53 protein-coding genes and 1 tRNA gene (2 of these 54 running past the window's edge) are annotated in these 55,245 nt (G+C 75.2%); 23 read left to right on the top strand and 31 right to left on the bottom strand.

Going from position 1 to position 55,245, the window contains the following annotated elements; translation table 11 throughout:
* The 5 genes from prfA to ANAEK_RS01935 form a co-directional block, all read left to right on the top strand.
* Positions 1-748 carry the 3' portion of a peptide chain release factor 1 gene (gene prfA / locus ANAEK_RS01955; RefSeq protein ID WP_012524469.1) on the top strand. 365 nt of this gene lie to the left of the window's left edge, so the window shows 748 of its 1,113 coding nt (coding positions 366-1,113); the start codon falls outside the window, past its left edge; its stop codon occupies positions 746-748.
* Positions 745-1,605 (top strand): peptide chain release factor N(5)-glutamine methyltransferase, encoded by an 861-nt coding sequence (prmC, locus tag ANAEK_RS01950; RefSeq protein WP_012524468.1) that lies wholly within the window; start codon positions 745-747, stop codon positions 1,603-1,605. The genes prfA and prmC overlap by 4 nt, the downstream gene beginning before the upstream one ends.
* 79 nt (positions 1,606-1,684) lie before the next feature.
* Positions 1,685-2,953, top strand: coding sequence for a UDP-N-acetylglucosamine 1-carboxyvinyltransferase (gene murA, locus ANAEK_RS01945; RefSeq protein WP_012524467.1), 1,269 nt, complete (start codon positions 1,685-1,687; stop codon positions 2,951-2,953).
* Entirely contained in the window at positions 2,953-3,618 is a 666-nt protein-coding gene (gene hisG / locus ANAEK_RS01940; protein WP_012524466.1) for an ATP phosphoribosyltransferase, read from the top strand. The genes murA and hisG overlap by 1 nt, the downstream gene beginning before the upstream one ends.
* Before the next feature lie 112 nt (positions 3,619-3,730).
* The gene (locus tag ANAEK_RS01935; protein WP_012524465.1) at positions 3,731-4,114 is read left to right on the top strand and encodes a zf-TFIIB domain-containing protein; all 384 of its coding nucleotides are present in this window, start codon (positions 3,731-3,733) and stop codon (positions 4,112-4,114) included.
* A 25-nt stretch (positions 4,115-4,139) separates the two neighbouring features.
* Here ANAEK_RS01935 and ANAEK_RS01930 read toward each other — a convergent pair whose 3' ends face one another.
* From ANAEK_RS01930 to ANAEK_RS01915, 4 genes are all read right to left on the bottom strand, one after another.
* Positions 4,140-4,835, bottom strand: a complete 696-nt coding sequence (locus tag ANAEK_RS01930; protein ID WP_012524464.1) for a sulfite oxidase-like oxidoreductase — start codon at positions 4,833-4,835, stop codon at positions 4,140-4,142.
* Positions 4,836-5,069: 234 nt separating this feature from the next.
* Positions 5,070-6,845 carry an acyl-CoA dehydrogenase family protein gene (locus tag ANAEK_RS01925; protein WP_012524463.1) on the bottom strand — a complete coding sequence of 592 codons (1,776 nt, stop codon included), beginning with the start codon at positions 6,843-6,845 and terminating at the stop codon, positions 5,070-5,072.
* A gap of 43 nt (positions 6,846-6,888) precedes the next feature.
* Positions 6,889-8,061: an acetyl-CoA C-acyltransferase gene (locus ANAEK_RS01920; RefSeq protein WP_012524462.1), complete on the bottom strand. Its 1,173-nt coding sequence runs from the start codon at positions 8,059-8,061 to the stop codon at positions 6,889-6,891.
* 44 nt (positions 8,062-8,105) lie between these two features.
* Positions 8,106-10,490, bottom strand: a complete 2,385-nt coding sequence (locus tag ANAEK_RS01915; RefSeq protein WP_012524461.1) for a 3-hydroxyacyl-CoA dehydrogenase/enoyl-CoA hydratase family protein — start codon at positions 10,488-10,490, stop codon at positions 8,106-8,108.
* Positions 10,491-10,794: 304 nt separating this feature from the next.
* On the opposite strand from ANAEK_RS01915, the gene prpR reads away from it, so the two are divergent.
* From prpR to ANAEK_RS01895, 3 genes are all read left to right on the top strand, one after another.
* A complete protein-coding gene (gene prpR, locus ANAEK_RS01910; protein WP_012524460.1) occupies positions 10,795-12,771 on the top strand; it encodes a propionate catabolism operon regulatory protein PrpR in 1,977 nt (658 codons plus the stop codon).
* Between the two features lie 79 nt (positions 12,772-12,850).
* Positions 12,851-12,926 (top strand) — tRNA-Gly (locus ANAEK_RS01905).
* Positions 12,927-13,726: 800 nt separating this feature from the next.
* Positions 13,727-14,677 carry a GAF domain-containing protein gene (locus tag ANAEK_RS01895; protein ID WP_012524458.1) on the top strand — a complete coding sequence of 317 codons (951 nt, stop codon included), beginning with the start codon at positions 13,727-13,729 and terminating at the stop codon, positions 14,675-14,677.
* A 58-nt stretch (positions 14,678-14,735) separates the two neighbouring features.
* Here the strand turns inward: ANAEK_RS01895 and ANAEK_RS01890 are convergent, their stop codons facing one another.
* From ANAEK_RS01890 to ANAEK_RS01870, 4 genes are all read right to left on the bottom strand, one after another.
* Complete coding sequence (locus tag ANAEK_RS01890; RefSeq protein ID WP_041454012.1) at positions 14,736-14,942, bottom strand: hypothetical protein; 207 nt, start codon at positions 14,940-14,942, stop codon at positions 14,736-14,738.
* A 233-nt stretch (positions 14,943-15,175) separates the two neighbouring features.
* Positions 15,176-15,529 (bottom strand): AtpZ/AtpI family protein, encoded by a 354-nt coding sequence (locus ANAEK_RS01880; RefSeq protein ID WP_012524456.1) that lies wholly within the window; start codon positions 15,527-15,529, stop codon positions 15,176-15,178.
* The gene (locus tag ANAEK_RS01875; protein ID WP_012524455.1) at positions 15,529-15,789 is read right to left on the bottom strand and encodes a hypothetical protein; all 261 of its coding nucleotides are present in this window, start codon (positions 15,787-15,789) and stop codon (positions 15,529-15,531) included. Before ANAEK_RS01875 ends, ANAEK_RS01880 begins: the two co-directional genes overlap by 1 nt.
* Before the next feature lie 238 nt (positions 15,790-16,027).
* Positions 16,028-16,435, bottom strand: coding sequence for a PGPGW domain-containing protein (locus ANAEK_RS01870; protein ID WP_041454010.1), 408 nt, complete (start codon positions 16,433-16,435; stop codon positions 16,028-16,030).
* A 240-nt stretch (positions 16,436-16,675) separates the two neighbouring features.
* Between ANAEK_RS01870 and ANAEK_RS01865 the strand changes: the two genes are divergently transcribed.
* From ANAEK_RS01865 to ANAEK_RS01845, 5 genes are all read left to right on the top strand, one after another.
* Positions 16,676-17,788, top strand: a complete 1,113-nt coding sequence (locus ANAEK_RS01865; protein ID WP_012524453.1) for an ABC transporter permease — start codon at positions 16,676-16,678, stop codon at positions 17,786-17,788.
* Positions 17,789-17,791: 3 nt separating this feature from the next.
* Positions 17,792-18,577 (top strand): ABC transporter ATP-binding protein, encoded by a 786-nt coding sequence (locus ANAEK_RS01860; RefSeq protein WP_012524452.1) that lies wholly within the window; start codon positions 17,792-17,794, stop codon positions 18,575-18,577.
* Complete coding sequence (locus tag ANAEK_RS01855; protein ID WP_012524451.1) at positions 18,574-19,461, top strand: MlaD family protein; 888 nt, start codon at positions 18,574-18,576, stop codon at positions 19,459-19,461. The genes ANAEK_RS01860 and ANAEK_RS01855 overlap by 4 nt, the downstream gene beginning before the upstream one ends.
* Before the next feature lies 1 nt (position 19,462).
* A complete protein-coding gene (locus ANAEK_RS01850; protein ID WP_012524450.1) occupies positions 19,463-20,125 on the top strand; it encodes an ABC-type transport auxiliary lipoprotein family protein in 663 nt (220 codons plus the stop codon).
* Positions 20,126-20,306: 181 nt separating this feature from the next.
* Positions 20,307-21,401 carry an acyl-CoA desaturase gene (locus tag ANAEK_RS01845; protein WP_012524449.1) on the top strand — a complete coding sequence of 365 codons (1,095 nt, stop codon included), beginning with the start codon at positions 20,307-20,309 and terminating at the stop codon, positions 21,399-21,401.
* Between the two features lie 27 nt (positions 21,402-21,428).
* Here the strand turns inward: ANAEK_RS01845 and ANAEK_RS01840 are convergent, their stop codons facing one another.
* Positions 21,429-22,526 (bottom strand): sensor histidine kinase KdpD, encoded by a 1,098-nt coding sequence (locus ANAEK_RS01840; RefSeq protein WP_012524448.1) that lies wholly within the window; start codon positions 22,524-22,526, stop codon positions 21,429-21,431.
* 223 nt (positions 22,527-22,749) lie between these two features.
* Here ANAEK_RS01840 and ANAEK_RS01835 point away from each other — a divergent pair, with 223 nt between their 5' ends.
* Positions 22,750-26,451, top strand: a complete 3,702-nt coding sequence (locus tag ANAEK_RS01835) for a chemotaxis protein CheB (protein WP_012524447.1) — start codon at positions 22,750-22,752, stop codon at positions 26,449-26,451.
* A gap of 166 nt (positions 26,452-26,617) precedes the next feature.
* Here ANAEK_RS01835 and bla read toward each other — a convergent pair whose 3' ends face one another.
* The gene (gene bla / locus ANAEK_RS01830) at positions 26,618-27,400 is read right to left on the bottom strand and encodes a subclass B1 metallo-beta-lactamase (RefSeq protein ID WP_012524446.1); all 783 of its coding nucleotides are present in this window, start codon (positions 27,398-27,400) and stop codon (positions 26,618-26,620) included.
* A 123-nt stretch (positions 27,401-27,523) separates the two neighbouring features.
* Here bla and ANAEK_RS01825 point away from each other — a divergent pair, with 123 nt between their 5' ends.
* Both ANAEK_RS01825 and ANAEK_RS01820 read left to right on the top strand, forming a co-directional pair.
* A complete protein-coding gene (locus tag ANAEK_RS01825; protein WP_012524445.1) occupies positions 27,524-28,447 on the top strand; it encodes a LysR substrate-binding domain-containing protein in 924 nt (307 codons plus the stop codon).
* 76 nt (positions 28,448-28,523) lie between these two features.
* On the top strand, positions 28,524-29,510 hold the full coding sequence (locus tag ANAEK_RS01820) for a YeiH family protein (protein WP_012524444.1): 987 nt from the start codon (positions 28,524-28,526) through the stop codon (positions 29,508-29,510).
* Between the two features lie 59 nt (positions 29,511-29,569).
* Here the strand turns inward: ANAEK_RS01820 and ANAEK_RS01815 are convergent, their stop codons facing one another.
* Positions 29,570-29,962 carry a ribosome-binding factor A gene (locus ANAEK_RS01815; protein WP_232288343.1) on the bottom strand — a complete coding sequence of 131 codons (393 nt, stop codon included), beginning with the start codon at positions 29,960-29,962 and terminating at the stop codon, positions 29,570-29,572.
* A gap of 379 nt (positions 29,963-30,341) precedes the next feature.
* Here ANAEK_RS01815 and ANAEK_RS01810 point away from each other — a divergent pair, with 379 nt between their 5' ends.
* Positions 30,342-30,965, top strand: coding sequence for an alpha/beta fold hydrolase (locus ANAEK_RS01810; protein WP_012524442.1), 624 nt, complete (start codon positions 30,342-30,344; stop codon positions 30,963-30,965).
* A 30-nt stretch (positions 30,966-30,995) separates the two neighbouring features.
* Here the strand turns inward: ANAEK_RS01810 and ANAEK_RS01805 are convergent, their stop codons facing one another.
* The 5 genes from ANAEK_RS01805 to ANAEK_RS01785 all read right to left on the bottom strand — a co-directional run bounded on the left by ANAEK_RS01805 (position 30,996) and on the right by ANAEK_RS01785 (position 34,402).
* Complete coding sequence (locus ANAEK_RS01805) at positions 30,996-31,529, bottom strand: hypothetical protein (protein WP_012524441.1); 534 nt, start codon at positions 31,527-31,529, stop codon at positions 30,996-30,998.
* Positions 31,526-32,011 carry a hypothetical protein gene (locus ANAEK_RS01800; protein WP_012524440.1) on the bottom strand — a complete coding sequence of 162 codons (486 nt, stop codon included), beginning with the start codon at positions 32,009-32,011 and terminating at the stop codon, positions 31,526-31,528. The genes ANAEK_RS01805 and ANAEK_RS01800 overlap by 4 nt, the downstream gene beginning before the upstream one ends.
* Positions 32,008-32,379 carry a PadR family transcriptional regulator gene (locus tag ANAEK_RS01795; protein WP_012524439.1) on the bottom strand — a complete coding sequence of 124 codons (372 nt, stop codon included), beginning with the start codon at positions 32,377-32,379 and terminating at the stop codon, positions 32,008-32,010. Before ANAEK_RS01795 ends, ANAEK_RS01800 begins: the two co-directional genes overlap by 4 nt.
* A 106-nt stretch (positions 32,380-32,485) precedes the next feature.
* Positions 32,486-33,064: a DJ-1/PfpI family protein gene (locus ANAEK_RS01790; protein ID WP_012524438.1), complete on the bottom strand. Its 579-nt coding sequence runs from the start codon at positions 33,062-33,064 to the stop codon at positions 32,486-32,488.
* Between the two features lie 123 nt (positions 33,065-33,187).
* Entirely contained in the window at positions 33,188-34,402 is a 1,215-nt protein-coding gene (locus ANAEK_RS01785) for a hypothetical protein (protein ID WP_232288342.1), read from the bottom strand.
* A gap of 160 nt (positions 34,403-34,562) precedes the next feature.
* Between ANAEK_RS01785 and ANAEK_RS01780 the strand changes: the two genes are divergently transcribed.
* A complete protein-coding gene (locus ANAEK_RS01780; RefSeq protein ID WP_012524436.1) occupies positions 34,563-35,810 on the top strand; it encodes a hypothetical protein in 1,248 nt (415 codons plus the stop codon).
* Between the two features lie 23 nt (positions 35,811-35,833).
* Positions 35,834-36,553: a glutamine cyclotransferase gene (locus tag ANAEK_RS01775; RefSeq protein ID WP_049778360.1), complete on the top strand. Its 720-nt coding sequence runs from the start codon at positions 35,834-35,836 to the stop codon at positions 36,551-36,553.
* On the opposite strand, the gene ANAEK_RS01770 is transcribed toward ANAEK_RS01775, so the two are convergent.
* Complete coding sequence (locus ANAEK_RS01770; protein ID WP_012524434.1) at positions 36,550-37,491, bottom strand: LysR family transcriptional regulator; 942 nt, start codon at positions 37,489-37,491, stop codon at positions 36,550-36,552. The two genes, ANAEK_RS01775 and ANAEK_RS01770, sit on opposite strands and share 4 nt — an antisense overlap.
* 56 nt (positions 37,492-37,547) lie before the next feature.
* Between ANAEK_RS01770 and ANAEK_RS01765 the strand changes: the two genes are divergently transcribed.
* The 3 genes from ANAEK_RS01765 (at position 37,548) to ANAEK_RS01755 (ending at position 41,452) form a co-directional block, all read left to right on the top strand.
* Positions 37,548-37,925 (top strand): hypothetical protein, encoded by a 378-nt coding sequence (locus ANAEK_RS01765; RefSeq protein WP_012524433.1) that lies wholly within the window; start codon positions 37,548-37,550, stop codon positions 37,923-37,925.
* A 90-nt stretch (positions 37,926-38,015) separates the two neighbouring features.
* Positions 38,016-39,014 (top strand): prenyltransferase, encoded by a 999-nt coding sequence (locus ANAEK_RS01760; RefSeq protein WP_232288341.1) that lies wholly within the window; start codon positions 38,016-38,018, stop codon positions 39,012-39,014.
* A 260-nt stretch (positions 39,015-39,274) separates the two neighbouring features.
* On the top strand, positions 39,275-41,452 hold the full coding sequence (locus ANAEK_RS01755; RefSeq protein WP_012524431.1) for a methyl-accepting chemotaxis protein: 2,178 nt from the start codon (positions 39,275-39,277) through the stop codon (positions 41,450-41,452).
* Here the strand turns inward: ANAEK_RS01755 and ANAEK_RS01750 are convergent.
* Together ANAEK_RS01750 and ANAEK_RS01745 are read right to left on the bottom strand one after the other, a co-directional pair.
* Positions 41,436-42,323, bottom strand: coding sequence for a transporter (locus tag ANAEK_RS01750; RefSeq protein WP_012524430.1), 888 nt, complete (start codon positions 42,321-42,323; stop codon positions 41,436-41,438). The two genes, ANAEK_RS01755 and ANAEK_RS01750, sit on opposite strands and share 17 nt — an antisense overlap.
* Positions 42,324-42,507: 184 nt before the next feature.
* Positions 42,508-42,975, bottom strand: coding sequence for a TlpA disulfide reductase family protein (locus tag ANAEK_RS01745; protein WP_232288340.1), 468 nt, complete (start codon positions 42,973-42,975; stop codon positions 42,508-42,510).
* A gap of 327 nt (positions 42,976-43,302) precedes the next feature.
* Between ANAEK_RS01745 and ANAEK_RS01740 the strand changes: the two genes are divergently transcribed.
* A complete protein-coding gene (locus tag ANAEK_RS01740; RefSeq protein ID WP_012524428.1) occupies positions 43,303-44,280 on the top strand; it encodes a xanthine dehydrogenase family protein subunit M in 978 nt (325 codons plus the stop codon).
* On the opposite strand, the gene ANAEK_RS01735 is transcribed toward ANAEK_RS01740, so the two are convergent.
* The 12 genes from ANAEK_RS01735 to ANAEK_RS01690 form a co-directional block, all read right to left on the bottom strand.
* The gene (locus ANAEK_RS01735) at positions 44,273-45,937 is read right to left on the bottom strand and encodes a sigma-54-dependent Fis family transcriptional regulator (RefSeq protein WP_012524427.1); all 1,665 of its coding nucleotides are present in this window, start codon (positions 45,935-45,937) and stop codon (positions 44,273-44,275) included. The two genes, ANAEK_RS01740 and ANAEK_RS01735, sit on opposite strands and share 8 nt — an antisense overlap.
* Before the next feature lie 72 nt (positions 45,938-46,009).
* Positions 46,010-47,497, bottom strand: a complete 1,488-nt coding sequence (locus tag ANAEK_RS01730; protein ID WP_012524426.1) for an MXAN_6577-like cysteine-rich protein — start codon at positions 47,495-47,497, stop codon at positions 46,010-46,012.
* A complete protein-coding gene (locus ANAEK_RS01725; RefSeq protein ID WP_012524425.1) occupies positions 47,494-49,449 on the bottom strand; it encodes a TonB-dependent siderophore receptor in 1,956 nt (651 codons plus the stop codon). Before ANAEK_RS01725 ends, ANAEK_RS01730 begins: the two co-directional genes overlap by 4 nt.
* Complete coding sequence (locus ANAEK_RS01720) at positions 49,446-49,811, bottom strand: 4Fe-4S dicluster domain-containing protein (protein WP_012524424.1); 366 nt, start codon at positions 49,809-49,811, stop codon at positions 49,446-49,448. Before ANAEK_RS01720 ends, ANAEK_RS01725 begins: the two co-directional genes overlap by 4 nt.
* A gap of 8 nt (positions 49,812-49,819) precedes the next feature.
* On the bottom strand, positions 49,820-50,449 hold the full coding sequence (locus ANAEK_RS01715) for a hypothetical protein (RefSeq protein WP_012524423.1): 630 nt from the start codon (positions 50,447-50,449) through the stop codon (positions 49,820-49,822).
* On the bottom strand, positions 50,439-50,930 hold the full coding sequence (locus ANAEK_RS01710; protein WP_012524422.1) for a hypothetical protein: 492 nt from the start codon (positions 50,928-50,930) through the stop codon (positions 50,439-50,441). Before ANAEK_RS01710 ends, ANAEK_RS01715 begins: the two co-directional genes overlap by 11 nt.
* A complete protein-coding gene (locus ANAEK_RS01705) occupies positions 50,927-52,381 on the bottom strand; it encodes a hypothetical protein (protein ID WP_012524421.1) in 1,455 nt (484 codons plus the stop codon). Before ANAEK_RS01705 ends, ANAEK_RS01710 begins: the two co-directional genes overlap by 4 nt.
* Positions 52,378-52,545 (bottom strand): hypothetical protein, encoded by a 168-nt coding sequence (locus tag ANAEK_RS23100; RefSeq protein ID WP_012524420.1) that lies wholly within the window; start codon positions 52,543-52,545, stop codon positions 52,378-52,380. Before ANAEK_RS23100 ends, ANAEK_RS01705 begins: the two co-directional genes overlap by 4 nt.
* Positions 52,542-52,709: a hypothetical protein gene (locus ANAEK_RS23095; protein ID WP_012524419.1), complete on the bottom strand. Its 168-nt coding sequence runs from the start codon at positions 52,707-52,709 to the stop codon at positions 52,542-52,544. Before ANAEK_RS23095 ends, ANAEK_RS23100 begins: the two co-directional genes overlap by 4 nt.
* Entirely contained in the window at positions 52,706-54,160 is a 1,455-nt protein-coding gene (locus ANAEK_RS01700; RefSeq protein ID WP_012524418.1) for a 4Fe-4S dicluster domain-containing protein, read from the bottom strand. Before ANAEK_RS01700 ends, ANAEK_RS23095 begins: the two co-directional genes overlap by 4 nt.
* Before the next feature lie 60 nt (positions 54,161-54,220).
* The gene (locus ANAEK_RS01695; RefSeq protein ID WP_012524417.1) at positions 54,221-54,478 is read right to left on the bottom strand and encodes a hypothetical protein; all 258 of its coding nucleotides are present in this window, start codon (positions 54,476-54,478) and stop codon (positions 54,221-54,223) included.
* Position 54,479: 1 nt separating this feature from the next.
* Positions 54,480-55,245 carry the 3' end of a reductive dehalogenase domain-containing protein gene (locus ANAEK_RS01690; RefSeq protein ID WP_012524416.1) on the bottom strand. It continues 1,157 nt past the right edge of the window, so only the last 766 of its 1,923 coding nucleotides appear in the window; its start codon lies beyond the right edge, outside the window — the gene reads right to left on this strand; its stop codon occupies positions 54,480-54,482.

Genomic DNA, 55,245 nt, shown 5'->3' with positions numbered 1-55,245 from the left:
GGGCGGCGACGAGGCGGGCCTGTTCGCGGCCGAGGTCATGCGCATGTACGTCCGCTACGCCGAGCGCCGCGGCTGGCGCGTCGAGCTGATGGACACCTCGGGCGGCGCGCTCGGCGGCGTGAAGGAGGCGACGCTCACCGTCTCCGGCGACGCGGTCTACTCCTCGCTCAAGTACGAGTCCGGCGTGCACCGGGTGCAGCGCGTCCCCGCCACCGAGGCCCAGGGGCGCATCCACACCTCCACCGTCACGGTGGCGGTGATGCCCGAGGCGGAGGAGATCGACGTCCAGGTGAACCCGGCCGACGTGGAGATGGACGTGTTCCGCTCCACCGGCTCGGGCGGCCAGTCGGTGAACACCACCGACTCCGCGGTGCGCCTCACCCACAAGCCGACCGGCATCGTGGTGAAGTGCCAGCAGGAGAAGAGCCAGCTGAAGAACCGCACCATGGCCATGAAGATGCTGCGGGCCAAGCTGTTCGAGATCGAGCAGGAGCGGCAGCGCAGCGCGCGCGACGCGACCCGCAAGTCGCAGGTGGGCACCGGCGACCGCTCCGAGAAGATCCGCACCTACAACTTCCCGCAGGACCGGCTCACCGACCACCGCGTGAACTACACGCGCCACAACCTGCCCGCGGTGATGGACGGCGACGTGCAGGACGTCATCGACGCCTGCCGGACGTTCTACGCGGCCCAGGCGCTGCGCGAGGCGTCGCGCGGCGAGGCCGGGGCGGCGGAGCGGCGCGCGTGAGCGAGGGCGAGGCCTGGACGACGCTCCGCCTCCTCGCCTGGACCCAGGAGTTCTTCGGCCGCAAGGGCGTGGACGCGCCGCGGCTCACCGCGGAGCTGCTGCTCGCGCACGCGCTGCGCTGCGAGCGGATGCGGCTCTACCTCGACTTCGACAGGCCGCTCGGCGAGCCGGAGCTGGCCGCGTTCCGCGAGCTGGTGCGGCGCCGGGCCGAGGGCGAGCCCACCGCCTACCTCACCGGCCGGCGCGACTTCTACGGCCGGCCGTTCCTCGTGGACGCGCGCGTGCTCGTCCCGCGGCCCGAGACCGAGCTGGTGCTGGAGGCGGCGCGCGACGCGCTGCCGGAGGGCGGGGCCGCGCTCGACCTGTGCACCGGGTCCGGCGCGCTGGGCGTGTCGCTCGCGCTGGAGCGGCCCGGCGCGCGGGTGGTCGCGACCGACCTCTCCGCCGACGCGCTCGCGGTCGCCGCCGAGAACGCGCGCGCGCTCGGCGCGGCGGTGGACCTGCGCCAGGGCGACCTGTGGGCGCCGCTCCGCGAGGGCGAGCGCTTCGACGTGATCGTGTCCAATCCGCCCTACGTGCCGCGTGGCGAGCTGGACACGCTGCCCCGCGAGGTCCGGCGCGAGCCGCGGCTGGCGCTGGACGGCGGCCCGGACGGCCTCTCGCTGCTCCGGCGCATCGTGGAGGGCGCGCCCACCCGGCTCGTGCCCGGCGGCACGCTCGTGCTGGAGATGCACGAGGGCCACCTGGAGCTCCTGCCGCGCCTGTGCCGCGACGCGGGCTTCGAGCGGGCGGAGGCCCGGCGGGACCTCGCCGGCCTGCCCCGGCTCACGGTGGCGCGCCTGCCGGGCGCCGCGTAGAATCCGCGCCGCCGCTCGCATCCCGCTTGCACGCTGCACCGTCCGGGCGATCCCCTGCCCTGACGCGAAGGAGCCACCGTTGGACAAGATCGTGATCGAGGGAGGCGTCCCGCTCCGCGGGAGCGTGGACGTCTCGGGCGCGAAGAACGCCGCGCTGCCCGTCATCGCCGCCGCCCTGCTCGCCGAGGGCGAGCACGAGGTGCGCAACGTCCCGGACCTCGCGGACGTGCGCACCCTCGGCAAGCTGCTCGGCCACATGGGCTGCGAGGTGGCGCGCGGCGAGGGCGACCGGCGCACGGTCCGGCTCCGTGTGCCCGCCGCTGTGGCGCCCGAGGCGCCCTACGAGCTGGTGAAGACCATGCGCGCCTCGGTGCTGGTGCTCGGGCCGCTGCTCGCGCGCCTCGGCCGGGCGCGCGTCTCGCTGCCCGGCGGCTGCGCCATCGGCGCCCGCCCCATCGATCAGCACCTGAAGGCGCTCACCGCGCTCGGCGCCGAGATCCGGATCGAGCACGGCTACGTGAACGCCACCGTGCCGCGCGGCCGGCTCCGGGGGACGGTTTTCACCTTCGACGCCCAGACCGTCACCGGCACCGAGAACGTGATGATGGCGGCGGCGCTCGCCGAGGGCGAGACGGTGCTGCGCAACTGCGCGCGCGAGCCGGAGGTGAAGGACCTCGGCGACGCGCTGGTCGCGATGGGCGCGCTGGTCGAGGGCGCCGGCACCGACGAGATCTGGATCGAGGGCGTCCCGTCGCTCCGGCCGCTGTCGCACGCGGTCATCCCCGACCGGATCGAGGCCGGCACGTTCCTGGTGGCGGGCGCGCTGCCCGGCAACGACGTGACCGTCCGCGGCTGCGTGGCGGCGCACCAGGAGGCGCTGGTCGAGAAGCTCCGCGCCGTCGGCGCCGAGGTGACGAAGGTGGAGGGCGGCCTGCGGGTGGTGGGCGACGGCCGCCCGCGGCCGGTGGACGTGCGGACCGCGCCGCACCCCGGGTTCCCCACCGACATGCAGGCGCAGCTCATGGTGCTGCTCTGCCTCGCCGACGGGACCTCGCGCATCACCGAGACCGTGTTCGAGAACCGCTTCATGCACGTCCAGGAGCTGATCCGCCTCGGCGCCCACGTCGAGGTGGACGGGCGCGTCGCCATGGTGAAGGGCGTCCCGGAGCTGTCCGGCGCGCCGGTGATGGCGTCGGACCTGCGGGCCTCCGCCGCGCTGGTGCTGGCCGGCCTCGCGGCGAGCGGGACGACCGAGGTGCTGCGCGTGTACCATCTCGACCGCGGCTACGAGCGGATCGAGGAGAAGCTGGCGCCCCTCGGGGCGCGCATCCGGAGGGTGAGAGGCTGATGCCGGGCACGAGCGAGCTCATCACGGTGGCGGTGCCGAAGGGGCGCCTCCTGCAGGAGTCCTCGGCGCTGTTCGAGCGGGCGCTCGGCGTGTCGCCGCGCAAGCTGCTGGAGGGCACGCGCAAGCTGGCCGCCGACGCCCCCGAGGCCGGCCTGCGCTTCATCTCGATCCGCGCCGGCGACGTGGCGAGCTACGTGGAGCACGGCGCCGCCGAGGTCGGCATCGTCGGGCTCGACGTGCTGCGCGAGGAGCCGCGCGACCTGTACGAGCCGCTCGACCTGGGGATCGGCCGCTGCACCGTGATCGTGGCCCGCCCGAAGGGCGCCCGGCCGCTGCCGCGCGGGGTCGCGCCGCGGGTGGCGACGAAGTACCTGTCGCTCGCGGCCCGCCACTTCGCCGCCAAGGGGGTGCCGGCGGAGATCATCCCGCTGCACGGCTCCATCGAGGTGGCGCCCTCGCTCGGGCTCGCCGACACCATCGTGGACATCACCGAGACCGGGGAGACGCTGCGCGCGAACGGCCTGGTCATCGAGGAGAAGGTCCTCGAGGTCTCGGCGCGCCTCGTCGTGAACCGGGTGGCCCTGAAGCTCCACCCGGAGCGGCTGCGTCGTCTGATCGAGGCATTGCGCGCCGCCGTCGCCGCCGCGGGCGCCGAAGCCCGTTGAAACGTGGCACGGCTTCTGCCTAGTATGACCAGGACTCGGCAAGAGCCCGTCCTCGCTTGAAATCCCGATCCCAACCCGTCGTGTCACCGGTCCGAGGAGGACCCGCTACGTCATGGATTGCCCGCGGTGCAGCGTCGAGCTGAACGAGATCGCCCACGAGGACAGCGCCGTCCAGCGCTGCGCCGAGTGCGGAGGCATCTGGGTGGGTGACGCCGCCGATCTCAACAAGGTGCTGCTGCACGCCAACCTGCCGGCGCTGTCAGCGCTCGGCGGGTACGTGAACGCGGACGAGATCTCCGGGATGTGCCCGGCCTGCAACGTGGACCTGGTGGTCGTCGAGGGGGGCGAGAAGCGTGCCCTCGCCTACGACACCTGCGAGTCCTGCGGCGGGATCTGGGTGGACGGGACCGAGGACGAGCCGGCGGCCGAGCTCGACTGGAAGGGCGCCACCGCGCAGATCGTGGCGTTCTTCAAGGCGTTCGCGAAGAAGAAGTAGCCGGCGCCCGCGCGCGGGCCCCCGCTCACCAGGTCCGGTCGTCGCGCCACGGGTGCGCGGTGTTGGAGTAGCCGCGGATCTCCCAGTAGCCGCGCCGGTCCTGCGTCATGAGCTCGAGGCGCGTGACCCACTTCGCGCCCTTCCAGGCGTAGAGCTGCGGGACCACGATCCGCACCGGCCCGCCGTGCTCGCGGGTGACCGGCTTGCCCTCGACCGCGTGCACCAGCAGCACGTCCGGCTTCAGCGCCTCCTCCAGCGGCAGGTTGGTGGAGTAGCCGTCGGCGGAGTGCGCCATGAGGTGCGTGGCCGACGCGGTGGGCCGCGCCAGCGCGAGCACGGTCTCGAGGCGGACCCCCCGGAACGCCACGTCGAGGATCGACCAGCCGGTCACGCAGTGGAAGTCGGCCTCCTCGTCCACCTGCGGGAGCGCCAGCAGGTCGGCGTAGGAGAGCTCGAGCGGCGCCTCGACCGCGCCGTCCACCGCCAGCCGCCAGCGCTCGGGCGCGACGTCCGGCGTGCCGGTGCCGAGATCCATCACCGGCCACTCGTGCTTCTCGAACACGTTCTGGCCGGGCGGCTCCTTCGGCATGCCGTGCCGGTTCGCCGGCCCGTCGCCCTGCGGGCTCGCGTCCGCGAGGGAAGGCGTGGCCTTCATCTTCTCGCCGAAGCGCGCGCGCAGGAGCGCCACGCCCTCCGCGATCCGCCGCTGCTGGTCGTCCACCGGGGTGCCCTTCCCCGGGCCCGCCGCGGGCCCGGCGCGACGAGCCTAGCCCGGCCCGCGCGCCGGCGCAGCCCCGATGCATCGGAGCGCGGCCGCGACCGCGCGCCGCCCGGCGCGCCCGCGGGGACCTCGCGCGCGCCCGCGCACGCGGCGTGCGAGGTCACGGGCCCCGCGCAGCAGGAGTGGGGCCCCGACGGCTCCGCCGGCGGGGCGAGGGCGCAGCCCTCGTCACGATCAGAACGGGTACTTCTCGCTCTCCAGCACCGCGTCCGCCAGGCGCCGCTTCGCCTGGAGCAGGCCGGCGGCGTCGTACTTCGAGAAGCGGCGGATGCCGCCGAGCAGGATGGTGAGCGTGTCGCCCTCGCCCACGTAGAACGCGGCGCGGCGGGCGGCGGTGGCGGCCTTCTCGGCCGCGGCGAAGGTGTGGACCTTCACCGCGGCGGCGGCGAGCGCGCGGCGCGCCTCGGGCTGCGTGGCCGCGGTCTTCTCGGCGCGGAGCACCACGCTCTCCGCCGCGAACGCCTGGATGGCGACGTCGGCGAGCGCGAGCAGCACCTCCTGCTCGTCCTTCAGCGCCTCGCCGTACTTCTGCACCGCGGCGCCGGCCACCACCAGGAAGGCGCGCTTCAGGTTGGCCACGGTGGCCTTCTCGGCCGCGAACGGCACCGCCGGATCGACCTCGTCGAGCGACGGGTTCATGAGGGCGTCCATCGCCTTCATGACCTCGCGCTGCAGCGGCAGCTCACCCTTCAGCGCGCGGCGCAGGATGGTGCCCGGCACGAGCAGCCGGTTGATCTCGTTGGTGCCCTCGAAGATCCGGTTGATGCGCTCGTCGCGGTAGTACTTCTCCGCCGGGTACTCCTGGATGAAGCCGTAGCCGCCGTGGATCTGCACCACCTCGTCCACCACGTCGGCGAGCACCTCGCTGCAGAACACCTTCGCGATGGCGCACTCGATCGCGTACTCCTCGATGCCCTGCTGGTAGGCCTCGTAGTACCCGGGCTGCTCCGCCGGGATGGTGGCGAGCCGGTCGTCGATGAGCCCGGCCAGGCGGTAGATGAGCGACTCCGAGGCGTAGACGCCGGCGGCCTGGTCGGCGAGCTTCTCGCGGATCGCGCCGAAGCGGGCGATGGGCGTGCCGAACTGCTTGCGGGCGTTCGCGTAGGCGGCGCCGGTGGCGAGCGCGAGCTTCGCCGCGCCGGTGACCGCGGCGCCCAGCTTGAAGCGGCCCACGTTCAGCACGTTGAAGGCGATCTTGTGCCCCTTGCCGATCTCGCCGAGCACGTTCTCGACCGGCACCTTGGCGCTCTCGAAGATCACCGAGGTGGTGGAGGAGCCCTTGATGCCGAGCTTCTTCTCCTCGGGCCCCACCGTCACGCCGGGGAAGGTGCGCTCCACCAGGAAGGCGGTGAAGTGCTTGCGGTCCACCTTCGCGAACACGGTGAACAGGTTCGCGAAGCTGCCGTTGGTGATGAACTGCTTGGTGCCGTCGAGCAGGTAGTGCTTCCCGTCGGGCGAGAGCGTGGCGATGGCCTTGCCGCCCATGGCGTCGCTGCCCGCCTCCGGCTCGGTGAGACAGTACGCGGCGGCCCACTCCCCGGTGACCAGCTTCGTGAGGTAGCGGTCCTTCTGCGCGTCGGTCCCGTAGTAGACGAGCGGCAGCGTGCCGATGCCGGTGTGCGCCGCGTAGGAGACCGAGAACGCGCCGCCCATGCCCATCCGCTCGGCGGCGAGCATGCTGGTGGCCTTGTCGAGCGCCAGGCCGCCGTAGGCCTCGGGGGCGTCGATCATGAGCAGGCCCGCGTCGCCCGCCTTGCGCATGAGCGCCGCGGCCACGCCCGGCTCGTGCTGCTCGAGCGCGTGCTCGGCCGGGAGCGCCTCGGTCTCGGCGAACTGCTCCGCGGTGTCGGCGATCTGGCGCTGCTCCTCGGTGAAGTCCTCCGGGGTGAAGACGTCGTCCTTCGTCGCCTCGGAGATCAGGTACTCCGCGCCCTTGAACAGCCTGGCCATGGTCGCTCCTCCTCGTCGCCTTCCGTGAGCCGCCCGCGCGCCCTCAGGCGCGCTCGAACACCGCCGCCGCGCCCATCCCGCCGCCCACGCACATCGACACGATCCCGTGCCGCGCGCCGGTCCGCCGCAGGCCGTGCAGCAGCGTGGCGGTGAGCTTCGCGCCGGTGCAGCCGAGCGGGTGCCCGAGCGCGATGGCGCCGCCGGTGGGGTTCACCCTCTCCGGATCGAGCCCGAGCGCGCGCACGCAGGCGAGCGACTGCGCCGCGAACGCCTCGTTCAGCTCGATCTGCCCGACGTCCTCGAGGCGCAGGCCGGCGCGCTTCAGGGCGGCCGGGATGGCCTCGACCGGGCCGATGCCCATGATCTCCGGCGGCACGCCGCGCACCGCGTAGGAGACGAAGCGCGCCAGCGGCGCGAGGCCGGTGCGGGTGAGGAACGCCTCGGAGACCACCAGCGCGGCCGCGGCGCCGTCGGTGGTCTGGGAGGCGTTGCCGGCGGTGACGGTGCCGTCGAGCTTGAACGCCGGCTTGAGCTTCGCGAGCGCCTCCTGGGTCGTGCCCGGGCGCACGCCGTCGTCGGCCGTGACCTGCTCGGTGCGGCGCACCGGCTTGCCCTTCTCGAGCGTGACCTGCTCCACCTCGACCGGGACGAGCTCGTCCGCGAACAGGCCCTCCGCCTGCGCCCGCGCGGCGCGGGCGTGGCTCTGCACCGCGAACGCGTCCTGGTCCTCGCGGCTGACCTGGTCGCGCGCCGCCACCAGCTCGGCGGTGATGCCCATGGCCGCGAACGACTCCGGCCAGGACGCGACCAGCGCGGGGTTGGCGCTGAAGTGCGAGCCGCCCATGGGCACGAGGCTCATGCTCTCCGCCCCGCCCGCCACGATGCAGTCGGCCTGGCCGGCCATGATCCGCTCGGCCGCGGTGGCGATGGTCTGCAGGCCCGAGGCGCAGAAGCGGTTCACCGTCTGGCCCGGCACGCCCACCGGCAGCCCGGCCCGGAGCGCCGCGACGCGCCCCAGGTTCATGCCCTGCTCGCCCTCGGGGAACGCGCACCCGAGGATCACGTCCTCCACCTGCCCCGGGTCGACGCCGGTCCGCGCCAGCAGCGCGCGGATGGCGACCGCGGCGAGGTCGTCCGGGCGGACGTCCTTCAGCTTCCCCTTCTTCGCCTTGCACCCGGGGGTCCGCACCGCTGCGAGGACGTAGGCTGCGCTCATTCCAGTCTCCTCTCGCGCTCGCGCGCTCGACGCCGGTTCGACCGCTAGTTCCGGAGCGGCTTGCCCTTCTTCAGCATGTGCTGGATGCGCTCGAGCGTCTTCCGCTCGCCGCACAGCTTCAGGAACGCCTCGCGCTCGAGATCGAGCAGGTCCTGCTCGCTGACGGGCGTGCCCGCCGGCACGTCGCCGCCGGTCATGACGCCGGCGATGGTGCGGCCGAGCTGCTCCTCGTACTCGGTGATGAAGCCGCCCATGCGCATGTTCCAGAGCTGGGAGGCGATGCTCGCCGCCGCGCCGCGGCCCGGCGCGCGCAGGCCGGTGGCGGGCGTGCCCGGCCGGAAGTTCGCGGCCAGCGCCAGCGCCTTCTGCTTCGCGTCGTGCACCAGGCGATCCGGCGAGAGCGTCACCGCGTCGCCCTCGCGGAGCATCCCCATGGCGACGAGCTCGTCGGCGGAGGCGCTCACCTTCGCGAGCGCGACGGTGTTGAAGTGCTTGAACACGAACGGCGAGGCGTCGATCTCGTACTTCTCGGCGAGCCGGATCGCGCGGAGCGCCATCTCCTTGGTGCCGCCGCCGGCGGGGAGCAGCCCCACGCCGATCTCGACGAGCCCCATGTACGTCTCGGCGAGCGGGTTCATGGCGGTGGCGTGCAGGCACACCTCGCAGCCGCCGCCCAGGGCCAGCCCGTGCGGCGCCGCCACCACCGGCACCCGCGCGTACTTGAGCGCCATCATCGCCTTCTGGAACGCGCGGATGGTGAGCGCGATCTCGTCGAAGGCGCCCTCGGCGATCGCGACTGCGATGAGCATCAGGTTCGCGCCGGCCGAGAAGGCCGGCTGGCCGCGGTTCGCGATGACGAGCCCCTGGCCGTCGCGCTCGGCGCGCGCCACCGCCTTGTGGACCATGGCGAGCACGTCCGGGCCGATGGCGTTCATCTTGGTGTGGAACTCGAGGCAGAAGACGCCGTCGCCGAGGTCCAGCACCGAGGCGCCCGCGTTCCGCTCCACCACCGCGCCGGACTTCTCCAGCACCGCGAGGTCGATCTGGTCGGCCGGGCGCGGCACGTCGCGGTAGCCGCCGCCGGCGAGGTCGAGGAAGCGGCGCCGCCCGTCCTCCTCGGCGTAGAAGCGCTCGATGCCGCGGAGCCGCTCCGGCACGGCCACGCCGTCCTGCGCGGCCCGGGCCACGAACGCCGGGACCCCGATGGCGTCGAGCATCTCGAACGGGCCGAGGTCCCAGCCGAAGCCCCAGCGCATGGCCGCGTCCACGTTCACCACGTCGTCGGCGATCTCCGGGATGCGCTCGAACGCGTAGAGGAGCGTGTCGCGCAGGTTGCGCCAGGCGTGCTCGGCGGCCTTGTCCTTCCCGGCCAGCGCGGTCCGGAGGCGCTGCACCGGGTCGTCGATCCCCTTCGTCGCCTCCACCGCCGCGCTGCGCGGCTTCGCCGCCGGCACGTACTCGCCCTTGCGGTGGTCGTAGATCGAGAGGCCGCCGCCCTCGCCCTTCTCCTTCCGGAAGAAGCCGCCCCTCGACTTGTTGCCGAGGATCCCCTTCGCGACCATCTGCTCCAGGAAGGCGGGCAGCTTGAACTCGTCGCGGCGCGAGTCGCCCGGGAGCAGGTCGTAGGAGTTCTTCGCCACGTGCAGCAGCGTGTCGAGGCCCACCAGATCGGCGGTGCGGAACGTGGCGCTCTTCGGCCGCGCGGTGGGCGGGCCGGCGATGGCGTCCACCTCCTCGACGGTCAGGTCGAGCTCGACCATGTGCCGGATGGCGTTGCACATGGCGAAGACGCCGATGCGGTTCGCCACGAAGTTCGGCGTGTCCTTGCCGGTGACGATGCCCTTGCCGAGGCGCACGCGGATGAGCTCGGCCATCCCCGCCGCGATGGCCGGGTCGGTGTGGCGGCTCGAGACGATCTCGACGAGCCGCATGTAGCGCGGCGGGTTGAAGAAGTGGGTGACGAGGAAGCGCGGGCGGAGCGCCTCGGGCAGCGTGTCGGCGATGGCGTTCACCGAGAGGCCGCTCGTGTTCGTGGTGAGGACCGCGGTGGGCTTGAGGTGCGGGGCGATGCGCCCGAGGAGCTGGCGCTTCACCTCGAGGTTCTCGAGCACGACCTCGACCACCCAGTCGCAGCTCGCGAGCCGCGGGAGGTCGTCCTCGAGGTTGCCCACGTCGATGCGCGACGCGTAGGAGGGCAGGTAGAGCGGCGCCGGCTTGAGCTTCTCGAGGCCGGCGCGCGCCGCGGTGGCGAGGCGGTTGCGGACCGCCGGGCTGTCGAGCCCGAGGCCGGCCGCCCGCTCGTCGGCGTTCGGCTCCTTCGGGACGATGTCGAGGAGCAGCACCCCGAAGCCCGCGTTGGCGAGGTGCGCGGCGATGGTGCTGCCCATCACGCCCGACCCCAGCACCGCCACCCGCTCGATCCGGTCCATCGTGGCCTCCGTGGTGCGTTCGCGTCCGCTGCGCGGCCCCTGCCGGCCGCCGCGCCGACGCGCACAAGTTGCACGTGCCGCACCACGTCATCGCCGGCGGCCGGTCGAGCGGCCAAGGCGGCGGGTTGACATGCGAATCAATGTGGCGTCCCCAGGCGGGTCTTAGTCCCCGACGTGTTCCGATCTGTTCCGCCTCTGGCGCGCAACGTTCCGGTTTCGGTACATTCCCCGGTACACCAGGCCCGCCTGCCCCCGACCCAGAGTCGTTTGCTCCTGACCCAGAGTCGTTTCGCGAGGAGCCGTCATGACCCCCGCCGACCGCCGCCCCATCGTCTGGGCGTTCAGCACGAGCCGACTCCGGCACGTGTTCGAGAGCGTGGCGCCGCTCATGGCCGACGTCGCCGAGGTCCGGGTCTTCGACAAGGGGTTCGAGGAGGCGCTCCAGGTCGCGCGCGAGCTCCGGCAGTCCGGCGAGGAGGTGGACGCGTTCGTGGCGGCCGGCACGAACGGCGCCTACCTCCGCGACCACGCCGACGTGCCGGTGGTGGTGGTGACGGCCTCGACCGTGGACGCGCTCCAGGCGCTGGTGCAGGCGCGCAAGCTCTCCAGGCGCATCGGCGTGGTGAACTTCCGGCGCACGGTGGCGGGCCTGGAGGGCGTGCACCTCATCGACGACACGGTCATCGAGCAGCGGCCGTACGTGACGCCGGAGGAAGGGCAGGCCGCGGTGGACGACCTCTCCGCGCGCGGCTTCAAGGTCATCGTCGGCCCGGGGCCCATCTGCTCGGTCGCGGAGCGCTCCGGGCTGCGCGCGGTGCTGCTGTACGGCCAGGACTCGCTGGAGGAGGCGATCCGCCAGGCCGCAGAGGTGGCGCGCATCGCGCGCGTCGAGGGCTCGCGGCGCACGCACCTCCAGGCGATGTTCCAGCACCTCGAGGTCGGGATGGTGGCGGTGGACACCGAGGAGCGCATCCAGGCCATCAACCCGGCGCTGCAGCGGCTGCTGGGCGTCACCGCGGCCGAGGTGCACGGCCGCAGGCTGTCCGCGGTCGCGCCGGAGCTCGCCCTCGGTCCGGTGCTGGAGGGGGGCCCGCCGGAGGTGGAGACGGTGCAGCGCATCGGCGTCTCGGCCGCGGTGGTGAGCCGGTTCCCGCTGCACGAGCACGGGGTGCTGCGCGGCGCGGTGCTCACCTGCCAGCCCGCGCCCATGATCCAGCGGCTCGAGCGCGGGCTCCGCTCGACGCACCGCCCGCCGCGGTTCGTGGCGCGGTACGCGCTCTCCGGCCTGGTGGGCGAGTCGCCGGCGATGGACCGGCTGCGCGAGCTCGCCGGCCGATACGCGCGCACCGACGCCACCGTGCTCATCACCGGCGAGAGCGGCACCGGCAAGGAGATGGTGGCGCAGGGCATTCACGGCGCGAGCCGCCGGCGCGACCGGCCGTTCGTGGCGGTGAACTGCGCCGCGTTCCCGGAGACGCTGCTCGAGGCCGAGCTGTTCGGCTACGAGGAGGGCGCGTTCACCGGCTCCCGTCGCGGCGGGCGCCCCGGCCTGTTCGAGGCGGCGCACACCGGCACGCTGTTCCTCGACGAGATCGGCGACGTGCCGGTCACGCTGCAGACGCGGCTCCTGCGCGTCTTGCAGGAGCGGCAGGTGCTCCGGCTCGGCAGCAACGACCCCACCCCGGTGGACGTGCGCGTCATCGCGGCCACGCACCGCGACCTCCGCCAGGCCATCGCGCGCGGCGAGTTCCGCGAGGACCTGTACTACCGCCTCGACATCCTCCCGCTGCACCTGCCGCCGCTCCGCGAGCGGGGCGAGGCGGACGTCGAGCTCATCGCCTCCGACCTGCTGAAGCGCGCCCTGCTCCGCCACGACGCCGCCGATGCGCACCGGCGCGCGCTCTCGACGGTGCTGCCGCGGCTGCGCGGCCACGCCTGGCCCGGAAACGTGCGCGAGCTCGAGAACGTGCTCGAGCGCGTGGCGGTGCTGTTCGCGGATCGCGACCCGCGCGCGCGCGTGACCGAGGAGGAGCTCGCCGCGGTGATGCCGGAGATCTCGGACCCGTCCGCGCGCGCCGCCGCGCCCGCCGCGCCCGCCGTGCCCGCCGCTCCCTCCGCGCTCGCCGCGCCCATCGACCTCCGCCTCGCCCGCGCCGCCCAGGAGCGGGCCCTCATCGAGCGGACCGTGGCCGAGTGCGGCGGCAACCAGGCCGAGGCCGCCCGCCGGCTCGGGATCGGGCGGACCACGCTGTACCGGAAGCTCGGGAGGGTCAGGGCGTAGGCCTCTCGCGCCGGCGACCGGGGCGCCCCCCGATCTCCTTGACTCCCGGCCGCCTTCACGGCAAAAACGGGGTCGCGACGCGGGAATAGCTCAGTTGGTAGAGCATCAGCTTCCCAAGCTGAGGGTCGCCGGTTCGAATCCGGTTTCCCGCTCCATCTTCCAGGCCGGAACTTCTTGAGCTTTCGCTCGCGGGGTTCCGGCCTTTCACGTTCTGGCGGTTCACGCTCGCGTCACGCTCGCGCCTCCCGTTCGCGCGGGCCGGTCGCGACGGCACACGGAGGCGCGGCGTCTCGCGCGCCGCCGGAGCCGGTCACCGACGCTCCCGGACGGCGGGCCCCGTTCCGCTGGGTGGACCGGCGTGCAAGTACGGCAACCCGTCCATGCGCTCGATCGCGAAGAGCCCGTGCCGGGCTCCCCACGATGCCCACGCCAGCTCCGCTCCCCTGACCCAGACGACCTTGCCGGCCGATCCGGCGAGGACGCGCCGCTGCCGGATGCACCAGGCGAGCCTCGCCCATCCAGTCCACTCCGGCGCGAGGAGGGCCACGCGCTCCCGCACCCTCTCCATCCAGCGTCTGCTCATCTCTCGACCTCCACGTGCGCTGTGGTCGGCCCCCGCGGCCGCGCAGGGGCCGGTGCGCCCGCCGTGAGGAGGACGCGCCTTCGTTTCGTCGCAGACGGGGGAGCGAGCTGCCGCGCGCCACGATCGCCTCGGCCGACGCGGGCGGACTCGTGCGGTCGTCGTACCCGGCCCGAACCAGTCTACCGGCGCCGCCACCCGCGCGCCCTCCCGCGGCGTCGCCGTGCCCCATGAGACCGTCGCGGCCGAGGCGTCGGGGGCGCGGCGCCGCTTCGGTCCGTGACGAGCGGCGCCGCCGCCGGATCGCTATTCTTCGGTCGAGGTCGCCTCTCCACCCGCATCTCGCTCGCGCCGTGGCGGCTCCAGGAGCTGCACATGGCGACGCCACACATCGCACACGACGACCGGCGCCCGGAGGCACACGAGGGCACGCCGGGCGCGGGGATGGGGCTCACCCCCGGGCACCTCGCTCGCCTGCTCGAGCTCTCGCGCGCGCTCGCCGGTGCGTGCGAGCACACCGCGCTCGCCGTCATCGCGGCCGAGCGGGCGCGCGACCTCACCGGCGCTTCGTGGGCGCAGGTGATCGGGCTGCGCGACGACGGCGCCGCGGTGGTGCTCGCCGAGGCGTCGGAAGCGGCGGCGGGATCCCGGCTCGAGCCCGGCGGGAGCCGCGCGACCGGACCGGCACCGGAGCACGTCCTCCGGGCCGGCGAGCCCCTCTGGCTCGGATCGCGCGCGGAGGCGGTCGAGCGCTGGCCGGACCTGCCGCTCGACGTGCTCGCCGCCGGGCCGCATGGTGCGTGGGCGTTCCTGCCCCTCGCCGCGGACGACGAGACCACGGGCGTGCTCGCGCTCGCGTTCGATCGCGCGCAGCCGTTCGACGCCGTGACGCGCACGTTCCTCGCCGAGGTGGCCGCCGCGTGCGGGGCCGCGCTCGCGCGCGGCAGCCTCTTCACCCGGGCGCGCGCACGCGCGAACGCGTCGGACGCGGCCCGCGCTGCCTGCGAGCTCCGGCAGCGCCGCACCGACGCCCAGGTCGTGCATCGCACGCACCTCTACGAGCGCGAACGGTTCGCGCGCGCGCGCGCGGAGGCGGAGACCGCGGCACACGCGGCCCCGAGCGCGTTCCTGGTGGAGTACGAGGAGATCGGCGTGGACGGGCCGGTTTCACGGTTGCTCGGGGTCTTCTCCTCGGAGGCGTCCGCGCGAGCGGCGGTGCACCAGCTCGACCGGGCGCGCTCGCTCATCATTCGCGCCTCGATCAGCGCGTGGACCCTGGACGCGATCCATCCGCGCACGTCGGTCGACATCGACCTGAGCCCATGAGGCGCCCGCCGGAGGTCTCGGCACGTGCCGTTCGTTCGGGCGGGCAGGTCCCGCCGGGTCAGCCGCGCACCCGCGCGCCGCGTCGGTGCGGTCCGAGCGCCAGCTCCATCCCCGCGAGCGCCGCGAGCGCGGCCCCGCCCAGCGCCAGGGTCCCGACCGTGATCCCGAGCGCCACCGCCGCCGCGCGCGAGCCCGCCGGGGGAAGCAGGACGCCCCCTGCGGCGCGGAGCGCCCACGCGCCCATCCAGGTGAGCAGCGCGATCACCGCGTACCGCAGCGCGAACGACGACCGGCCCCCAGGCGCCTGGCTTCTCGCGCTGCCGCTCCCGCGCGTCGAGGGCTCCCCCCCGCGCAGGCCGGCGCGCATGGCATCCCTGCACGCGACGCAGGTGACGCCGGGCCACGCCGTGGTCCAGTCGGTGTCCGTCGAGCCCCAGACCCCGCACCAGGGCACGACGTGACCGGTATCGGACGTCCGCTGGAAGTGGACCACGCGCATCACGGCCGCCCTTCCGCGGGCACCGACCCGTCACGTGCCGGCGCCCGGCCCCGCGCGGTCCCGGAGCGCAGGCGCTTCGCGTCGGCGTCGGCGCGAAGCACCTGCGTGAAGAAGCCGATGAAACCGACCACGATCCCGATCACCGCCCCGGTGAGCAGCAACCAGTGCACGGTGTGGCCCAGCCAGCGGTCGAGGCCGTAGCCGAGCATCGTGAAGCCCGCCACCGAAGCCATGAGCGTGCTGGCCGCCGCCATGTAGGGCTCGGCGCGCCGGTACGCGACCGCACCGCTCGAGAGCCCGCGCTCCGACTCCGCGGTCGGCGCGCCCAGCCGGGCCGGGTGGCGCGCCGGCATCACGCCCTCACGCTCGGCGGCGGAGGTCCCAGCTTGCTCCAGCAGGCGCCGCAGCGCGTGGCGGCGCGCATGCCGACGCTCCCGCAGAAGGGACACGCCCGCAGCTCGGGCGCCGGCCCCAGCGCGAGGAACGCCACCAGCTCCGCCCACGCCGAGAACAGCGCCGCGTCGTCGCCCGGCGCCCCTCCGCGCGCGTGGAGGCGAGAGAGCCCGCGGTCCACGGCTTCGACGATCGGCCTCAGCCCGTCGCTCCGGATCATGATCCACCCCGCCGTCGGACGCCGTGAGCGAGCGGTCCAGAGGCGAGGAGTCGGTGGCTCGGCGCGGGTGGGCGGGGGTCGGGCAGGGCGTCCGTTCGCACGACCACCTCAAACATAGGCCCGGTGGCGCCCTTCGACAGCCCTCCGCGGGAAGGCATCTGGCGGGGCCGTGCCTTCCCGCCCGGCCGTGGGTGACGTCGCACGGTCGGGCGGTCTTGCAGGCGGGCCGCCGGCCGGCTCAGGCGCGCGAGGGGAGCTCGAGCGCCGGGCGTCCGGCGCGGCGTCGGAGCGCGTTCACCGGTCGGTGCACGACGGGGCGGGAGATGACCCATCGCTGGAGCCGGCGCTTGCCGGGGAAGTCCAGCAGGAAGAGGGCGACGAAGATCGTGACGAGTCCCTGTCCAGGCACGATCAGCATGAGCAAGCCCAGCAGGAGCAGGACGCCGCCGAGCGCGTTCTTCAGGCCGCGAAGGATCACGAAGCGAAACGGTCGATCGCGCTCGGCCAGCTCGAGGCGGCGGCGCTCAGGGCGGGAGAAGAAGTCGGTCGGCATGCGGGTCAGGATCAGGGGCAGGGCGACCACGGTCAGCGCGAACAGCGCCACCGACGTGCTCCCGAGGACTCCGAGCACGATCGGCTGCAGCATCCAGCCTGCGACGCCTCCCACCCCGTCGGGCAGCCACGCGGGAATCCAATCCGTCACGAGGCCAGGATGGTGCGCGGCCGCAGGCATGTCGAGCCGAGCCGTCCCCGAGGTCACGCCGCGCGGCGAGCAGCCAGGCGCGCGCCGGTCTCCACGGGGGCCCTCTGGTTCGCATCGGGGCGCGCCCTCCTTACCGTTCGTCCGGGCGCCGGGATCTCGACGGCCTCGGCGGACGGAGCGACGATGGCGATTCCGGACTCACCCACCGTCCGAGTCGAGGGTGGCGCGGTCCACTGCAGCGGCGCGTGGACCGTCCACCTCGTCGCCGGCCTCGATCGCGCCCTGCGGAGGCTTGCCTGGCCCGAGCACGTCGCGGTGGTGATCGACGCCTCCGGCGTGGCCGCGATGGACACGGCGGGCGCCTGGCTGCTGCGGCGAGCCGCACGCGACCTCGAGCGCGGCGGGCGCCCGGTCACGCTCACGCTCCGCCCGGAGCACGAGGCGCTCCTCGCGCTGGTGACCTCCTCGGGGGAGGTGGCCCCGCGGCGTGCCCGCGAGCGCGCGCGCTTCCTCTCGGAGCTGGGTCGCTCTGCGTGGAGCTCGGCCCTTGCGATCGGGGGCGTCCTGACCCTCGTCGGCGAGCTTGCCGGCAGGGTCGCACGCGCCCGCGCCGGCCCGCTCCGCGTCCGAGCGCGGCAGGCCGTTCTGCACGTGCAGAGCGCAGGGTTCGAGGCGCTCCCCACCACCGCGCTGCTTTCGTTCTTCGTGGGCGTCGTGCTCGCCTCGCAGGGAGCGACGCTGCTGCGCCCCTTCGGCGCCGGCATCCTCATCGCGGACCTCGTCGGGCTCGCGATGCTGCGGGAGCTGTCGCCGCTCGTCACCGCCATCGTGGTGGCGGGGCGGTCGGGCTCGGCGTACGCCGCGCAGATCGGCGCGATGAAGATGGCCGGGGAGATCGAATCGCTTCGGGCGGGCGGGGTCTCGCCCGTCGACGCCCTGGTCGTGCCGAGGATCGCCGCGCTCGCGCTGGTCGTCCCGCTCCTCACGGTGGCGGCGGACGTCCTCGGCCTGGCGGGCGCCACGCTGGTGGCCCGAGCCGAGCTCGGGATGCACGCCCCCGAGTTCCTCGGGCGCGTCGCCCGCGAGGTCCACGCGTCGAGCTACCTCCTCGGCGTGGCCAAGGCGCCGGTGTTCGGGGTGATCGTGGCGGCCGTCGGCTGCCACCAGGGTCTTCGGGCGTCCGACGACGCCGGCAGCGTCGGGCGGCGCACGACCGGCGCGGTGGTCCAGTCGATGTTCCTCGTCGTCCTGGCCGACGGGCTCGTCCTGGTGGTCTCGAGGCAGCTCGGGATCTGATCCATGGCCCCCCCGGTCCCCTCCGCCCCCGAGAGCGTGATCGCCGCTCGTGACGTCCACACGCGCGTCGGCGCCGACGTCGTCCACGCCGGGGTGACCCTCGATGTTCGCCTGGGGAAGATCTTCGCGCTCGCCGGGCCGAGCGGATGCGGAAAGACCCTGCTCCTCAGGGAGGCGCTGGCGCTGCACGCGCCGGACTCCGGATCGATCCGGGTGCTCGGACGAGAGGTCGTGGGGCTCGGCGAAGCGGAGGCACTCGCGCTGCGGCGTCGCTGCGGCGTCGTCTTCGAGCGTGGCGCGCTCTTCAGCTCCCTCACCATCGCGGAGAACGTCTCGCTGCCGCTGCGGGAGCACTCGCGGCTGGGCCGGAGGGTACGGGACGAGCTCGCGGCGTTGAAGATCGCGCTGGTGGGGCTGCCCGCTGGCGCCGGCACCAAGTATCCGTCGCAGCTCTCCGGCGGGATGCGCCGGCGCGCCGCCCTGGCCAGGGCGATCGCGCTCGACCCGGAGCTGCTGGTCCTCGACGAGCCGAGCGCTGGGCTCGACCCCGCGAGCGGCAGGGAGCTCGAGGAGCTGGTGCGGCACCTCAACGAGGTCCTGGGGCTCACGGTCCTCGTGGTCACGCGCGATCTCGGGCTCCTGTGGAACCTCGCCGACCACGTCGCGTTCCTGGCCGGCGGGCGGATCGTCGCCGCGGGCTCGATGGCGGAGGTGTCGCGGTCGGATGAGCCCCTCGTGCGCGCCTACTTCCCCAGGGCGCGCGGCGCCCCGCCGGAGGCGCGGCCATGAGGGCGCAGCCGAACCTCGCGGTCGTGGGCGCTTTCGTGGTGGGGCTGGGGGCGGCCGCGATCGTCGTCGGCCTGTGGCTCGCCGCGGGAGGCTTCCACCTGAAGCGGCAGGAGCGCTACATCGCCCGGTTCGAGGAGTCGGTGTCCGGCCTCGGCCGCGGCGCGCCCGTGAGCTTTCGCGGGGTGCCCGTCGGATCCGTGCGGGATCTCTCGCTGGAGCCGGGTGATCCCGCGCGCGTCCGGCTCGTGCTCGAGGTCGCGCCCGGCACCCCCGTCACCCGGGACACCGTCGCGGTCCTGGCGTTCCAGGGCTTGACCGGCATCGCCTCGGTGGAGCTGAGCGGAGGCGGCCGCGGCGCTCCCCCGCTCGCGCGCGCGGCCGGCGACCCGTACCCCGAGATCCGGACCGAACCTTCGATGAAGAGCCGCCTCGAGGCCGTCGTGACCGCGCTCCTCGGCGACCTGCGGCAGACCACCGCGGACGTGCGACGGGTGGTCGCGTCGCTCGCGGGGCGCTCCGAGGACATCGACACCGCCATCGCCGACGCCGCGAGGTCCCTGCACCACGTCGCCGAGGCGAGCGCCCGCCTGTCCGGGGTGGCCGCGCGGGCGGGGCGAGGCGCCCACGCGGTCGAACGGGCCGCCGACGAGGTGAAGGCGGTGGGAGCCGCGGCGCGCGCCGCCCTCGCCGACGCCGGGCGCGCGGCCCAGGACGCGAGCCGGACGGTCCGGCAGCTCGACGGCCGATCCCTGGCGGAGATCGACCGGCTCGTCGCCGAGCTGACCGAGGCCGCCGCCGCGCTCGCCCGTGTCTCCCGCGAGCTCGAGCGCAACCGGGGCGCGCTCCTCGGCGGCCAGACACCTCCGCCCGGGCCGGGGGAGTGACGTGAGCCACGCGCCGCCGAGCCGCGGAGCGGCGCTCGCGATCGCGCTGGCGAGCCTGACCGCCTGCGTCTCCTTCGGGCCGTCCACGCCGCCGACGCGCTTCGCGCTCCAGGCGGACTTCGAGGGCCAGCCCATCGCCGGGCCGGGGCCCGCCCTGGTGGTGGCGGTGCCCACGGCCGCCGCGGGCTTCGACGGCCCGCGGATCGCCTACGTGCGGCGGGCGCACGAGCTCCAGTTCTTCGCGAGGAGCGAGTGGGTGGACGCGCCGGCGCGCATGCTCGCCCCCTTGCTCGTCCAGGCGCTCGAGCGCAGCGGGGGGTTCCAGGCCGTGGCCGGGGCTCGCACCCCCGCTGCCGCGGGGCTGCGGCTCGAGTCCGAGCTCGTGCGCTTGCAGCAGGAGTTCACGGTTCGTCCGAGTCGCGTCAGGCTCACCCTCCGCGTCCAGCTCTCCGACGTGGCCTCCCGGCGCGTGCTCGGGACCCGCGAGCTCGAGGCCGTGGAGGAGGCGCGCTCCGACGATCCGTACGGCGGCGTCGAGGCCGCGAACCGCGCCGTGCGGCGGCTGCTGGACGAGGTCGTCGCGTACTGCCTGGAGGTGTCGAGGGAGGCGAGCGCGACGCGTGGGCCGGCGTCGGGCGGCCCCTCGAGGATCGGGGACCGGTGAAGGCGCCAGAAGAGCCGCCGGCGCGGGCCGAGGACGCCGAGCCGCCACACCGCGCGACCGAGGGCGCCGAGCGACCCGTCGCCGACGCTGTGGGGGGACCGGCGACCGATGGGACGGGGCGCCGATCACCGGGCGCTCCAGCCGTGACGCCCGCGTGACATCCCGTGCCCACCTCTCCTCCATGACGGCCTCGACCCTCCGCGCCCGCTTTCCGCGGGACGACGGGTTCCACGCGGACCTGAAGCGCGGCGTCGCCGCGCACTTCGCGCGGACGGGCGAGCCGCCGCAGGGTGGGCGGGCCATGCACGCGAAGACGGCCGTCATCCTCGGCTGGTTCGCGGTCTCCTACGGGCTCCTGCTCGCGCTGGGCGGCGCGTCGGCGTGGGGCGCGGTGGGGCTCACGGTGTCGCTGGCGCTCGCGACCGCGGGCATCGGCTTCTCGGTGATGCACGACGCCAACCACGGCGCCTACTCCCGATCGCCGCGCGTGAACCACGCCGTCGGGCTCACGCTCGACTTCATCGGCGCGAGCTCGTACGTCTGGCGCTTCAAGCACAACGTCCAGCACCACACCTACGCCAACGTCGCCGGCCTCGACGCGGACATCGACGCCGAGCCGTTCCTCCGGCTCTCGCGCGCGCAGCGCCGGCGCGCGCTCCACCGCTTCCAGGGCGTGTACGCCTGGCCGCTGTACGGCGTCCTCTCGCTGAAGTGGTGGCTGGTGGACGACGCCGTGGATCTCGTGCGCGGGACCATCGGCGGCCACGCGTACCCGCGCCCGCGCGGCCGCGAGCTCGCCACGGTGGTCGCGGGCAAGGCCACGTTCGTCGGCTGGACGCTGATCGCGCCCCTCCTCGTCTTCCGGAACGCGTGGCCCGTGGCGTTCTTCGTGCTCGGGTCCCTCGTGCTCGGGGTGGTCATGGCGGTGGTCTTCCAGCTCGCGCACGCGGTCCCGGACGCGGAGTTCCGCAGCGCGCCCGACGCGGACGGGCGCCTGCCCACCGGCTGGGCCGAGCACCAGGTCCGGTCGACGGTGGATTTCGCCCGCTCGAGCCGCGTCCTCGCCTGGTACCTCGGCGGCCTCAATTTCCAGATCGAGCACCACCTCTTCCCCGGCGTCTGCCACGTCCACTACCCGGCGCTCGCCGCCATCGTGGAGGAGACCTGCCGCGGGCGCGGGATCCCATACCGCGCGCAGCCGTCGCTCCGGGCGGCGGTGGCCGCGCACCATCGCCACCTGCGGGCCCTCGGCGCGCCCGCGCCCGCCGAGGCGTGAAGGGCGGCGCCCCGGGTGAAGGTCCGGTCAGGCCCCGAGGGGCAGGGCCACCGTGAACACGCAGCCGATCCCCGGCAGATCGCGCACGCGCAGGGCGCCGCCGTTGGCCTTCACCGCGTCGTGGCTGATCTTGAGCCCGAGGCCGAGCCCGGTGTGGTCCGATGCCTGGCGGTCGAACGCGCGGAACATCGTCTCCGCGCGCCCCTCGGCGAGCCCGCCGCAACCGTCGGCGACGTGGATGAGCACGCCGGCGGCCTCCCGCCCGGTGCTGAGCGTCACCCGGCCGCCGGGCGGGGTGAACTTGATCGCGTTCTGGAGGAGGTTCCCCACCGCGGAGGCGAGGAGCGGGCGATCGGCGACGACGGCCACCGCACGATCGACCGCTGGCACCTCGAGCACGAGCCCCTTCTCCTTCGCCGCCAGCGTGGCGCCGACCTCCATGTCCTCGATGAACTCGGCGAGGGAGACCCGCTCCGGGTTCCGGATCGCGGCCGCGAGGCGAACCTCGGAGAGCGAGCGATCGATGAGCGCCTGCAGCTCGCGCAGGCTGCCCCCGAGCAGCTTCCCCGTGGCGCCGTCCACGCCGACCGCGCCCCGCTGGAGCGCCTGGTACGAGAGCAGCGCCTTCGACAGCAGGTTCCGCATCTCGTGCGCGAGCACGCCGAGCCGCTCGACCTCCGCGCTCTCGGTGCGTCGGTCGCGGGCGGCGGAGAACGCCGTGACCGCACGCGAGGTCGCCACGTCGATGCACAGGTTCAGCGTCCGGTACTCCTCGACGCTGATCGGCGTCGCGGTCTCCGCCGCGTGCTCGGCGATGGCCTGGCACACGTCCCCGTAGCCCTCCACCACCTGGGCGACCGTCAGGCCGGCGCGGAGCTGGGCATCCCCCTGCCGATCGGCGGACGGCCCCATCGCCGCGTTCGCGGCCGCGTCGCTCGTGCGGGCGGCCGCCCCGGCAGGCGCGCGCTCCTCCTCGCGCAGCAGCTCGATCACCTGCGCCAGGAACGCCGGGACGCCGAGCGCGAGCTCGTCGTTCGAGGCGGCGGGTACCCGCCGCGCCGCCACCTTGGCCCGCGCGCGCTCGACGAGCGCGGCGCGGTGCTGCGTGAGGAAGTCGTGGAGCATCGCGTCCCCGCGGCTCGTTCCGTGTGAACATACCATCCGGCCCCCCGCGTCGCAGGATGGCGATGGGGCCACCCGTGACGGGGGCGGTCGCGACGCTGCTGACCAATCATCGGAGGCGAAAGCAGCGGGATCGTCCGTGGGTGCTCGCGTTTCGCGCCAGGAGCGCTCAGCATGGTGTCTCGCGCTGGACCGAAGGCCCTGGCGTGCCCAGAGGTGATTCACCGTGATCGACGAGGACGCGAAGGTAGCGAGGGACGCCCAGGAGCACGCCTGGCGCGCGGCCGAGGGGCAGCGGCTGCTCGTGGTGGGCGTGGGCGCCTCGGCCGGCGGGCTCGAGGCCTTCGAGCGCTTCCTCGCGCGACTCCCGGCGGCGAGCGGCCTCGCCTACGTGCTCGTCCAGCACCTCGATCCCGAGCACGAGAGCCTGCTCGCGGAGCTGCTCGGACGCGCGACCGACCTCCCCGTCACGTTCGCGAAGGACGGCGAGGAGCTCCGGCCCGATCACGTCTACGTGATGCCGCGGGACGCGACGCTCCTCGTGGACGGGGCGCGACTCCACCTGGTGGCCGCCGAGGCCCGCGGCGTTCGGCAGCCGATCAACGCCTTCCTGACGTCGCTGGCCGAGAACCTCCGCGAGAACGCCGTCGGCGTCGTGCTGTCCGGGACGGGATCCGACGGCGCCCTCGGGATCGCGGCCGTGAAGCGGAACGGCGGGACGACCTTCGCCCAGCTCCCGGCCGACGCCCGCTACGAGGGCATGCCGCAGGCCGCGATCGCGACGGGGCAGGTGGACCGCGTCCTCCCCGTCGAGGAGCTCCCCGCGGCGCTGGCGGAGTACGCCGCCCGCCGGTGGCAGCAACCCGGCGAGAGCGTGCGCGGGGAGGCGGAAGGCCTCCGCGAGCTGTTCGAGCTGCTCGCCCGTCACACGGGACACGACTTCAGCCGGTACAAGCAGAGCACCATCCTGCGCCGGCTGCACCGCCGGATGGAGGCGACGGGCGCCGCGACGATCCGCGACTACGTCGCCCTGCTCGCGCGAGACGAGGGAGAGAGCCGCCGCCTCACCGACGACCTCATGATCAACGTGACCGCGTTCTTCCGGGACGTCGAGCCGTTCCACACGCTCGAGAGCGTGGTCATCCCCGACGTGCTCGAGCGCCAGGGCGGCGACGGGGTCCGGCTGTGGGTGCCCGCCTGCGCCTCCGGCGAGGAGGCGTACTCGATCGCGATGCTGGTGCGCGAGCGGCTGGACCGCATGAGGCGTCCCCCGAAGGTCCAGATCTTCGCGACGGACATCGACGCGGCGGCGCTCGCCGAGGCACGCCGGGGGCGCTACGGGGTCGTGGTGGAGAAGCAGGTCACCCCGGAGCGCCTCGCCCGGTTCTTCGTGCAGCGCGGCGACACGTACACGGTCACGAGGGACATTCGCGACCTGTGCATCTTCACGGCCCATGACCTCGCGCGCGACCCGCCCTTCTCGCGCATGGACCTCGTTTGCTGCCGCAACCTCCTCATCTACCTCGAGCCCGCCCTGCAGCGGCACGTGCTCGAGACGCTCCACTACGCGCTCCGGCCCGGCGGGTACCTGCTCCTCGGCAGGGCCGAGATGATCGGCTCCCGGGAGCTCGAGCTCTTCGAGGTGGTCGAGAAGTCCGACCGGCTGTTCCGCCGCCGCGACGGCGACCGCCGTCCGGCGCCCCTGCCGCGCGTCGACCGGGACGCTCCGGCCCTCCCCGCCGGCATCGCGCCGCTGGCGCGCCGGAGCGGACCGGACGTGCGCAGCGCCGCGGAGCGCTCCCGCAAGATCGTCCTCGAGGAGTACGCCCCCCCGTCGGCGGTCGTCGACGGCCGCGGGGAGATCCGCTACCTCTGGGGCCGGAACCTCGCCCTCTTCCTGCCGCCCCAGCCCGGGCCTCCCGCGACGAACGTGATGCACCTCGTGCGGCCCGAGCTCAAGGTCGGGCTCGGCGCGTCGCTCCACGGCGCGGCGAGGCAGCCGGGGCCGGTCGTGCACCGGGACCTCGCGGTGGTGGTGGACGGCGTCGAGCACCGGCTCGACGTGGTGGTGCGGCGCCTCCCGCCCGCGGAGCAGGACCCCGACGAGCTGTTCCTGGTCGTCTTCCAGGAGGTCCAGGCACCCGCCGCCGCGCGGGGCACCCCGCTCGACACGCCCACGCAGGAGCAGTACCGGCGGCTGCAGGCGGAGCTCGCGAGCTCGCGCGAGCGGCTGCAGTTCACCGTCGACGAGCTCGAGAACGCGAACGAGGCGCTCCGCGCCTCGAACGAGCAGCTCCAGTCGATGAACGAGGAGCTGCACTCGTCCAACGAGGAGCTGCAGACCTCGCAGGAGGAGCTGCAGTCGGTGAACGAGGAGCTCAACACGGTCAACGCCGAGCTCTCCAAGAAGATCGACGAGCTGGAGGTCCTCAACGGCGACCTCCACAACCTCCTCCAGAGCACGCAGATCGCGACCGTGTTCCTCGATCGCCAGTTCCGCATCGCGCGCTTCACGCCGGAGGCGATGGCGGTGTTCCGGCTGGCCGACGGCGACGTGGGGCGGCCGCTCTCCGACTTCGCCGCCCGCTTCGACGCCGAGGACGTGCCGCGCGAGGTCGCGCGCGTCCTGCAGTCCCTCGAGCCCGTCGAGCGGACCGTCCGCACGGTCGAGGGAGCCCGCTGGTACCTGATGCGGATGCACCCGTACCGCACGCCCTCGAACGTCATCGCGGGCGTGGTGATCTCCTTCATCGACGTCACGCCGCTGAAGGAGGCGGAGGCGGCCCTCCGCGACGCGGTGACGGAGCGGGAGCGGGCCGAGGCGGCGCTCCGGGACGCGGACCGGCGCAAGGACCAGTTCCTGGCGGTGCTCTCGCACGAGCTCCGGAACCCGCTGGCCCCGATCCGCAACAGCCTCCACCTCCTCGAGCGCTCGCCGCCCGGGAGCGAGGGCGCGCGGCGCGCACAGAAGGTCATCGCCCGGCAGGTCGGCCACCTCGCCCGGCTCGTGGACGATCTCCTCGACGCGACGCGCGTCGCGCACGGCAAGCTCCAGCTGCAGCGCGAGCGGCTCGACCTCGCGGAGGTCGCGCAGCGAGCGGCCGAGGACCACCGGGAGCTCTTCGCCTCGCGGGGCGTGCGCTTCGACCTCGAGCTCCCCGATCGCCCGGCCTGGGTGGACGGCGACCGCATCCGGCTCTCGCAAGCCATCGGGAACCTCCTGCTGAACGCCGCGAAGTTCACTCCGCGGGACGGCGCGGTCCGGCTCGCCGTCACGGTGGCCGAGCCGCGCGCGGAGGTGCGCGTCAAGGACACCGGCGTCGGCATCGAGCCGGCCATGCTCCCGCGCCTGTTCCAGCCGTTCAGCCAGGCCGACGAGACGCTGGATCGGAGCGCGGGCGGCCTGGGGCTCGGCCTCGCGCTCGTGAAGGGCCTCGTCGAGGCGCACGGCGGAACGGTCGAGGCGAGGAGCGCCGGCCACGGCACCGGGACCGAGTTCGTCCTGCGGCTGCCGCTCGCGCCGGCGCGGGCCGACGCGCCCGAGTCGGAGCCCTGCGCGGCGCCCCGGCACCGCCGCGTCCTCGTCGTGGACGACAACGTGGACGGCGCGGACAGCCTCCGCGCGCTGCTCGAGCTCGATGGGCACGCGGTCGAGGTCGCGCACGACGGGCCCCACGCCCTCGAGCTGGGGCGCGCGTTCCGGCCCGAGGTGATCCTCTGCGACATCGGGCTCCCGGGGATGTCCGGCTACGACGTCGCGCGGGCGATGCGGCAGGACGGGGCCCTGGCGGGCGCGTTCCTGATCGCGCTCACGGGGTACACGCTCCCGGCCGACCAGCGCCGCGCCGCCGAGGCGGGGTTCGACCTCCACGTCGCGAAGCCCCCTACCGTGGACACGCTGCGCGCGGCGATCGCGCGAGCGCCCTAGCGCTGCGTCTCCGTCGATGCCCTGCCCGCTCGGACCTTGGGGGCCGTCCCTCCAGCCGCGCGCGCCCGCTGCGCGTCAGGCTTCGCGCGTCTACGCCTGCTTCTTGACCGGGGACTGCCTGTAACGTGCTAGGCCTCCCCTCCACGGTCCTCCGGCTCCCCTCGACTCACCTGCCCCGCTCTCCCACGCGGCCACGCCCTGCCACGTACGCCTGGGCCAGCTCCGCCGTGTGGCGCAGCAGCTCGGGGCCTCCGGCTGCGCCGTGGCCCGGGACGACGGTGCGGGGCTGCGGGTAGCGGCGAGCGGCTGCGGCGGCACCCTTCGCCCACTGCACGGCGTCGATCTCCTGGAGGTTCCCGAGCGTCGTCGCGTCCGCCGCCTTGACGAAGCACCCGCCCACCAGCAGCGCGTCCGCCGGGAGCCACACGACGAGGTTGTCGGCGGTGTGCCCGTGCCCGGGGTACCAGGTCTCGAGCTTCACGCCCGCGAGGACGAGCCGCTCCTCCCGCCGCAGCTCGCGCTCCGGGACCACCAGGCCGTGGCGCCGCGCGAGCGCGCGCGTCTTCCCGAGCGCGTACGTCCGGATCCGGTTCGTCCGCGCCAGGACGATGCCGCCCATCCGGTCGGCGTGCCAGTGCGTGACGACGAGGTGGCGCACCGGCTGGCGCAGCGTGTTCGCGGCCCAGGCGAGCACGGGCGCGGTCTGCGCCTCGGTCGCCGGCGTGTCGATCAGGACGGACTCCGCGGCGCCCGCGACCAGGACCGCGTTCGACTCGACGTCCCCGAACCCGTCGATCGGGCTCACCGACCGGATGATCCAGGCCTCCCGCGAGATGGGCCGGACCCAGACGCGCTGGCCGAGGTCGACCTCCGCCTCGCCGTGACCGTGGGCGTCGGCCAGGCTCGCGAATGGGAGGACCGCGAGCGCGACGGTGAGCAGCATTCGCATGGGCGGCGAAGCTAGCTGCCTTCGGCGCGAGCAGGAAGCGCTGAGTCGGGTCGTCCGCGGCGCACGGCGCCGCACGCGATCCCGGCTCGGGCCGACGAGGGCCGGATCCGCTACCCTGTCCGGATGCCCCGCCTCGATCCGCGCCGCCTGCAGTCCTTCCGCGAGGTCGCGCTCGCCGGCCGCATCTCGGTCGCCGCGCGCACGCTCCACCTGTCGCCGTCGGCGCTCTCGGAGCAGGTCCGCGAGCTGGAGCGCGAATGCGGGCGGCCGCTCCTCCTGCGCACGGCACAGGGGGTCCAGCTCACCGCGGACGGGCAGCGGCTCCTCGAGCACGCGCAGCGCGTGGACGAGGCGCTGCGCGCGGCGGAGGCCTCGATGGACCGCGAGGCGGAGGAGGGCGGCCCGCTCGTGCTGGGGGCGAGCCAGACGACCGCGGCGTGGGTGGTCCCGCACCTCGTCGCGGAGCTGCGGCGCGCGCGCCCGGGGGTGGCGGTGCGCGTGGAGGTCGGCAACACCGACGCGGTCCTCGGCTGGCTCGCCAAGGGCACGGTCCCGCTCGGCCTGGTGGAGGGGCTCTCCCGCGCGCCGCACGTCCGCCTGGAGCCGTTCGCGCAGGACGAGATCGTCGCTGCGGCGTCGAGCGCGGCGCCCGCCGAGCTCCTGCGGCTGCGCCGCGTCGCCGACCTGGACCGCGTGCCCATCGTGTGGCGGGAGGTCGGCTCGGGCACGCGCGCGGTGGTGGAGAAGGCGCTCCGGCGCGCCGGCGTCCGGCGGACGCGTCGCAACGCCGACCTCGAGCTCGGGACGAACGACGCGGTGAAGGCGGCGGTGCAGCTCGGCCTGGGCGTCGGTTTCCTGTCGCGCTGGGCCATCCGCACCGAGCTCGCCACCGGCGCGCTGCGCGCGATCCCGCTCGACGGCCTCCGCATCGAGCGCGCGTTCTCGTGGGCGCTGCCGGCCGGCGGGGTCTCCGGGATCGCCGGCCGGTTCCTGCGCGAGGCGCAGCGGCTCGCGGCCGGGACGGTGCGCCCGGCCTGGTTCCCATGAGGCCGGCGGCGCCGCCGATGTCCCATCGGAAATCCCGGCGGGCCGCGGAGCCGCCGAGCGACTAGGTTCGCGCCGCATGGAACGGTCCGCCCCCGAGCCCCGCACCCCGTCGCCGCGATCGATCGCGTCCTTCCTCGTGCCGGCCCTGGGCCTGGCCTGCGTCGCCCTCCCGCACGTCTCCCCGGCGCTGGCGCTCACCGCCGGCGCCGCGCTCGCGCTCTCGACCGCGAACCCGTACGCCGCCACCACGCGCGCGCTGGCCCGCCGGCTCCTGCCCCTCTCGGTGGTGGCGCTCGGCGGCGCCATGGACCTCCGCGTGGTCGCCCACGTCGGCGCGCGCGGCGTGGGCTACACCTTCGTCAGCATCGCGGCGTGCCTGGCGCTCGGGGCGCTCCTCGCCCGCGCCGCGCGCGTGCAGGCCCGAACCGCGGCGCTCATCTCGGTCGGCACCGCCATCTGCGGCGGGAGCGCCATCGCCGCGGTCGCGCCGGTGGTCGGGGCGGACGAGCACGAGACGTCGATCGCGCTCGGCGCGGTGTTCCTGCTGAACTCCGCCGCGCTGCTCGTGTTCCCGCTGGTGGGCCACGCGGCAGGCCTTGCGGAGCCGGCGTTCGGCCTGTGGGCGGCGCTCGGCATCCACGACACGAGCTCGGTGGTGGGCGCCACGCTCGCGTACGGCCCCCAGGCGCTCGCCGTCGGGACCACCGTGAAGCTCGCCCGCGCGCTCTGGATCGTGCCGGTGACGCTCGCCATCGCGATCGTGGCGCGGCGCGCGCGGGGCGGCGCGGCGGCGACCGCGGCGCGCCCGCCCTGGTTCATCCTCGGCTTCGTGGCGGTGGCCGCGCTCGCGACGTTCCTGCCCGCGCTGCGTCCCGCCGGCCTGCTCGCCGCCGAGGCCGGGCGCCGCGCGCTGGTGCTGACGCTGTTCCTGGTGGGCCTCGGGCTCTCCCGGCAGGCGCTGCGCTCGGTCGGTGCGGGCGCCCTCGCGATGGCTGTCGCGCTCTGGCTCGCGGTCGCGACCGCGACGCTCGCCGCCGTGCGGTCCGGGCTCGTGCACCTCTGACCGTTCGCGCGGTCCGGGCGGCGCCGGCGGGAGCGCGGCCGGCGGGCGGGGCTCGGGCGTCATGCCGCCCCGGCCCGCTGCGCCGCGGAGGCCGCCTCGCGAACGCTCGCGCGCGCGAAGGAGAGCCGCTCGAGGTCGGGCAGCGCGATCACCTCGCCCAGCCGTGCGCGCAGGAACGGCGCCGCGCGGGCGAGCGCCTCGGCCGCCTCGCGCTCCGCGGCCGGACCGTCGCCTTCGGGCACCTCGAGGTCGTACCCGATGCGCGCCTCCGCGCCGTCCGGCGAGAGCCGGAGCGCGACGAGGTCCACGCCGCGGAGCCCGGGATCGGTGACCTCCTCGCGCACGAGGGAGCCGAACAGCGCGAGCAGGATGCGCTCCAGCCGCTCGACGCGGAGCGCGGCGGAGTCCGCGCCGGGCGCGGCGTCCTGGGGGCGAGGCTGGGGGGCGCGCACGGGCGCGCCGGGGCGATTCGATCGATGGGTCATCACGACGGGTTCCTGGCGCGCGCTCCCGCGGGAGCGCGGTCGCGTGGACGTGCCTTGGCGCAGCGCTTCGGAGGCGGGCGCGCGCAGCGAGAACCGGTCGTCGAGGATCGATCGGGTCGGCTAGGCGCGCTCCGAGGGGCATCCCGGGCGGGCGACGAGCTCGAGCTTCAAGGGACACCTCCTCCGGCGCGAACACCGAGCGTGAGAAGGGCGCACGGATACCCCACGGCTGGCTGAGCGTCAAGCGCCGCTGCACGCTGCGTCTCCTCGCCGCGGCGCCGCGCTCGCCGGAGCGGCGTCCCGTTCCGCGGGCGGCCCCGGACCCCTGCGACTACACTCGTCGCCGATGCCGTCGCTCGTCTTCCTCCCCGGCGCCGGCGGCCGGGGCGCCTTCTGGGCTCCGGTCGCCGAGCGGCTCGCCGACCTCGGCCCGTCCCTACGCCTCGACTACCCGGGCTTCGGCGGCTGCCCGCCGGACCCCGCGATCCGCTCCACCGGCGACCTGTTCGCCTGGGTGGTGGCGCGGCTGCCGCCGGGCCGGAGCCACGTGGTCGCGCAGTCGATGGGGGGCGCGCTCGCCGTGCGGCTCGCCCTCGAGCACCCGGAGCGCGTGGAGCGGCTCGTGCTCGTCGCGACCTCGGGCGGCGTGGACCTCCGCGGCACCGGCGCCGCCGACTGGCGACCGGAGTACCTGGCGTCGCTGCCCGGCGTGCCGCGCTGGTTCGTGGACGACCGGAGCGATCACACCGCGCGGCTCTCCGATCTCGCCGCGCCCACGCTGCTCCTGTGGAGCGACGCCGACCCGGTGAGCCCGCTCGCGGTGGGGCGCCTGCTCGAGGCGCGGATCCCGGGGGCCAGGCTGCGCGTCTTCCCGGGCGGCACGCACGCGTTCGCGCAGGAGATGCCGGACGAGGTGGCGGCCGAGATCCGCGCGCACCTCGCCGGCGCCGCGGCGCCGTCGCGTCCCTGAGGCGCCGGGATCGGCTGGGCCGCGGAGGCGCTACGGCGCCGCGCCCACGCCGGCGCACGCCCCCGGCCCGTCCGGACAGAGCAGCCGCTCGATGACGAGCGCGAACGCGTACGCGCCCAGGAGGCCGATGCCCACGTGCAGCGCCGTGAACGGGGCGCCCATCACGCCCGCCTCGAACATCAGGATGGGCAGCTTCGCGCCCGACCACACGCCAAGGAAGAAGAAGACGTTCGCCGGGCGCGCGCCCTTCGCGAGCAGCACGGCCGCGAGCGGGAACGCCGCGTAGAGCGGTCCGGCGGCGACCGAGCCGAGCGCGAGCGGGATGAGCACGCCGCGCAGGCCGGCGCCGGCGCCGACGTTCCGCACGATCACCTCGCGCGGCACCCAGACCTCGAGAAGCCCGATGAGCAGGAGGACCGGCGGGAGCAGCCCGAGCATCTCGCGGGTGCTGCCCGCCGCGTTCCGCAGGGCGGCCGCACCCGCGGAAGGCGACGCCATCGCGGTGAGCGCCACCGCCGCCGCCACCGCCAGCGGGACGCGCCACGCCTTCAGGAGCCGGGTCATCCGAGCACCTCCACGGCCGCGAGCGCGAACAGCATCGCGGTGACGAGCGCGAGGGCGTTCCGGAGCGCCGCGGCCCGCCATCCGAGGACGCGCGCTTCGAGCGGCAGCGTCACCACCCCGACCGACATCACCGTGCCCACGAACGCCGCGATCTGCGGGTACCCGGCGCCCGCCTCGCGCAGCGCCCCGGCGAGCGGGAACGCCACGAAGCTGGGCAACATCGCGGCCGAGCCGATGGCGAGCGCGGCGGCGACGCCGCCCACGCCGGAGCCCGGCCCGATGGCGCGCGCGATGGCCGCCTGGGGGACGACCGCCAGGGCGAGGCCGACGAGGAGGATGAGCGCCGCGACCGAGGGCAGGATCCGGACGAGCTGCACGAGCGCGGCGCGCACGGCCGCCGCGGTCCTCCTCCGGTCCCGCGCGAGCGAGAGGAGCAGCGCCGCGAGCGCCACCCCGTCGAGCCAGAGCCCGGACGCGCTCATCGCCCCTCCCCACCGCCGCCGCGGTAGTCGAGGAAGAAGGCCAGGTAGGCCATCCGCCGGCGCACGTCCTCCTCGAACGCGTCCAGCATCCGCCCGCCGTCGCGGGTGATCCGGTACCACTTGCGCGCCGCACCGCCGCCCGGATCGCGGGTGGCGGCGACGGCGCCCTGCCGCTCGAGCGCTTGCAGCGTGCGGTACACCGCGGCGCTGTCGTACCCGCTGCCCGGCAGGTGCCGCTCCAGGAACTCCAGGATCTCGAGCCCGTAGGAGGGCTTCCGGCTGAGCGCGAGGAGCACGAATGCGGGCGCGTGGCGGCCGCGGCGGAAGGGCGTCCGGGAGGCTGCGGCCTTGCGGGGAGGCGTCTTCATGTCACAAGCATATGCGAATGACATAATCGGCGCCAGGGAATCTCCAAGGCGCGAAGCCGGCGTCATCGGCGGCGGCGGCGGCGCCCGCCGTCCAGGCGGCTGGCGGCTAGGCGGCGATCCGCGTCCCGAGCACCTGGAGGAACTTCGCGATCCAGTCCGGGTGCGCGGGCCAGGCGGGCGCGGTCACGAGGTTGCGGTCGACCGCCGCCTTGTCGATGGCGATCTCGGCGTACTCGCCGCCGGCGAGCCGCACCTCCGGCGCGCAGGCGGGGTACGCGGAGACGAGCCGGCCCTTCACCACCCCGGCGGCGGCGAGCAGCTGCGCGCCGTGGCAGATGGCGGCGATGGGCTTCGCCCCCTCGGCGAAGTTGCGGACCACCTCGATCACGCGCGCGTCGAGCCGCAGGTACTCGGGCGCGCGGCCGCCGGGGACGCAGAGCGCGTCGTAGTCCTGCGGCCGTACCTCGTCGAACGTGGCGTTCAGCGTGAAGTCGTGGCCGCGCTTCTCGCTGTAGGTCTGGTCGCCCTCGAAGTCGTGGATGGCGGTGCGCACCTTCTCGCCCGCCTTCTTGCCCGGGCAGGCCGCGTGCACGGTGTGCCCCACCGCCTGCAGCGCCTGGAACGGCACCATCACCTCGTAGTCCTCGACGTAGTCCCCGACCAGCATCAGGATCCTCTTCGCCATGGCGCACCTCCTCCTGCGTGGCCGCATAGCCGCGGGGGCGGCGCGGAGCAACGCAGCGAGGGGGTGTGGCGAGGTTGATGCCGGGCGCGGCCCGGCGGGGCCGCCGCGGGTCCGCAGGCGCGGTCAGTCGCAGAGGTCCACCACGAACCAGCGCGCGCCGAGCGCGCCGGGCCGCAGGTGCGTGCAGACCACGTCGCCGACCTCGACCTCGCCGTAGAGCTCCCGGCCGACGTCCACCTCGTGCGCCTCGGCCATCGGCCCCCAGGGCGGGAGGCGGAGATCGTAGCTCGTGTGCTTGCCGCTCGAGACGTGCTTGTGCAGCACCGGAACCTCGTGGACCTCGGCCGGCGTCCGGTCGAGCAGCACGTCCGCGGCGTTGAGCGCGCCCCAGGGATAGGGGGCGATGAGCGCGAGGATGAGGGCCGGTACGTACCACCGGCGCCGGAGCGCCGCGTCGCCCCGCACCAGCAGGGCGGTGAGCGCGACCGCGGCGGCGGCGGTCCACCCGAGCACGCGCGCGACGTCCACCACCTGGTAGTCGAGGAGGGCGCGGAGCATGAGCACCACGCCCGGCCCGAAGATGGGCACGCCCACCCCCGGCCGCACCTCGTTGCGCCGCTCCTCCACCGAGTACCGGCCGCGGCCGGCCAGCACGAGCGCGAGCGTGGCGAGCGGGATCGCGGCCAGCACGGCGATCGCGACCGGGTACGGCCGCGGGAAGAGCAGCCCCCAGCCGCCCGCCGCGAGCGCGGCGCCCTTCAGCACCTTCGCGACGCGGTGGGACCCCGCCAGCGAGGCCCGGCGAGCCTCCTCGTCCGGACCGAGCTCGGCCGAGGCCAGCAGCGCCGCCTCGGCGGAGGCCCGGTCCGCCACGTCGAGGTCGGGGAGGGACGCGAGCCACGCGTCCAGCGTGGCGTCGCGCTCGAACAGGAAGCCCATCGAGACCGGCTTCTCCCCGCGCTCCCGGCGCTCCAGCACCAGCTTCTCCATCCCGTACTGCAGCGGGATGGTGCGGCGTCCCGCGATCTGATCGTTGCGCAGCCGGCGCGGCGACCGGCCCAGCTCGATCACCTCGACGCCGTCCGCGTGCAGGAGGAGCCGCCCGCGCTGCGCCGCCGCGACGGCCGCGGCGCCCAGCGCCCCGAAGCCGAGCGGCACGATCAGCACGGGCCCGGCGAGCGCGCCGCGGAGCGCCGCGATCGAGCCCGCCACCGCCGCAGCGAGGCCGAGCGCGCCGAGCCCGTGGAACAGGAGCCGCCATCGCCTCGCGAAGGGGTAGGTACGCGGCCAGACGCCGTCGCGGCGGTCGAGGGTGCCGAGGTTCCGGTCGGATCGCATGCGCCGGATACAGAGCATGGGGCCGCGCGCCCCGTCCACGGAGCGTGCAGGCGGCGATCTCGCACACCGGCGCACCGGACGCGGGCCGGTGGGTCGGGGCTGCGGCGCCCCTCGCCCGGCGCGTGGAGCGCGGGCGCTCCTCCGGTTACGATCCCGGCCGATGCCAGCGACGCCCCCTGCCGCCGCCGCCGCCCGTGCGCTCCAGGCCGGGGATCCGCTCGGCGCGCTCCGGGAGGTGGCGCTGCGGCGCGACGCGACCGGGCTCGCGCTGCGGGGCATCGCCATGGCCCAGCTCGGCGACCTCGACGCGGCGCGGCGGCTGCTGCGGCGCGCCGCGCGCGCGTTCGGGCCGGCGGCGCCGCTCGCCCGCGCGCGCTGCGCGACGGCCGAGGCGGAGGTGGCGCTCGCCGCGCGCGGGCCGGACGCGCCCGCGATCGACCTGGAGGACGCGGCGCGCGCGCTCGAGGCGGGCGGGGACCGGGCCAACGCGCTGCACGCCCGGCTGCTCGCGGTGCGGCGCCTGCTCCTCGGCGGCCGGGTGGCCGAGGCGGGCGCCGCGCTCGACCGGCTCGCGCTGCGCGGCGCGCCGCCGGCGCTCGCCGCGGTGGCCGGCCTCGCCGCGCTCGACGTCGCGCTCCGGTCCGGGCGGAGCGCCGCCGCCGCGGAGGCGCACGCGCGGGCGCGGCGCGCCGCGGACCGCGCCGGGATCCCCGCGCTCGTGGCGGAGGTGGCGAGGGCCGGCGAGGCGCTGGCGAGCCCCGCCGCGCGGCTCCTCTCCGCCGGCGCGGAGCGGCCGCTCCGGCTCGGCGAGGTCGAGGCGCTCCGCCGGAGCGACCGGCTGGTGGTGGACGGCTGCCGGCGCACCGCCGGCCGGGGTGGCGCCGCGGTGGACCTGGCGCGGCGGCCGGTGCTGTTCGCGCTGCTCCGCGCGCTCGCGGAGGCCTGGCCGGGCGACGCGCCGCGCGAGGTGCTGGTGCGCCGCGCGTTCGGCGCGGCCCGCGCCACCCCGTCGCTGCGCGGGCGGCTGCGGGTGGAGGTGGGCCGGCTGCGGCGGGCGGTCCGGGCGCTGGCCTCGGTGCACGCCACGCCCGCGGGGTTCGCGCTGGCGCCGCGCACCGGGGCCGGCGTGGCGGTGCTCGCGCCCCCCGCGGCGGCGGGGGACGCCGACGGCCAGGCCGCCGCGCTCGCGGCCCTGCTCGCCGACGGCCAGGCCTGGTCGTCGTCGGCGCTGGCGCTCGCGCTCGGCACCAGCCGGCGCACCGTGCAGCGCGGGCTGACCGCGCTCGCCGAGCGCGGCGCCGTCCGCGCGCTCGGCCGCGGGCGCGCGCGCCGCTGGGTCTCGGCACCCACGAGCGGCTTCAACCCGGCGTTGCTGCTGCCGCTCCCCCGCGCTATCGGGCAGGGATGAGCTCCGGAGCGAGGAAGCACGCCGTGCCCGCCGGGGCGCCCGGCGCCGAGGTCCCCTGCGCCGACGCCGAGGTGGTGCGCGAGTACGGCCCGTTCGACGGCGCCCCGGTGGCCGGGGTCAGCTTCGACGGCGAGCGCGTCTGGGCCGCGACCGGGGCGCGGCTGATCGCGTTCGACCCCGCCAGCGGCGAGACGGTCCGCGCGCTCGACGTCGCGTGCGACGCGGGCACCGCCTTCGACGGCCGGCACCTCCACCAGCTCGCCGGCGACCGGATCCTGCGCCTCGACCCGGGCACCGGCGCGGTCCTGGGCAGCATCCCGGCGCCGGAGGGCGCCGGCGGCTCGGGCCTGTGCTGGGCCGAGGGGAGCCTGTGGGTCGGGCGCTACGGCGAGCGGCGGATCCTGCGGGTCGATCCCGCCACCGGCGCCGTCCTGCGCACCATCGAGTCCGACCGCTTCGTCACCGGGGTGACCTGGGTGGACGGCGAGCTGTGGCACGGGACGATGGAGGGGGGCGAGAGCGAGCTGCGCCGGGTCGATCCGGCCGGCGGCGCGGTGCGGGCGCGGCTCTCGATGCCCCGGGGCGCGCTGGTGAGCGGGCTCGAGTCCGACGGCGCCGGCCTGTTCTTCTGCGGCGGCGCCGCGAGCGGGAAGGTGCGCGCGGTGCGCCGCCCCGCGCCGGCGGGCGGACGGACGGCGAGCCGGGCGCGCCGCCCGGGCCCCCGCGGCCGGCGCCCGCGCTAGGGCTGCCCCGCCAGCGCCGGCCGGGCGCGCTCCACCAGGCCGTCCAGCCAGTCGATGACCGCCCGCACCCGCGGCGTGCGGCGCAGGTCGCCGTGCACGAGGAGCCACAGCTCGTGCGGCGCCGGCTCCGGACCGTCCAGCCGCACCAGCGCCGGGTCGCGGTCTGCCACGAAGCGCGGCAGCACCGCCACCCCGAGCCCGAGCCGCGCCGCCTGGAGCAGCGCGGTGGTGCTGTTGCAGCGGAAGACGATCCGGCGCGCCGGCGCGACCCGCTCCAGCCAGCGCTCCTGCGGCACCGCGGCATGGCCCTCGTCGAGCCCGACGAACGGATCCGCCGCGAAGTCCACCGCCCGCGGCTTCCCGCCCACCACCTCCCGCCCGCCGTACAGCCCGTAGGCGACGTCAGAGAGCTTGCGCGTGACGAGGCCGGCGTCGCGAGGGCGGCCCATGCGCACCGCCAGGTCGGCCTCGCGCCGCGTGAGGTCGAAGGCGCGCTGGTCGGCGGCGATCTCGAGGACGAGCCCGGGGTGCCGCTCGCGCAGGACGCCCACCGCCGGCAGGAACAGGTGCGTGGCGAGGTGCGAGGCGGTGGTGAGCCGCACCGTCCCGTCCAGCGCGCGGTCGCGCGTGTCCGCGTGGCGCGCGAGCGCGAGCACGTCCTGCTCCACCCGCAAGGCGAGCTCGGCCAGCTCCTGGCCGGTGGTGGTGCACGCCCAGCCCTGCGGCCCGCGCTCGAACAGCGCCAGGCCGAGCGCGCCCTCCAGCGCCGCCACCCGGCGCGCCACGGTGTTGCGATCCACGCCGAGCCGCCGCGCCGCGCGGGCGTGGCTCCCGGTGCGCACCAGCTCGAGGAAGAACTCGAGGTGCCCCCAGTCCAGCCCCGCGCGTTGCTGCGCGGGGCCGGCGCCCCCCTGCGCGTTCAAGGCGCGCTTCGACATCGGTACATCCTCCACGTGCCGCGCAGCCCGCGCGGCGAGCACGAGGGAGAAACCACATGAAGTCGCGAGCGTCACCCTCCACCGCCGCGCCCTCCTGGGGCGCCCTCTGGCTGACCGGTGGCCCACAGGCCCTCGCCCCCCGGCTTCCCCCGCCGGCGCCCCGGCCGGCGCCGGTCGGCCGTGCCGGCGCGGGACGCCTGCTCGCGCCCCGGTTCGCGCGCGCCGCCCGCGGCTCCCCGGACCTCGCCGTCGGAGCGCTCCTGGCCGCGCTCTGGATCGGGCTGTGGGCCGTCTTCACGGTGGGCGTGGCCGGTGCGCTCGGCGAGGTGGCGGCGGGCTCGGCCGCGGGATGGACCGCGTCCGCGCCCGGCACGCCGCACGCGTCGGTGGCCGCCGCACGACGGCCGGCGCCGACGCCGCGGGTGCGGCGGTGAGCGTCGCCGGCCGGCGTGCCCGGTCGCCCGCGGCGCCATGCCGCGCACCGCGGCCGCGCCACGCCTCCCCGGTTGATCGAAGCTGTGCGGGTGAGCACGCCATCTCCCCACCTCTCCGGCCCGCCCGAGGAGCTTGGCGCCGCCGAGGTGCCCGCGGCCTCGGCGCGGAGCATCTGGGTGGACCTGCTCGTGTACCCGACGCACTCGCTGCCCACCGCCGCGCAGCCGGTGCTGGTCGGCCTGGGGCTGGCGGTGCACTTCGGCGTGCTCTCGCCCTGGCCGGCGCTGGTGGGCCTGTTCGGATCGTGGGTCATCCACGTGGCCGGGCTCTTCACCGACAACCACGAGCTGCTCCGGCTCCACCCGAAGCTCCCGGAGCACCCCGAGCTCGTCCAGGCCGTGGAGACGGGCGCCCTGCGGCTCGCCACGCTGCGCCTCGCGATCGTCGGGTGCCTCGCGCTCGCGCTGGCGACGGCGCCCTACCTGTACCGGATCGGCGGCGCGCCGGTGCTGGCGTTCGGCGCCCTGGGGATCGTGACCAGCCTCTCGTACAACGGCGGCCCGTGGGCCTACGCCCGCCGCGGCCAGGCCGACCCGCTGTTCGTGGTGATGTTCGGCGTGGTCGGCGTGGTGGGGACGTACTTCATCCAGGCGGCCGCCGTGCAGGGCGCGCCCGAGCCGTGGCGCCTGCTCGCGTCGCTGCCGCTGGCCGTCTACCTCGTCGGCCTGCCGGTGGGCGCGCTCGTGACCGCGGTGCTCCTGGTGGACGACCTCCGCGATCACGAGTTCGACCGCGTGAAGGGCTGGCGAACCGGCGCGGTGCTCCACGGGCCGGGCTTCAACCGCGTCGAGATCTCCGCCCTGCTCGCGCTCGCGTACCTCGCGCCGCTCGGCTCCTGGCTCCTGCTCGACCTCGGCCCGTGGATGCTCCTGCCGCTCGCCTCCGCGCCGATGGCCCTCGGCGCGCTCCGGACCTTGTTCACGGTGCGTGAACGGGCGCGCCTCATCCCGCTCACGCCGCGGATGGCGCGGGTCGGGCTCGTCTACTCCGCGCTGCTCGGGGCGGCGCTGGCCCTCGCGCCGCGGTGACGGCCGCCCCGCGTCCGGGCCAAACGACGTCAGGCTCCTGACGTCGGGGCGCCGCCGCGTCCACGATCGATCCGCGCGCGCGACCCACGCGCTCCACCCTGGGGCGCCCGCCACTCGACCGAGGACGCGGGACGGCGTGCCGCCCGGAGGGGCCGCAAGCGCCCGCCGTCCCGATGCCACGGCCCGCCGCGGACGCGCTGGCACGTCGGGTGCTCCCCCGCCTCCGAACGTCCACCGCGCCCGCCTCGCCAGGTCCCGACATGCTCCGCTCGCTCCCGGTCTCGACGAAGATCCTCGGCTCCTCCCTGCTCGCCGCGGGCGCCACGCTCGCGGCCGGGATGGCCGGCTGGCTCGCCGCACGGGGCGGCCTGCCCGGCGGTGCCACCCTCGCGCTCGGCGCCTCGGCGGCGGTCGCGGCCGTGATCGCCGCGGGCGGGCTGTTCGTCTCGCTCGTGGTCGGCCGCGCCATCCGCGCCATGCGCACCGAGTCCGCGCGCGTGCGCGACGCGGTGCGCGCCGGGACGCTCACGGTGCGCGGGGGCGAGGGGCACATCGACCCGGAGTTCCAGCTCATCATCCGGACGCTGAACGAGACCCTGGACGCGTTCTCGGTCCCGTTCGCCGCCACCGCGGACGCGGTGGAGCGCATCTCGCGCGGCGACCTCCCCGCGCGCATCACCGCGCCGTTCGAGGGCGACTTCGACCGCCTGCGCGAGGCGGTGAACGCGGTGATCGAGGTGGTGGAGCAGCGCAACGAGGACATCCGGCGGCTGGTGGAGGCGGCCACCGCGGGCCGCCTGGACGTCCGGGCGGACGTCACCCGCTACCACGGGTACAACGGCGCCATGATCGGCCGGATCAACCTGCTCCTCGACACCGTGATCCGGCCGATCGAGGTCGCCACGGACCGGGTGGTGCGCCTCGCCGCCGGCGAGGTGCCGCCCGACGTCGATCTCGCGGTGCAGGGCCGCTTCCTCGACCTGAAGCGAGGCGTGAACGCGCTGCTCGAGGTGGTGCGCCTGCGCAACGCGGACCTGGCGCTGCTCCTGCGCGCGGCGGCGGAGGGACGCCTGGACGTGCGCGCCGATCCGTCCCGCTACCCGGGCCAGAACGGCGAGCTGGTGCGCGGGATGAACGCCCTGCTCGACGCGGTGGTGGCGCCGCTCCGCGCGGCAGCGGGCGCGCTCGAGCGGCTGGCGCGCGGAGAGGCGCCCGCGCCGATCGAGGAGACCTATCGCGGCGAGTTCGATACGCTCCGCCGCAACGTGAACGCCTGCACGTCCGCCATCCGCGCGCTGGTCGGCGAGGTGGACGTGGCCATCGAGGCCGGCCGCGCCGGCGACCTCGGCCGCCGGGGCGACCCGACCCGCTGCGCGGGCGACTACCGCCGCGTCCTCGCAGGGGTGAACGAGATCCTGGACGCGATCTCCGCGCCGGTGCGCGAGGCCAGCGAGGTCCTGGCTCGGCTCGCCGCGCGCGACCTGCGAGCGCGCATGGGCGGGCGCTACCTGGGCGACCACGCGCGGCTCCAGCAGGTGGTGAACGGCACCGCCGGCGCGCTCGACGCGGCGCTCGGCCAGGTGGTCGAGGCGGTGGGCGGGATCTCGGCGGCCGCGGCCCAGATCGCCTCCTCGAGCCGGGCGGTGGCGGGCGGCGCCGCCGAGCAGGCCTCCGCCATCGGCCGCACCGGCGCGAGCCTCGAGGCGGTGGCCGGGCAGGCGCGCGCCACCTCCGAGCACGCCTCCGCCGCGGACGGCCTCACCGCGGCGGCGCGCGACGCCGCCGCCGAGGGCACCGCCACGGTGTCGCGCATGACCGCCGCCATGGCGCAGGTGCGCCTGGCGGCCGAGCAGACCGCGCAGATCATCAAGGACATCGACGAGATCTCGTTCCAGACGAACCTGCTCGCGCTGAACGCGGCGGTGGAGGCCGCCCGCGCCGGCGACGCCGGGCGCGGGTTCGCGGTGGTCGCCGAGGAGGTCCGCTCGCTCGCGCTCCGCTCCAAGGCGGCGGCCTCCCGCACCGAGGCGCTCATCCACGAGTCGGTGCGCCAGGCGGCGGACGGCGACGCGATCACGCGCGCGGTCGCGGAGCGGCTCGAGGCGATCCACGGCAGCTCGGACCGGCTCGCCGCGCTCGCGGCCGAGATCAGCGCGTCGGCGCGGGAGCAGGCCAGCGGGGTCGCGCGGATCACCGGCACGGTGGCCGAGATCGACCGCGTCACCCAGCAGAACGCCGCCAGCGCCGAGCAGTCCTCGGCGGCGGCGGCGGAGCTGTCGGCGCGCTCGGGCATGCTGGCCGAGCTGCTGGGCGAGTTCCGGCTGGGCGGCGCCGGCGATCGCGCCGCGGCGAGGGCCGCACCCCGGGCCGCGTGCGAGGCAGGCCGGGGATCGGACGACCCGACCTGCCTCGCGGCGGGTGCTACAGGGGGAGCATGAACTTGAGGAAGACGCGATCGGCCTGCAGGCGGCTGTCGCTCGTGACGTCGTGGTGCCACATGCCGATGAACGTGCCGAACGGTGCCTGGTAGGCGGCCTGAAGCCCCAGGGCGAGGCCCTCGGCCTTGTCGTTGACCTCCTGTCCATCGAGCTCGTCGTCGGTGGTCTGCACCGTGTAGTAGCCGCCGACGCCGGCCTCGAACGGCCCGAAGAGCTTCGCCACCGCGAAGTCGACCTCGAGCTCGTCGCCGGACCGCACGCCCGTCACCGGGTTCTCGCGCTTGAGGTTGTACAGGAGCTTCCCGGAGGCCTCGAAGCCGCCCGGCGCATACCAGGTCGCGGCGACGTTCGGGCTGACGCTGTAGTACCCGACGCCCTGGCTCAGGCCCCCGTCGGTGCGGAAGCGCCCGGTGGGCAGGTTCAGGTCGACGGTGGCGAGCAGGTGGAGGTTCTGCGGGAAGTGCCAGTTGAGGTAGACGGGGTTCAACGTGATGTCGCCGGGGCCGTCCGCGTCGAACTCCAGCTTGCCCGCCGGCGTGCGGACCTTCGCGGTCTGGTGCCAGTAGGGAAGGATCGCGCCGAACCCGTACTGCGCCCCGAGCACGCGGAGCTTGGTGACGTGGACCAGGCGCAGCACGCCGAACTGCGCGCTCGCCTCGATGCCCGCGTCGTGCCCGTCGGCGTCCTGGACCTCGCCGTGCACCAGCGCGACCATGCTCAGGAGGTAGGTGCCCGGCGGCGGGAGCGCGCCGGCGGCGAGGCCGTCGACGCCCACCGGGTACTGATCGCCGCCTTCCTTCGCGGCCGCGGGCGTCGCCAGGGTGATCGCCGCGACGAGCGCGAGGATGGGCTTCCATGGATGCGGTTTCATGTTGGTCACACCTCTCCGTTGGCCGCCCGGGCTGCCGGCGGCGGTGATGTGGAGCGGCGGCGCTTCAATGGCCGTGCCGGGCGCGCATCCGTCGAGATCCCGCCGCCCTGGAGCGCCGCCGTGCGGCGCGGACCTTTCAATCGGAAAGCGCACGCTTCAATGCGAAGCGATCGCGCTGCCGGGCTCAGCTCCGCGGGCACGTCGCCGGGATGATCGGACGAAGGGCCTCGAGGAGCTCTGCGCGGCCGACGGCGCCTGAGATGACCGCGTGGATCTTGCCTCCGGGATCGACGAGGTACGTGGTCGGCACCGCGTCCACGCGCCACGCGCGCATCGCCGCGCCGTCCGCGTCGAAGCCCATCGGATACGGCTGCCCTGCGGCGACCTGCGCCACCTCCTCGCGACCGCCGTCGCCAGCGACCCCGATCAGCTCCACGCAGGCGTCCCCCAGCTCCCGCTTCACCTCGGCCAGGTCCGGAAGCTCGGCCCGGCACGGGCCGCACCAGGGTGCCCAGAAGTTCACCGCGACGGCGCGCCCGCGCAGCTTCCCGAGATCGATCGCGCCGCCTCCGCCCACGGCGGTCAGCACCAGCGGCGGCGCGAGCTCGTCCAGGCCGGGCGCTCGCCCCGCCGCCGCGCGGCGGTCGGCCACGACCAGTGCACCGATCGCCAGCGCAGCGCCCGCGAGGAGCGCCAGTCCCGCCCGAGCGCCGCCGCGCGCTGGCGGCGCCGCGCGACGCCGGTCGCCGGCCCCGTCCATGATCTCCGGTCCACGTTCCATGCTCGCTCGCGGAGCAACCCTCGTGCCGCGGCGCGCTCGCGCTTCAGGCTGAACTGCCCGGCTCCCGACTGAAACGCCTGGGCGCCGCCGCGCCGCCTCCGCGCGCGCCGGATCCGGCGCGATCGCGGCCCAGCGGCGCTGGCGCGCTTCGTGAAGCGCCCTGGTGCGAACGTTCCCGTCCACGGAGAGGCGCACGCGGTGTCTCGCACCAGGGCATATCCGGAGTGGCATCTCGCGAGCTCGCTCGCGGAGGCGACGTGGCGCGCCTTCCAGGGGGCAGCGGTGGTGGCCGGCGGCGTCGATCTGGGCGAGCGGCTCGGTCTCGTGCGCCGCGCGCCGCGGAGCATCGTGTGCATCCGCGGCCTCGCCGAGCTGCGCCGCCTCGACGTCCGGCCGGACGGCCTGTGCATCGGGACCCTGGTCACGCTGCAGGAGCTGGCGCAGAGCCCCCTGGTGCTGGAGCGGTTCCCGGCGCTCGCGCGCGCCGCCGGACTCGCCGCGACGCCTGCGGTGCGGGAGGTCGCCACGGTGGGCGGAAACCTCATGCAGTACCCGCGCTGCTGGCAGCTGCGCACCGAGGGGCGCCCGTGCCGGCGATCCGGCGCGGGGCGCTGTCGCTCGGACGGAAGCTGGCGCGCCGACGGCGCCCTCTTCGATCGGCGCGCCTGCGCGAGCGCGCACCCGTCGTCGCTCGCGCCGGTGCTCATCGCGCTCGGCGCGCGCGCCGAGGCTCACAGCGTCTCCGGGCTCGTGCGCGTCCCGCTCGATCGCCTCTACCCGCCGCGCCGGTCGAGCGCGGGGCGGCCGGTCTGCACCACGCCGGCGGACATCCTCACCTGCATCCACCTCCGCTGGCCGGCCCCTGGCGAGGTGACCTTCTTCGACGCCAGGCGCACGGGGGACGCCGTGACGGCTGCGGTGGCGGGCTCGGTGGAGGTCCGGGACCAGGTGGTCGAGGCAGCCCGCATCGTGCTGGGCGGCGTCGCCCCCAGCCCCTGGCGCGCACGCGCCGCAGAGGCGCGGCTGCTGGGAGCGCGCCTCTGCCCCGCCGCGCTCCGCGACGCGATCCATGCGGAGCTGGCGATCGCGGCCGCACCGGCGGGCAGCACCGCCAAGGCGCGTGACCTGCAGGCCGCGGCGCTCACCGCGCTCCGCGCCGGGGAGGGGGTCAGCTGAGCGAGAGCCCGTACTTGCGCACGCGGCGCCAGAGCGTGACCGGGCTGATGCGCAGCGCGGCCGCGGCCTCCTTCCGGTTGCCGTGGTAGCGGCGGAGCGCCTCCTCGATGAGCTGCCGCTCGTTCGCCTCGACGTCCAGGTCGCCGTCGGGCGCGGGGTCTCCGAGGCGCCCGGCCACCTCCGGGTTCAGGTCCTTCACCGTGAGCACCGACTGGGAAGCGACGACCGTGGCGCGCTCGATGGCGTGCTGCAGCTCCCGGACGTTCCCGGGCCAGGAGTAGCTCATGAGGCACCGCATCGCGCCCGGGCTGATGGTCTGCACGCCCTTGTTCCAGCGCCGCGCGGTGGAGTGCAGGAAGTAGTGCGCCAGCGCGGGGATCTCCTCCCGCCGCTCCCGGAGCGGCGGGATGGTGAGCACGAACCCGCCCAGCCGGTAGAACAGGTCCTCGCGGAATGCGCCCGTCTGCACCTGCTGCCGGAGGTCCCGGTTCGTGGAGGCGACCACCCGCGCGTCCAGCCGCAGCACCTTCTCGCTGCCGACTCGCCGGAACTCGCGGCTCTCCAGCGCGCGCAGCAGCTTCGCCTGGAGGCACAGCGGCATCTCGCCGATCTCGTCGAGGAGGATCGTGCCTCGGCCGGCGTGCTCGAACAGCCCCGGCTTGTCGCGCACCGCGCCGGTGAACGCGCCTCGAGCGTGGCCGAACAGCTCCGACTCGAGCAGCCCCTCGGTGAGCGCGGCGCAGTTGATGGCGACCATCGGCGCGTCGCCGCGCATGCTCTTCTCGTGGATGAACCGGGCCAGGAACTCCTTGCCGGTCCCGCTCTCGCCCTCGATGAGCACGTTCATCTCGAGCGGCGCGACCCGCTCCGCGAGGACCAGCAGGTCCGTCATGGCCTGGCTGCACACCACGAAGTTGAGCGGCGCGGTGGTGCGGTCGGGGCCGTTCACCGTGGTCACGGTGGCGGTGGGCGCGGACTTGGCGCTCGCCGCAGCCGTCCGGATGGCCCGGGCGTGCTCGCACTCCGCGTGGATCTCCTTCCACTGCTGCGAGAACGAGGTCTCGCCCGCGAGCGTGTAGCGCGCCTCGATCTCCGCCGCGCGCTCACCCCAGCCGTCCAGATCGTTGCCCACCACCGAGCAGCACTGCGCGCCGGAGCAGCGACACGCGACCTCCTCGAACAGGATGAGCGCCCCGATCACGTACGTGCCGAACCCGGAGGCGTAGCCCAGCGTGGCCCAGCACGAGCTCGTCATGCCAGCTCCGAACACGCGGGCGTGGTCGTCGGCCTCGGCGCAGTGCCACCAGTTCGCCTCCATGTGCAGCTTGCCGGGCCCCTCCGCCTCGATGACCTTGGGCGCCACCCGGACCATGCCTTCCATGGTGTGGAGCGTGCAGCCGAACACGAACCGGTCCACCGGCTGCAAGCTCGCCAGGTGGTCGGAGCACATCATCGCGTCGAAGTACCCCTGGGCGAAGCCCCAGCGAAACACGATGGCCCGCGCCGCGTCCTGGCCCATGCTGCGGATCAGCTGCGCCCGCATGATGCTGACCGCCGCCGCGCTGTGCACCACCATGCGCTGCTGGCGCATGCTGAGCCAACCCTGCTCGGTGCCCACGTCGAAGAGGTCCAGCAGGTGAATGTCGTGGAGCTTCATGGTTCGCCTTCCGGTGGATCGATGCTTCGCTCCAGGCGCCGCCGTGCACCTCGAGGCCTGGGTGGCGACAGGTCAGCGTCCCGGCGCGCACAGGAGATCGGCAGCCCACGCCCATCCCTGTGCGCCCATCGGACAGACCTCCACCGCCTCCTGCGCGTTCCGGGTCACGGGGTCGAAGCGCTGCACCCTCCCTGTATACTGATCGCTCACGAAGCCCGCGCCGCGGCAGAAGGCCACGGCGCCGGGCGCGTCGAACGCGGTGAGGAGCAGGCCTCCGACCACCGGCGCGGCGGGGTTCGAGAGGTCCACCGGCAGCAGCCCGGCGGCGCCCGCGCCGGCGCACGAGATCCAGAGGGTGGATCCGTGTGCGGCGAGCGCGCCCGGGTTCTTGCAGCCGTCGCCCAGCGAGAGCACGCGAGACGCGCCGCTCGCCGCGTCGATCGTCACGAGGCGGCCCGGACCCGCCGGCGTCACGTAGTACCCGTAGGTCCAGCTCGTCGGGTCCGAGTCCTTCGCCAGGTTCGCGAGCGTCACGTGGACGTTCCCGTCCAGCGCCACCGCGTGCCCCGGAAACGGCAGGGCGCCCGCATCGGCCGCGCCGCGCAGATCGATCGTGCGCTCCAGCGTGGCGCACGGCGCGCCGGCGCACCCCGGAACGCGGGAGACGTCGAGCACCGCGACCGCCTGCCCCCCGCTCGCCTCGTCCTTTCCGTACAGCGCCACGTACGCACGCCCATCGAGGACCGCGATGCCCCGCGGGTTGGCGCTGGGCGGCCCCGGCAGGATCACGTCGTCCAGCACGCGCCCGGTCCCGGGCTCCACCACCGCGACGGAGCCGCCACCGGAGTTCGAGACCAGCAGCCGATCGCCCACGGCGGCGATCCCCTCCAGGTCGGCCGCATGCAGCGCGTGCTCGACCGACGGCGCGGCGAGCTCGAGCGGCAGCCGCACCAGGCTCCCGGACAGCGCGGCGGCGGCCCAGACGTCCCCGTCGAGCCCGGCCAGCGCGACCGGGCCGTCGCCCGCGGGTCGTGGCGACCCGGCGCCGGCGAGATCGGGCGCGAGCGGGCGGACGTCATCGGTCGCGAAGCAGGCGACCTGGAGCGAGCGGCAGGTGCCGCCGTCGCAGGCCTCCCCCGGCTCGCACAGCACGCCGCAGCCGCCGCAGTGATAGCGGTTCGAGGTCAGGTCCACGCAGGCGCGCTCGCATGCCGTCAACCCCTCCGCACACGCGTCCGCGCAGGCGATCGCGCCGCCGGCGGTGCCGCACACCTGCGCGCCGGGGCAGGTCTTTCCGCAGGCGCCGCAGTTCGCAGGGTCGCTCTCGAGCTGCGCGCAGGTCTCGCCGCAGCGGACCGTCCCCGGGCCGCAGTCGCACGCGCCCGCGCGGCAGGCACCGCCCGCGCCGCACACCGTGCCGCAGGCGCCGCAGTTGAGCGGGTCGGCGGAGAGCGCGACGCAGCGCCCCCCGCAGTCGACTTGCCCCTCCGGACAGGTGCTCCGTGCGCTGCACGCGAGGAGCGCTGCGGCGGCGAGCGTGGCGAGGAACGTCGATCTCATGGTGCGTACTCCTGGGCAGAGGACCCGGCGCGCAGCGTGACCATCACGGTCCGCGGCGGGAGCGGATCGCCGACGCCGTCGGTGAGCGTCCGATCGTCGGCGAGGTTGAGGACCTCGAGGTGGATCCGGACCTCGGGGCGGCGCGCCACGCGCACGCCGAGGCCGGCGTTCCAGCTCGTCGAGGAAGGGACCGGGTTCACGCCGCGGCGATCGCGGTAGCGGCGGCCGAGGCGGTGGAGCTCCACGTGCGCCGACAGCGGCCCGGGGGCGAGCGCGACGCGCAGGAAGGCGCGCTGCTTCGGGCGATAGGGGATCCAGTGCCCCACCTCCGCGGGCGCACCGCGCAGCAGCTCGGTGACGAGCAGCGTGTAGCTGCCGCTGGCGCTCGCGCGGAGCGGACCGCCGACCGGCGCGGACGCGCCCTCGACCTCGAGGCCGGTGGCCGACGCGCGCCCGGAGTTGAAGGGCTTCAGCCGACCGAACGCATCGCTCGGCTCGTACACCACCAGGTCCTCGTAGCGGGTGAGGTGTCCGGTGACCGCGAGCAGCCCCGCGCGGCCGTCCGCCACCAACCCCGCGTCGGCCGCGACCGCCGTCTCGGGCCGGAGGTCCGGGTTCGGGACCAGGAGCCCCTGCTGAAGGTGCAGCTCCGCGAGACCGGGCGGCCGGAAGGTGCGGCCCACGCCCGCGCGGGCGCGCAGCGCGGGAGCGAGCCGGACCGACAGGCCGAGCGAGCCGGAGACGCCGCCGAACTGCCCGGCCCGCTCCGCGCGCGCGGCGGGGGCGATGCGGAGACCGCCGTCGGCGAGGCTGAGGTCGTCGGCGACCGCCGCAGCCACGCCGTACAGGTCGCGGCGGCCGCCCAGCCCGTCTGCGGCGAGGAGCTCGGCGTTGGTCTCGAGCGAGGCGCTGAGCACGCCGTTCCGGTGCGACCCGGTCGCCTCCAGCGCCAGCCCGGCCGCCGCGCCGCGCTGACGGATCGGCGAGTCGTCGGGGCCGGTGAGGCGCGCATCCAGCCGGTCGAGCCGCAGGTGGCCCCGGGCGGCGAGCGTGGCCGGGCCGAGCGCACCGAAGCGCGCGACCCGCCCCATCGCGAGCAGCCGCGCGTCGTCCTGCCAGGCCCACGGCGTGGGCGCCGCGGCGAAGCCGGGGAGGCCGCGGTGCCCGCCGGACACCTCCAGGAGCGCGTCGAGCCGGCCGCGCTCCTGCGGCCGGACCAGCTTCGCGAGCAGGCCTCCGCGCCGCACCTCGGCGTTCTCTCGCGTCGCTGCCACGGTGGGACCGCCCGGAAGGCCCGGATCGAGCCGGAACGGGAACCGACCGCTGGTGGTCTCGGCGGTGGCGCCCAGCAACACCGCGCCCGGCCCGAGCGAGGTGGCGACGTCGGCCGCGACCCGCGCCGTGTCGAAGGAGCCGCCGCCGGTCTCGAGGCTCCAGCTCCCCGCCTCGGGCCGGCGCGTGACCACGTTCAGCACTCCGCCGAGCGCGCCCGAGCCGTAGCGCGCTCCCGCCGGCCCTCGCACCACCTCCACCGCGTCCACCCAGGAGCGCGGGATGGTGGAGAGGTCCACGCCGCCGCCGAACGCGGTGTTCAGCGGCAAGCTATCCAGCAGCACCTTGACGCCGCTCGGCGGGGAGCCGCGGATGGAGATCGTGGTGAGCTGGCCCAGGCCGCCGTGCTCCTCCACGGCGATCCCGGGGGCGGTGGAGACGAGCTGGCCGACGTCCTTCGCCTCGCCCTCGAAGGTCGCGCGGTCCACCACCGTGCCGGACGCCAGCGACCGCGCCTCCGTCGTCGCGCGCGGCAGGCGGACCACCTGCTCCTCCAGCACCACCAGCGGGACGTCCGGATCCGGTCCCGGGTCCGCGCCGGCCGCCGGCGCGGGGCACGTCGCGCACGCGAGCGCGAGCGCGATCGCCGTCCGGGCGGCCACCCGCGCCGACGCGCTCATGCGGGATCCTCCGCGGCGTGGCGCGACGCCACCCGCTCGGCCTCGGCGCGCCAGCGCTCGACCTCGCGCTGCGGCGCGAGGCCACGCGGGCACACGTGCGTGCAGGCGCCGCAGGAGGTGCAGTCGAGCGCGCCGGCGGCGATGGCCGCGTCCACCTTGCCCGTCTTCGCCGCCGCGAGGATGCCCTTCGGACCGGGGAACGCCTCGCCGCGCTTCACGCACAGGGGACAGGCGCCCATGCACAGCTCGCACTCCATGCAGAGCAGCACCTGCGTGTGCCCGCGCGCCACCAGCCGGACCACCATCCCGGCGACCAGCACGACCGGGAGCAGCACCACCGCGATCTCCATCGCCTCGAACACCGCGACTCCTAGTTGGTGAGGGACCCGCTGTCGCGGATCACTCCGGACGGGCACCAGACGAAGCACTTGCCGCAGCGCGGGCAGCTCCCCTTCGCGAACACCGGCTCCACGTTCCCGCGCTCGCCGACGCGCATCGAGATGGGGAAGTCGCCGCGCATGACGCTCTTGCAGCCATCCAGGCAGCGGTTGCAGATGGGGTAGAGGCAGCGCTGGACGCCGAAGCGCAGCCCCTTCGCACGCGCGTCCAGGATCCGCTCGAGCATGTCCTCGCGCTCGACGTAGCGGTCCATCGCCTTCAGCAGCCGGTGCTCGCCCACGTCACGGCCCCGGACCGCCAGGCGGTAGTCGGCGAGATCCCCTCGTCGCACCGTGACGGCGCCATCGACGATGGGCTTGAGCAGGCCGAGCAGGCTGCCGTCGGCGGCGTGTGCGAACACGATGATGCGGCCGCTCTTGGTCTCCTCGTCGAGGTGGATGCGGATCTCGTCCGGCAGGAACTCGAACCGCGCGTCGGCCGGCGCGTGCACCCGCGGGTAGGAGCCCGGGAACTGCTCCGTCCACGGCGCCTGCGCCACGCGCGCCCCGAGCGCGACGGCCAGGAACGTCAGGGTGGCGAGGAACGCAGGGCTACGGAGCATGGGCCGCCCACTCGTTCCCGGCGTCGCCGCGGAGCTGCGCGATCAGCCGCAGCAGCGGCAGCCGCAGCCCGCACCCCTTCTCGCAGGCCCCGCAACGGAAGCAGACGCGCGCCGCGTCGCGCGCCCGCATCTTGAAGGTGACCAGCTCCGCGTCGGGCCCCAGCGCGGCGGCCGCCTCGCGCGCGGTGAGGTGGCGATCCGCCACGGTCACCAGCATCTCCGGATCGATCTCGAGCGCCCTCCGCACCGGGAGGCGCACGTTCGTCGCGTACATGTACACGTCGCCGCTCCCGGCCAGCGCCGCAGAGACGAAGCCCTGCGGATCCAGCCCGAGCACGCAGCGCGCCGTGCACGCCTTGCAGTCGTAGCAGGTGATCGCCCACGGCTGGCGGGCGCGCAGCGCGTCCGCGAGCAACCAGCCCAGGTACGCGAGCGTGGCGCCGACCGCGATCGCGTTCACGGTGACGAGCGCGCGCCTCACAGGAGCACCAGGAGCGCGCCGGTGAGCAGGCCGCCGAGCAGGCCGCCGAGGTGGTGCACCCGGTAGCCGTAGACGAGGTTCACCACGCCCCCCGCCACCGCCCCGAGGACGAGCGCCGCCGGGAAGTAGCGCGGGTCGAGGGCCGTCGAGGTGAGCGGCAGGCGGGAGACGAGCAGCGCCGTGACCGGGACGCCCAGGAAGATCCCGAGCGTCTGCGGCCGGCCGGACCAGGCGTCGCGGATGCGCAGCCGCCCCTCGCCGATGCTGCCGATGCCGCCGATGGCGGAGGGGCCGCAGGACGCCGCGCCGGCGAGGATGAAGGCGGAGAGCAGCGCCGGCGTGGCGCGCTCGAGCCCGGTCACGTCGGCGAGGCGCACGCCGAACAGGAGCACCCCGGGGATGAGCGCCAGCGACACGATGCGACCGCACGGCATCGCCAGCATCACCGGCACGTAGGCCAGCACCACGCTCACGCCCACGTAGCCGAGCGGGGTGTGCTCGGCGGCCCACACCAGCAGCGCCAGCAGCGCGTCGAACGCGCCCGCGATCGAGAGCGCGCCCGCCACCAGGAACCCTGCCAGCATCGCCGAGAGCGGGTGGAGCATCACGCCGCCCAGCAGATCGTCGAGGCCGAGCCGCGCGACCAGCATGACGCACGCCGTGCCGATCGTGAGGGTCACCTGCAGCGGGACCGGCGGGCGCACGAGCACCACCACCAGCAGCACGGCCAGGAAGATCGCGAGCGCGAGGTATCCGTGCTCGGGCACCGGGCGCTCGGCGGCCTCGGGCGGCGCGGCGCGCATCCTGAGGGTCGTGCCGTAGCCCCACCGGATCAGCGCCATGGTGGCGACGGTGATCACCAGGATCGCGATCTGCGCCGGGTTGGAGAACGAGCCCGGCGGATACCGCCCCATCCCCTCGCCCAGCATCCCGATCCCGCCGATCACGGAGGGGCCGCAGGAGGCGGCCGCGTTCACCACCAGCCCGAAGACGGTGACCGCCACCAGCACCGGCTCGCCGCGCTCCTTGGCGAGCGCCCAGCCCAGCATGAGCGCGAGCGGGATGAGCGGCGAGACCAGGATGCGGCCGCACGGCATGGCCAGGATCGTGGGGAGGTTCACCAGGAGCGAGATCACGAACGGCGCGCCGAGCCGGGTGCGCGTCAGCCGCCCGAGCAGCCGCGCCGCGGCGTCGAACGCGCCCGCGGCGTGCAACGCGCCGGCGAGCAGGAAGCCGGCGATGACGCTGGTCACCGGATGCACGTTCGCCGAGGCGAGGAGCTGGGGCCACGGGATGGGCCGCCCCGCGAGCGCCGAGAACCCGATCGCCAGCGCCGCGACCGCGAGCAGCAGCGCCTGGAGGGTGACCACGCGTTGCGGGATCCACCCGCGCAGCGAGGCGATCACCCCGCCCACGAAGAGGCCCAGCGCCGCCGGGCCGGCCCAGGTCATCGGCGGACCCTCCCGCGCGGCCGGCCGAGCTGGACCAGCGGCGCCCGCTCACCCTCGCAGCCGCCACGGCCGCCGTCGCAGCGACCGTCGCAGCCCGCGCCGGGGCGGCGCAGCAGCGCATAGACCCCCACCGCGAGCAGCAGGGTGGTGACGATCTCGGTCATGACAGGAGCCTCAGCAGTGCGGCGGCGGCGACGCCGCCGAGCAGGCCGCCCGAGCTCCAGGGCGCGGCCTGGAACGCGGCGTTGAACAGCGCACCCACGAGCAGCCCCGCCGCGATCAGGGCGAGCCACTCCTTCACCGGCCTGCTCGGACCGCGCGAGCTCACGACCGCGCCTCCGGCCCCGGAGACGCACCCGCCGGCCGCGGCGCCTCGCCGGGCGCTCCCAGCGCCTTGCGCGCCTCGTCGCGGAGCCGGAACGCGGACCGGCCGTAGCCGAGCAGGTCGTCGAGCCACACGAGCAGGCGATTGGCGACGACGGACTTGCGCGAGATGAGCGCCACCGCCCAGCGGTGCGCGAGCAGATCCTTCTTGTTGAACGGGCAGGCGCCGGTGCACGCCATGCACTTCGGGTTGACCTTGAGATAGGTCCAGCACTTCGGCCCGTCCACCTGCCAGCGCGAGACGCCGCCGGCCGGCGCGCCCGCCTCCCCGCGCGGCACCGCGCTCACCGGGCAGGCGTCCGCGCACTTGTTGCAGACGCGACAGAACTCCTGGACGCCCAGGTCGCGCTGCCGGTCCACGGCGAGCGGGATGTCGGTCGTCACCACCGCGAAGCTCCCGCGCGGCCCGAACCGGTCGTTGATGAGCATGCCGTTCTTGCCGACCTCGCCGAGGCCCGCGGCGATCGCGAGCGGGATCACCTGCACCTCCGCCCACCGGCCGAAGTGGGCTCGGGCCGGGTAACCCAGGCTGCGAATGGCCTTCGCGAGCTCCACCGCGACCCGTCCGCCCTCGGCGTAGAACTCGAGGGTGTCGCGGTACTCCTGGACGGTCTCGGGAGGGATGGGGACGGCGGGGTTCGTGCTGCGCCCGGAGAGCACCGCCGCGACCTCCTCCGGGATGGAGCTGTAGTAGTCGCGCCAGGGCAGCGGCGCGGACGGGCTGGCCAGCCGGTAATCGAGGCCGGTCCCGATCACGATGGCGTAGCGGTGGTGGAGCGCGACCGGCTGGCCGTCGTTGTCCTTCTGGAACACGAACTGCGGGTGGAGCTCGGTGATCCCTGCCACCTGCGCCCCGAGCGCCCGCGCCTCGTCCTTGATCTGCGCGGCCAGCACGGCGGGCTCGGTCACCTCGACCGCGACCGGCGCCACCGCGCCGTCGCGCGCCGCGCGGTGGGCGACCTTCCCCACGCACACGTCATAGACGGAGAAGGTGAGCTCGTCACGGCCATCGGGGCCACGGCTCCGCTCCACCTTGCCGAGGACGTCGTTGCCGGGCTGCGTGGTCGCGTCGTAGGCCTGCGTCGGCGTCCCCGCGCCCACCCGCTTGTCGGGGAAGCTCCGGTCGGACGGGATCACCAGCGCGAGCGCGAGCAGCGCCGCCAGCCCCAGGACGCCGCGCAGCGTCCACCGGGCGCGCGCGCCTTCCAGCGCGCCGCGGCGCTTCGCCAGCAGCAACCCCGCGCACAGCGCGGCGCAGCCGAGCGCCGTCGCGAGCGAGATCCAGGTGGCGCGCCACTCGCGCTCCACCAGCGCGGCCGAGGTCATGGCCGTCCACGCGGCCGTACCCACGGCGAGGAGCGCCACGCACCCCAGCTCTCGAGCCTTCCAGCGCACGCGATGCTCCCATCCGTCCCCCGGGGGCGGGGCCAGCGCCCCGCCCCGGGGACCGGGGACCTACGGGGTGACCTGCTGCCGTGGAGCGGGCGGGGCCGCCGGAGGCCGGGGGCGCACGAACGCGAGGATCGCGATGCCCGGCAACGACCAGACGACGAACAGGGCGAGGAAGCGCCACGCCGCCACGGGAGACGCGATGAGGAGCGTGTCCACGAGCGCCCACAGGCCGAACGCGAGCAGGCCCGCCGTGACGCCGATGAGGAGGATCTCGTACCACTCCAGCGCGATGCTGAGCTTCAGACGCTTGAGCCGGGTCATGTCACTTCTCCTCCGCCCACATGCGGGCCGCCTGCTCGTAGGTGAGCGTCTGCTTCTCGTACTTGGGATCGCGCGGAGGGAAGACCTCGTCGTCCGGCGAGTAGGACGCGCCGGAGAACGCCTTGCCGTCCTTCAGCAGCGCGGTGGCCTCCTCCGGCGTGAGCAGCTTGCCGGGGAGCGGCAGGTTCGGCGGGAGCTCGCCGGCCTCGTAGTCCCAGTGGACGTTGCGGTTGCGGCCGCTGGCGTCGAGCAGGCGGTCCGGGATCTTTCCCCAGGTCGTGCCCTTGTAGCTGAGCCCGACCTTCCCCATCTTCGGGTCCACGCCGGACGCCCACTCCTCGTTCTTGGAGCGGTCACGCTCGGTGTAGATGTACTGGCCCACCTGGTAGGGGAACCTGGCCTTCCAGCCGGGATCCTCCTGGATCCAGCGGGCAGGGCGGCTCACGTTGTACGGGCTGGCCTCGGAGCTGTACTCGAAGTCGAGCCAGTCCTCGAGGCCGACCCCGTGGATGTTGCCGAACAGGTACGTCGCGATCGGGCTGTGCCGGATGATGTAGTTGCCCACCCGGTGGAACGCGGTGTCCGGCTTGTTGTACGGGCAGACCGCCAGGCAGGCGCCGCACATGTTGCCGTTCAGGTTGCCGGTGCGGAAGCGCGTGCACTTGTCCTTGTCGACCTGCCAGATCTTCACGCCGTTCTCGACGGTGGGCTCCCCCATCGGCACGGAGTTGACGGGACACGCGCGAGCGCAGCGATCGCAGTTGGCG

Source organism: Anaeromyxobacter sp. K, assembly GCF_000020805.1.
Lineage (GTDB): Bacteria > Myxococcota > Myxococcia > Myxococcales > Anaeromyxobacteraceae > Anaeromyxobacter > Anaeromyxobacter dehalogenans.
The sequence above is the reverse complement of the archived record's forward strand: the minus strand, read 5'-3'. Positions and strand labels throughout refer to the sequence as shown.

Excerpts from the sequence above, each read along its gene's own strand:
- hisG (WP_012524466.1), top strand. The coding sequence starts at position 2,953 with ATGCCGGGCACGAGCGAGCTCATCACGGTGGCGGTGCCGAAGGGGCGC.
- ANAEK_RS01935 (WP_012524465.1), top strand. The coding sequence starts at position 3,731 with ATGGATTGCCCGCGGTGCAGCGTCGAGCTGAACGAGATCGCCCACGAG.
- ANAEK_RS01925 (WP_012524463.1), bottom strand. The coding sequence starts at position 6,845 with ATGGCCAGGCTGTTCAAGGGCGCGGAGTACCTGATCTCCGAGGCGACG.
- ANAEK_RS01920 (WP_012524462.1), bottom strand. The coding sequence starts at position 8,061 with ATGAGCGCAGCCTACGTCCTCGCAGCGGTGCGGACCCCCGGGTGCAAG.
- ANAEK_RS01915 (WP_012524461.1), bottom strand. The coding sequence starts at position 10,490 with ATGGACCGGATCGAGCGGGTGGCGGTGCTGGGGTCGGGCGTGATGGGC.
- prpR (WP_012524460.1), top strand. The coding sequence starts at position 10,795 with ATGACCCCCGCCGACCGCCGCCCCATCGTCTGGGCGTTCAGCACGAGC.
- ANAEK_RS01895 (WP_012524458.1), top strand. The coding sequence starts at position 13,727 with ATGGCGACGCCACACATCGCACACGACGACCGGCGCCCGGAGGCACAC.
- ANAEK_RS01880 (WP_012524456.1), bottom strand. The coding sequence starts at position 15,529 with ATGCCGGCGCGCCACCCGGCCCGGCTGGGCGCGCCGACCGCGGAGTCG.
- ANAEK_RS01875 (WP_012524455.1), bottom strand. The coding sequence starts at position 15,789 with ATGATCCGGAGCGACGGGCTGAGGCCGATCGTCGAAGCCGTGGACCGC.
- ANAEK_RS01870 (WP_041454010.1), bottom strand. The coding sequence starts at position 16,435 with ATGCTGCAGCCGATCGTGCTCGGAGTCCTCGGGAGCACGTCGGTGGCG.
- ANAEK_RS01865 (WP_012524453.1), top strand. The coding sequence starts at position 16,676 with ATGGCGATTCCGGACTCACCCACCGTCCGAGTCGAGGGTGGCGCGGTC.
- ANAEK_RS01860 (WP_012524452.1), top strand. The coding sequence starts at position 17,792 with ATGGCCCCCCCGGTCCCCTCCGCCCCCGAGAGCGTGATCGCCGCTCGT.
- ANAEK_RS01855 (WP_012524451.1), top strand. The coding sequence starts at position 18,574 with ATGAGGGCGCAGCCGAACCTCGCGGTCGTGGGCGCTTTCGTGGTGGGG.
- ANAEK_RS01845 (WP_012524449.1), top strand. The coding sequence starts at position 20,307 with ATGACGGCCTCGACCCTCCGCGCCCGCTTTCCGCGGGACGACGGGTTC.
- ANAEK_RS01840 (WP_012524448.1), bottom strand. The coding sequence starts at position 22,526 with ATGCTCCACGACTTCCTCACGCAGCACCGCGCCGCGCTCGTCGAGCGC.
- bla (WP_012524446.1), bottom strand. The coding sequence starts at position 27,400 with ATGCGAATGCTGCTCACCGTCGCGCTCGCGGTCCTCCCATTCGCGAGC.
- ANAEK_RS01825 (WP_012524445.1), top strand. The coding sequence starts at position 27,524 with ATGCCCCGCCTCGATCCGCGCCGCCTGCAGTCCTTCCGCGAGGTCGCG.
- ANAEK_RS01820 (WP_012524444.1), top strand. The coding sequence starts at position 28,524 with ATGGAACGGTCCGCCCCCGAGCCCCGCACCCCGTCGCCGCGATCGATC.
- ANAEK_RS01810 (WP_012524442.1), top strand. The coding sequence starts at position 30,342 with ATGCCGTCGCTCGTCTTCCTCCCCGGCGCCGGCGGCCGGGGCGCCTTC.
- ANAEK_RS01805 (WP_012524441.1), bottom strand. The coding sequence starts at position 31,529 with ATGACCCGGCTCCTGAAGGCGTGGCGCGTCCCGCTGGCGGTGGCGGCG.
- ANAEK_RS01800 (WP_012524440.1), bottom strand. The coding sequence starts at position 32,011 with ATGAGCGCGTCCGGGCTCTGGCTCGACGGGGTGGCGCTCGCGGCGCTG.
- ANAEK_RS01795 (WP_012524439.1), bottom strand. The coding sequence starts at position 32,379 with ATGAAGACGCCTCCCCGCAAGGCCGCAGCCTCCCGGACGCCCTTCCGC.
- ANAEK_RS01790 (WP_012524438.1), bottom strand. The coding sequence starts at position 33,064 with ATGGCGAAGAGGATCCTGATGCTGGTCGGGGACTACGTCGAGGACTAC.
- ANAEK_RS01785 (WP_232288342.1), bottom strand. The coding sequence starts at position 34,402 with ATGCGATCCGACCGGAACCTCGGCACCCTCGACCGCCGCGACGGCGTC.
- ANAEK_RS01780 (WP_012524436.1), top strand. The coding sequence starts at position 34,563 with ATGCCAGCGACGCCCCCTGCCGCCGCCGCCGCCCGTGCGCTCCAGGCC.
- ANAEK_RS01770 (WP_012524434.1), bottom strand. The coding sequence starts at position 37,491 with ATGTCGAAGCGCGCCTTGAACGCGCAGGGGGGCGCCGGCCCCGCGCAG.
- ANAEK_RS01765 (WP_012524433.1), top strand. The coding sequence starts at position 37,548 with ATGAAGTCGCGAGCGTCACCCTCCACCGCCGCGCCCTCCTGGGGCGCC.
- ANAEK_RS01755 (WP_012524431.1), top strand. The coding sequence starts at position 39,275 with ATGCTCCGCTCGCTCCCGGTCTCGACGAAGATCCTCGGCTCCTCCCTG.
- ANAEK_RS01750 (WP_012524430.1), bottom strand. The coding sequence starts at position 42,323 with ATGAAACCGCATCCATGGAAGCCCATCCTCGCGCTCGTCGCGGCGATC.
- ANAEK_RS01735 (WP_012524427.1), bottom strand. The coding sequence starts at position 45,937 with ATGAAGCTCCACGACATTCACCTGCTGGACCTCTTCGACGTGGGCACC.
- ANAEK_RS01730 (WP_012524426.1), bottom strand. The coding sequence starts at position 47,497 with ATGAGATCGACGTTCCTCGCCACGCTCGCCGCCGCAGCGCTCCTCGCG.
- ANAEK_RS01725 (WP_012524425.1), bottom strand. The coding sequence starts at position 49,449 with ATGAGCGCGTCGGCGCGGGTGGCCGCCCGGACGGCGATCGCGCTCGCG.
- ANAEK_RS01715 (WP_012524423.1), bottom strand. The coding sequence starts at position 50,449 with ATGCTCCGTAGCCCTGCGTTCCTCGCCACCCTGACGTTCCTGGCCGTC.
- ANAEK_RS01705 (WP_012524421.1), bottom strand. The coding sequence starts at position 52,381 with ATGACCTGGGCCGGCCCGGCGGCGCTGGGCCTCTTCGTGGGCGGGGTG.
- ANAEK_RS23100 (WP_012524420.1), bottom strand. The coding sequence starts at position 52,545 with ATGACCGAGATCGTCACCACCCTGCTGCTCGCGGTGGGGGTCTATGCG.
- ANAEK_RS01695 (WP_012524417.1), bottom strand. The coding sequence starts at position 54,478 with ATGACCCGGCTCAAGCGTCTGAAGCTCAGCATCGCGCTGGAGTGGTAC.